Raw genomic sequence first — 55,926 nt, forward strand, 5'->3', positions numbered from 1 at the left:
CGATCAATCCAGACCCGACCTACTTCCTCGCTGACTCTTCACTCCAAAACCTTGCAAACTATTGATCCACAAGGCTTTTTCGTTTCCGTCTGCGCCGGAAGTGGGGCGAATTATAGACACCTCACAGAGGGCGTCAACCGTTATTTTGAACTTTCTTCGGAAACCAGCGTAACGCGTCCGAAAGCCTTCTTGCCGGCCTGACAAACATGGGTAGCCCCCAGCTTGAATACAAAGCTGCGATCCACGACCTCACCATCTATACGTACACCACCGGAAGCCAGCAGATCACGAGCGACTGCTGCGTTCTTTACCAGGCCTGCTTTATTAAGGACCGCAGAGATCGGCATGTCCTCGGCAGCAGCCACCGATATCTCAGGCAGATCATCCGGCAGCTCGCCTTCCTTCATACGGTTGCCCGCAGAACGATGCGCATTGGCCGCAGCTTCCTCGCCATGAAAACGAGCGACCAGCTCTTCGGCCAGCTTGATCTTGATATCGCGAGGGTTTGCACCCGCTTCGCAATCAGCCTTCAAGCTATTGATCTCTTCCATCGAGCGGAAGCTCAGCAGCTCAAAGTAGCGCCACATCAGGGAATCAGGAATCGACACGAGCTTGCTGTACATAATGCCCGGTGCTTCTTGAATGCCGACGTAGTTGCCCAGCGACTTGGACATCTTCTTCACGCCATCCAAGCCTTCCAACAGCGGCATGGTCAGGATGCATTGCGGCTCCTGCCCATAAGCGCGCTGAAGCTCGCGCCCCATCAGCAGATTGAATTTCTGATCGGTGCCACCCAACTCTACGTCGGCCTTCAAGGCCACGGAGTCATAGCCCTGCACCAGCGGGTATAGGAATTCGTGAATGGCTATGGACTGATTGCTTTTATAGCGCTTGTCGAAATCGTCGCGCTCAAGCATCCGTGCGACCGTGTACTGCGAAGACAAGCGAATGAAGTCAGCCGGACTCAGCTGGTCCATCCAGGTCGAGTTGAACGCGACTTCGGTTTTGGCCGGATCGAGAATCTTGAAGACCTGAGACTTGTAGGTTTCGGCATAGTCGAGAACCTGCTCCCGGGTGAGCGGCGGACGCGTAGCGCTTTTACCGCTCGGGTCGCCGATCATGCCGGTGAAATCACCGATCAGGAAGATGATCTGATGCCCCAGATCCTGGAACTGCCGCAGCTTGTTAATAAGCACAGTATGTCCAAGGTGCAGATCGGGTGCCGTCGGATCAAAACCAGCCTTGATACGCAGTGGCTGGCCACGCTTCAGCTTCTCGACCAGCTCGGCCTCGACCAGGAGTTCATCTGCACCGCGCTTTATCAGCGCCAGCTGCTCTTCAACCGACTTCATTTCAGTCCCCAATTCAAAGGGAACCAACCTTACAAGATCAGAGCCCAATTACAAGTTTTGCCCAGCGTTTGCCTGCAAATCAGTCACTGATACGCGGGAAGGGTTGCTTCGAGCAGGTTTTGGTTATATTTTATACAGTTATTTCATCTTCATCATGTCATTCATCTTTTCCATTTCACCTTTTTCAAAGTCAAATTACCTATGAAAGACACACCGCCTAAAGCGCCCCCGCTTTATCCGAAGAGTCACCTGCTCGCTGCAAGCGGCATTGCCGCATTGTTGAGCCTGGCTCTCCTGGTTTTTCCATCCAGCGAAGTCGAAGCCAAACGAACGAACATTCCCCTCGATCTGGAAGCACCGGATCAGGACGTACAAGATCAAGACGCTCAACAAGCCACTCAAGCCACACCTGAAACCACCGAATCGCCATTTGCCCAGATCGACACTGCCGACGATCAGGCTCAAGACACCGCCAACGCACAGCCTCAGGCAGAGAAACCCGCGCCAGCCGCTGCGAAGGATTCTGCGCACAAGGAAGTCACCGTCAGCAAAGGCGACACGCTGTCGACCCTGTTTGAAAAGGTCGGATTGCCCGCCGCCACTGTTCACGAAGTACTGGCCAGCGACAAGCAGGCCAAGCAGTTCAGCAAGCTGCAGAACGGACAGACGCTGCAGTTCGAGCTGACGCCGGATGGCCAGCTCAAGCAATTGCACACAAAACTCAGCGAAGTCGAGTCCATCAGCCTGTCGAAGACGGCAACGGGCTACGCGTTCAATCGCGAAATCAGCAAGCCCAACGTGCGTAACGTCTACGTCCACGGGGTGATCAACAGCTCCCTGTCGCAGTCCGCGCAACGTGCCGGCCTGACTCATAGCATGACGATGGACATGGCCAACATCTTCGGCTACGACATCGACTTCGCGCAGGACATCCGCAAGGGTGATGAATTCGATGTGGTATACGAACAGAAAGTGGTCAACGGCAAGAGCGTAGGTACGGGGAATATCCTGTCCGCCCGCTTCACTAACCGGGGCAAGACCTACACCGCCGTTCGTTACACTAATAAGCAAGGTAATACCAATTACTACACGGCTGATGGCAACAGCATGCGCAAGGCCTTCATCCGTACCCCGGTAGACTTCGCCCGCATCAGCTCAATGTTCTCGATGGGCCGCAAGCACCCGATCCTCAACAAGATCCGCGCCCATAAAGGCGTCGATTACGCAGCGCCACGCGGTACGCCGATCAAGGCAACCGGCGATGGCAAGGTGCTGCTCGCCGGCCGCCGTGGCGGATACGGCAATACCGTTATCATTCAGCACGGTGACACCTACCGCACGCTGTACGGCCACATGCAGGGCTTCGCCAAAGGCATACAGACCGGCGGCACTGTCAAGCAAGGTCAGGTTATCGGCTATATTGGAACTACCGGCCTGTCCACAGGCCCGCACTTGCACTATGAGTTTCAGGTCAATGGCGTTCACGTAGATCCACTGGGCCAGAAGCTCCCAATGGCGGACCCGATCGCCAAATCCGAAAAACAGCGGTTCATGCAGCAAAGCCAGCCGTTGATGGCACGCATGGACCAGGAAAAAGCCACCACGCTGGCCTCGAATAAAAGGTAATCCATGGACTTCTTCTATATAGGTGTGATGTCCGGCAGCAGTCTCGATGGGATTGATATCGCCCTTTTGAAGCAGGATGACCGATCAAGGCTTCTGGCCACTCACTACATCCCCATGCCGGAAGACCTGCATGCCGAGCTGCTGGGGCTTTGCTCCAGCGGCGCTGATGAGCTTGCGCGTGCTGCAATTGCAGAGCAAAAGTGGTGCAGGCTGGTCGCACAGGGCGTGCATACCTTGCTGAAAGATCAAAACATGGTGCCCGCTCAGATTCGCGCCATCGGCAGCCACGGCCAGACTATTCGTCATGAGCCCGCGCGCGGCTACAGCATTCAGATCGGCAACCCTGCGCTGCTGGCAGAGCTGACTGAAATTACCGTGGTCAGCGACTTCCGCCGCCGCGATATCGCAGCAGGCGGCCAGGGCGCCCCTCTGGTACCGGCTTTCCACGAAGCGCTGTTCGACGACAACAAGGATCATCGCGCCGTATTGAACATCGGCGGGTTCAGTAACCTGAGCCTGATCGAGTCCGATCGCCCGGTCGAAGGCTTCGACTGCGGACCCGGTAACGTCCTGCTCGATGCGTGGATACAATCACAGCGCCACGAGAGCTACGATAAGGATGGCGCATGGTCGGCGAGCGGCAAGGTAGATTCTGCGCTGCTCAAGAAACTGCTCAGCGATCAGTTTTTCCTGACCAAAGGTCCCAAGAGTACAGGCCGGGAAGTATTCAACCTGGGCTGGGTTCACCACCATTTGTTCCAGTTGCCAACCCTGGCGCCCGAGGATGTGCAGGCCACTCTGCTGGAACTGACGGCGTTGACGATCACCGAATCCCTGCAATCGGCGCAAGCGATTACCCGGGAGCTTCTGGTCTGTGGGGGCGGTGCGCATAACAAGGCGCTGATGAAACGCCTCGCAGAACTGCTGCCCGGCACCGAGGTCAGCAGTACCGAGAAGTTCGGCGTAGACCCTGACTGGGTTGAGGCGATGGCGTTTGCCTGGCTGGCTCATTGTTGCCTCGAAGGCGTTCCGGCCAACCGTCCGACGGTGACCGGCGCCAAAGGCAGACGCGTTCTGGGCGCCATCTACCCCGCCTGACGCGATGCCACAATGCAAAACGCCGCTCAATGAGCGGCGTTTTTGTTTACAGCAAGCTTCAATCAGATCGAAAACGAAGAGCCACAACCACAGGTCGTGGAGGCATTCGGGTTCTTGATCACGAAGCGCGACCCTTCAAGCCCTTCCTGATAATCGACTTCTGCGCCGGCCAGGTACTGAAAGCTCATTGGATCGACAACCAGGCTTACGCCCTCGCGCTCGACGATGGTGTCATCGTCTGCCACATCTTCATCGAAAGTAAAACCGTACTGAAAACCTGAGCAACCGCCACCTGTAACGAATACACGCAGTTTGAGACGATCATTGCCCTCTTCGTCGACCAGGGTTTTCACCTTGTGCGCTGCATTTGGAGTGAACTCCAAAGCGGTAGGCGTGAAGGATTCGACACTCATGTCAGATATCTCCCGGCGTTAGCCGTCGTAATGCGTAATGACGGCATTATCCGCTTCTCCTAGAAAATCGGTCAACTATTTGCTGGACGGCGGCAGTCCTTACGGCATCATGCCCGCATGAGACAACCCGGCGCGCTCATCAAGGCCGAACAGGATGTTCATGTTCTGCACTGCCTGACCGGACGCACCTTTGACCAGGTTATCGATCACCGAAAGCACGACGACCAGATCGCCGCCCTGCGGACGATGCACCGCGATGCGGCACACGTTGGCGCCACGCACACTGCGGGTTTCGGGATGACTGCCTGCTGGCATCACATCCACGAATGGCTCATCGGCGTAGCGCTTCTCGAACAATGCCTGCAGGTCCACCGAGCGATCAGTGACCGTTGCATAGAGCGTTGAGTGAATGCCGCGAATCATCGGCACCAGATGTGGCACGAACGTCAGGCCGATATCCCCACCCGCTGCGCGACGCAGCCCCTGGGTAATTTCAGGCAGGTGACGGTGGCCCTTCACAGCGTAGGCCTTGAAGCTTTCATTGGCTTCCGAGTACAGCGAACCAATGTTCAGACCACGTCCAGCGCCGCTCACGCCGGATTTGCAGTCGGCAATCAGACGAGTGTTATCGGCAATACCGGCTTCAAGCAGCGGCAGGAAACCCAACTGGGTAGCGGTCGGATAGCAACCCGGTACGGCGATGAGTCGCGCGCTCCTGATCTGTTCGCGATTGACTTCCGGCAGCCCGTACACCGCGTCTTCCAACAGTTGCGGAGCACCATGAGGCTGGCCGTACCACTTGGCCCACTCGACCGGGTCCTGCAGACGGAAGTCGGCAGACAGGTCGATCACCTTGGTGCCTGCCGCGAGCAGTTCACCGGCCAGGGCATGAGCGACACCGTGGGGCGTGGCGAAGAACACAACGTCACAGGCACCCAGGGTTTTCACGTCAGGCACGCTGAACGCAAGGCCGTCATAGTGCCCGCGCAGGTTTGGATACATCTCGGCGACTGGCATGCCGGCCTCCGAGCGCGAGGTAATGACCACTACTTCTGCCTGCGGATGCTGTGCCAACAGACGCAGCAGCTCGACCCCGGTGTAACCCGTGCCGCCGACGATACCGACCTTGACCATAACCTGCCCTCAACGAAACAACTGGAAAGCGGTCGATAATAGGAGCCTATCGCCTCTGCGACAACCGACAACGTGACGTATGGGCGCACAAGACACTACTATTCGGCCACCGTGAACCTGGGAATAATCAAAAATGCTCTATCTATGGATAAAGGCGCTTCATGTCATTTCAATGGTCTGCTGGTTTGCAGCCCTGTTCTATCTGCCAAGACTATTCGTCTATCACTCGATGAGTGAGGACACAGTCAGCCGCGAGCGTTTCATCGTCATGGAGCGCAAGCTGTACCGTGGCATCATGACCCCGGCAATGATCGCAACCCTGGTCTTCGGCGGCTGGCTGATCAGCTTCGACCCCAGCGGTTATTTCAGTCAGGGCTGGATGCACGCCAAGCTCGCACTGGTTGTCCTGCTGATCGGCTATCACCACGTCTGCGGCGCACAGATGAAACGCTTTGCCCGTGGTGAAAATGGCCGCAGCCATGTGTTTTATCGCTGGTTCAATGAAATCCCGGTACTGATTCTGATCGCCATCGTCATTCTGGTTATCGTCAAACCCTTCTGATTCCAGGAGTCACCCGGCCTCATCAGTAACGCGACAGGGCGCCCTGTCTCAGACAGGCGCCCGGCATTGTTTTCCATTTAAAGACAAGGAAGCCCCGTATGGCCGATTCACACTTCAAGATCGTATTTGAAGGGCAGGTGCGTGAAGGCGTCGAGCTCGACACCGCAAAGGCCAACCTGGCGGGGCTGTTCAAAAGCGAACCGTCTGCAGTGCAGAAACTGTTCAGTGGTCAACCCGTTGCGCTCAAGCGCGGGCTTGCTTACGAGGACGCGGAACGCTACCTGAAGGCGCTGAACGATGCGGGCGTCGAAGCGCGTATCGAACCCGACATTGAAATCAGCCTGAGTCTGGATGAAGTGGTCAGCCAGCCCTCCCCCAAATCCGCACATCTGGACATATCACCCTACGCACCGCCCAAGGCACAGGTTGGCGCTGATCAGCCCGGCCATTCGACGCTGAAGGTGCTGAGTATCAACGGGCGTATAGGGCGCTTGCGCTATCTGGCGTGGAGCATGGTCTTGAGCGCCGCGACGCTGGTGCTGGTAGGTGTGTGCCTGCTGGTCATGAACGGTTCGCTGGTCGCCGGTGGCCTGCTGATGGCGGTGGTGCTCGTCGTGTTCGCGGTCATCGGCGCACAGATCGGCGTTCAGCGGCTGCACGATCTGGGTTGGTCAGGCTGGCTTCTGCTGCTGACCATGGTGCCGTTCGTAGGCAGCGTCTTCCCGTTCCTGATGATCCTGCTGCCCGGAACAAAAGGTCCCAACGCTTTCGGCCCACCGCCGCCACCGAACTCCAGAGGTGTGAAGACCCTGGCGATTCTGTGGGTGTTACTCATCCCCATAGTCGTGATGGTGCTCACCGCTGGCGGCGCAGGCATGCTGCGCGATGAGCTGGAATTGCAGACCGATGAATACGAGCAATCCCTCCCCTATGACGACGAAGAAAGCCGTGACAGTGCCTTGACCGCGCCAGCGGATGTCAACATAGAGCCCGAAGAACAAAGCGACAAGTAATAGACTGCCCCACGGTTCGGCAGACTGCCGGTCGCAACACGCTCAATGGAGAACTGCATGACCCGTTACGCCCTGATCACCGGCGCGTCCAGCGGCATAGGCCTGGCGATGGCCGAAGCGCTGGCACGTCGCGGTCGCAACCTGATCCTGGTCGCCCGCCAGCGCGACCTGCTGGAAACAATTGCACTGGAGTTGACTCAGCGTTTTGGCGTGGAAGTGCTGTTTCGAGCATGCGATCTGGGCGAGCCACTGAGGCTCTCGGGCTTTCTGCTGGAGCTGGAAGACGGTGCCCACCAGATCGATCTGCTGGTCAACGCTGCCGGCATCGGCACATGCGGACCTTTTCTGGCTCAGGACTGGAGTGCCGAGCAGGACCTGATCGATCTGAACATCCTGGCCCTGACGCGCCTGTGCCACACGGTCGGCAACCTGATGGCCATTCAGGGCGGCGGCCAGATACTCAACATCGCCTCGGTGGCGGCGTTTCAGCCTGGGCCATGGATGAGCACTTACTACGCGAGCAAGGCGTATGTGCTGCATTTTTCCGAAGGGCTGCGCGAGGAAGTGAAGAAGGCCGGGGTGAAGGTATCGGTGCTGTGCCCCGGTCCGACCAGGACGGCTTTTTTTCGCACCGCACAGTTGCAGGTCAATGTGGATAACCTGATGAGCCCGGAAGAAGTGGCGCTGTATACCGTTCGCGCGCTGGCAAAAAACCGTGCGGTGATCACGCCCGGCTTCGGTAACCGGTTGTGGACGCTCGGCCCGCGCCTGGTTTCACGCTGGCTGGCTCGCCAGATCAGCGGCTATATCAACAAGAAATACTGCCCGCGCTGAGCGACAAACGGCTGGGCGAGCCGCGTCCCGCTCAGTACACTCGGACGCGCTGAAGCACAGCGACACCCTGTGACGACCATCAACCGACAAGGAGCAAACGGCTGTGGACACTTTGTTTACCAAGATCATCAATCGGGAAATCCCGGCGAAGATCATCTATGAGGATGATCAGGTACTGGCCTTTCACGACATCGCCCCAAAGGCACCCGTGCATTTTCTGGTTATCCCGAAAAAGCCTATCCGCACCCTGAACGATCTGACCGAGGAAGACAAAGGCCTGGCCGGGCATATTCTGTTCACGGCGCAGCGTCTGGCCCTCGAACTGGGCTGCGAAGAAGGCTTCCGCGTGGTGATGAACTGCAATGAGCTGGGCGGGCAGACCGTCTACCACATTCACATGCACGTACTCGGTCAGCGTCAGATGAACTGGCCACCGGGCTGAGCCAGCGTTTTCGGGCTTTCCGGCCGACCAGCGCGTGGGATCAGCGCTGGTCGGACCACACAAGCCCTGCCCGCTCCGGCCGATTGGGGTAAACTGCCCGCATGATCTTCCGGAGGTGCCCATGGCTACCGAACGTCAATACTCCCCCCTCGACCGTCTGTTACTGCAAGCCGACAGCGCGATGCGCACCTTGCTGCCGTCCAGCGCGCACTCGCAGCGCCCTTCCCCTGCCGTCGTTCAGCCCGAACACAAGATGAGCGAAGTCGATACGCGCCACGTCGCGGGTCTGATGCGCATCAACCATACCGGCGAAGTCTGCGCCCAGGCGCTTTATCAGGGCCAGGCGCTGACGGCAAAGCTGCCCAAGGTGCGCAAGGCGATGGAGCATGCGGCTGAAGAAGAAATCGATCATCTGGTCTGGTGCGAACAGCGCATCCATCAGCTTGGCAGCCATACCAGTGTGCTGAACCCGCTGTTCTACAGCCTGTCCTTCGGGATGGGCGCAATAGCCGGTGTTATCAGCGACCGGGTCAGCCTGGGTTTTGTCGCGGCGACTGAAGATCAGGTCTGCAAGCACCTGGCTGAACATCTGGAGCAACTGCCGACCGAGGACGGAAAGTCCCGGGCTATTCTGCAACAGATGCTCAGCGATGAAGAACACCACGCTGAATCCGCACTGGAAGCAGGCGGTTTTCGTTTCCCGGCACCGGTCAAGTTCGGCATGAGTGTGCTGGCCAAGGTCATGACCAAGTCGACTTATCGCATCTGACGAGGCGTATACAACGCCCATAAAAAAGGCGCCTGAATCAGGCGCCTTTTTAATGTCCGGAATCCGGGCTTATACGGCGACGTTGCGGCCGTAGAAGATTTCCAGCATTTCGTGTTTGACCTTGGCGGTCACTTGCTCGCGCTGCTCGGGAGACAAGTTGCTGGTGGCGTCGCCAAACAGGTAGTTGTCCAGTTCGAACTGCTTGAGCAGCATCTTGGTGTGAAACAGGTTTTCCTGATACACGTTCACGTCGGTCATCTGGTAACCGTTGCGCGTGTCTTCGGAGAGGTAGTTCTGGATCGAGTTGATCTCGTGGTCGATGAAGTGCTTCTTGCCTTCCACGTCACGGGTAAAGCCGCGCACGCGATAGTCGACCGTCACGATATCCGACTCGAATTTATGGATCAGGTAGTTCAACGCCTTGAGCGGTGAAATAACGCCACAGGTCGACACATCGATATCCACGCGGAACGTGGCAATACCGTCAACCGGGTGGATTTCCGGGTAGGTGTGGACCGTGATATGGCTCTTGTCCAGGTGCGCCAGGATGGTTTCCGGCAGTGGACCTGGCGACTCTTCGATCTGGCTTTCGGTAGGCGTCACCGGCTGCTCAGAGATCAGAATGGTCACACTGGCACCTTGTGGATCGTAATCCTGACGCGCAATGTTCAGGATGTTGGCACCAATGATATCGACAACATCAGTCAGAATCCGCGTCAGGCGTTCTGCGTCGTACACACTGTTGATGTACTCGACATACGCCTGCTGGTCCTGCGGGGTTTCCGCATAGCAGATGTCATAAATGTTGAAGCTCAAGGTCTTTGTCAGGTTATTGAACCCGTGGAGCTTGAGTTTGCTTTTCACCGTTAAAAACTCTCTATATGGGTGCGGCGCCAGCCGCGTGATCAAGCATGCCCGTCAGGTGAGCCCGGCTCATCTGCGTAGGACGGTTAACACCTCTTCGCGTTGGCGATTTTGGTTGTCTGTTCGGACCGGCAGCAGAAAACCAATACATGCTGCGCCCGTAAAAAGTGGCGCATTATGCAGACGTCCGAAGCCGTCTGCCAGAGTGTGCGCCGTTTTTATGATCGTTGGATGTCTGGCGTTCAGCCCAGTTCGACAATTTCATAATCGTGAGTGATCTTCACACCCGCGTTGCCGAGCATGATCGAGGCAGAGCAATACTTCTCTGCGGACAGTTCGATCGCGCGCTTGACCTGCGCTTCTTTCAACCCGCGCCCTTTGACGACAAAGTGCAGGTGGATTTTGGTGAACACTTTCGGGTCTTCATCCGCACGCTCGGCATCCAGAAACGCCTCGCAGCTTTCGACGGGTTGGCGCGACTTCTTCAAAATGCTCACAACATCGAAGTTGCTGCAGCCACCCAGACCGATCAAGACCATTTCCATCGGGCGTACACCCAGGTTGCGACCGCCGCTTTCCGGCGGACCATCCATTACCACCACATGACCGCTGCCGGATTCGCCGAGGAACATGGCTTCGCCAGCCCATTGGATGCGTGCCTTCATCGCCAAGACTCCACTGTAAAAAAAGGGGTCGCCAGCTTAGCACAGGGCCAAAAGCTGCCCGGAAGAAATGCTTTTTGTAGGAAACGCGTAGGAATGTTCGCAAATAGCTTCCTACACGTCTGGAAAAGCTGGCGAGAATAAAGGCGCAGCCGATACCTATAGGTATGCCATTTGGCCATACACCTTATTTCGGAAGTCTCGCATGGTCGCAATAACTTTTACGCCCAAAGCAAACAGTCTGGACAAGCTGCTGCCCCATGCAGAACGCCGCCGCTGCCCCGCGAAAACCAACATCATCAATGCCGGTGAGCGCTCCGAGTCGTTGTTTCTGATCCTCAAGGGTTCAGTCACGGTTCTGATCGAGGATGACGAGCGCCGGGAGATGATCGTCGCCTACCTCAACAGCGGGGATTTCTTCGGCGAACTGGGCCTGTTCGAGCAACCCGGCAAGGAATCCGTACGCAGCGCCTGGGTGCGGGCCAAGACAGAGTGCGAAGTGGCCGAGATTTCATATGACACGTTCCGCGAGCTGACCAGGCAAGAGCCGGAAATTCTGTATGCGCTCGGCAGCCAGATGGCCGAGCGCCTACGCAACACAACGCGCAAGGTGGGTGATCTGGCGTTTCTCGATGTCACCGGGCGAGTGGCTCGCACGTTGCTCGAGCTGTGCAAGCAGCCGGATGCAATGACTCACCCGGACGGCATGCAAATCAAGATTACCCGACAGGAAATCGGACGCATCGTCGGCTGTTCGAGGGAAATGGTCGGACGTGTGCTCAAGGCCCTTGAAGAACAGCGCTTGGTCAACGTCAAAGGAAAGACCATGGTGGTCTACGGGACACGCTGAGCCCTTGCTATTCAGAGCCCGGCGAGCAGTTTCCGGTAAGCCTGCGCCAGACGCTCCAGGACATCAGCGCCCGGAAACGCTTCGTACAAGGCGATGTGGCTTTCGGCCTGAACACGCGGCTCGAGCTCGCACAGCTCATTGAAGCGGTTTACCGCAGCGGCCATCTGGACGCGCTCGTTATCCAGCAACAGCGCACCATGCGCCAGCACTACAGGACGCGTTCCGCCCTGGCTCTGACGCCAGCGCTGAGCCGTTCCAACCATCTTGCGACCATCGAGATTGACGTTGAAGCGGCCATCGCAGAATGCGCCTGCCACCTCACCCAGTGAAGCCTTGCCGCCAAGCTCGGTCAACAGATCGAGAATCGGCTGACACAATCGCAGGTAGGCGGTTTCTATGCGGTCACGATCGACATCAGTGTGCGGCTGCGCATAGACCAGCGCGATGTTCAGCGTGGCAGAGGACTGTGGCACTGGCTCGCCGCCGGTTTCACGCAAGAGGACGGGCCATGCATTGTCCGACAGGGTCTCGCTGGCCTCGGCAAAACCCGGTAACCGGCTCATCCGCCGTGGCATGACCAGCGCTCGATCATTGGGCCGCCAGAACAGCAGCCCGTGATCTGCCGCCCCGGAGCATACCGAGGCGAGAAGATCCTGCTCGGCCTGCAGGCCTTGTTCGACACAAATGTCGATGATCGCGTCTTGCATGCCGGACCTCGGGAGGGTGTTCAGCTCAATGCGCTCAGTCGATGGACGAAGCGCTTACCGCGATTTTGCGCTCAGGGAAGAACAACCGCTGCAGCTCGGCGCCAGGGTGTTCGGCACGCATGAAGGCCTCCCCCACCAGAAACGAATAGACATCGCTGATTTCCATCAGCTCGACATCCGCACGATTGAGAATGCCGCTTTCGGTGACGACCAGGCGATCACGCGGAATACGCGGCAGCAAGTCCAGCGTGGTTTCCAGGCTCACTTCAAACGTGTGAAGGTTGCGATTGTTGATGCCCACCAGCGGTGTATCGAGCGTCTTGAGTGCACGGTCCAGCTCGTTGCCGTCGTGCACCTCGACCAGCACATCCAGCTCCAAGCTTTTGGCAACGGCAGCCAGTTCAGACAGTTGCGCGTCATCCAGTGCCGACACGATCAGCAGAATGCAGTCAGCGCCCAAAGCACGTGCTTCGACCACCTGATAAGGGTCGATCATGAAATCCTTGCGGATCACCGGCAGGTTGCACGCTGCACGGGCCTCCTGCAAATAGGCATCGGCACCCTGAAAGAAGTCCACGTCGGTGAGCACTGACAGACAGGTCGCGCCACCGGCCTGATAACTTCTGGCGATCTCGCCCGGCAGGAAGTGTTCGCGGATGACGCCCTTGCTTGGCGAGGCCTTCTTGATCTCGGCGATAACGGCAGGCTGCTTTGCCTTGGCCTGAGTGATCAATGCCTTGGCAAAGCCACGTGGCGCGTCGGCCCGGGCTGCCTGTTGTTCAAGCTCGGCCAGGCTCACAATCGCACGACGAGCCGCGACTTCCTCGGCCTTTCGGGCGAGGATCTTTTCCAGTACGGTTGGCACACTCATGCTTCGTTCTCCTGCTTGAATACCGCCGTGAAGGCACCCAGCTCTTCCAGTTTTTCCCGCGCCAGGCCAGTGTGCAGCGCATCGTGTGCCAGGGCCACGCCCTCTTTCAGGCTGGTGGCGTGATCTGCAGCATAAAGCGCGGCGCCGGCATTGAGCACGATCATTTCCGCAGCTTTCTGACCGTTCTCGGTCTTGCGACGTCCCAGCGCATCGCGAATCAGCTCCAGCGAAGCCGCCGGGCTTTCCACGGCAAGGCCGTACAGGCTCTGGCTTTTGATGCCGAGGTCTTCGGGCTGTACCCAGTATTCAGTGACTTCGCCGTTTTTCAGCTCGGCCACGAAGGTCGGTGCCGCCAGACTGAATTCATCCAGGCCGTCCTGCGAATGGACCACCAGCACATGCTTGCTGCCCAGACGCAGCAGCACCTCGGCCAGCGGGCGGCACAGCGCCTGGTTGAACACGCCGACGATCTGATGACGAACACCCGCCGGATTGGTCAGCGGGCCAAGCATATTGAACAGTGTGCGCAGGCCCAGCTCGCGGCGCGGCCCGGCCGTGTGCTTCATGGCCGTGTGATGAGACTGGGCGAACATGAAGCCGATACCCACGCTGTCGATGCAACGCGCCACCTGAACAGGCGTGAGGTTCAGATAAACCCCGGCAGCCTCGAGCAGATCGGCACTGCCGCTTTTGCCCGAGACAGCACGATTACCGTGCTTGGCCACTGTGCAACCGGCGGCTGCGATGACGAAGGCTGAAGCCGTCGACACGTTGAAGATGTTCGCGCCGTCGCCGCCCGTCCCCACGATGTCTACCACGCCGTCCAGGGTTTTCAGTTCGACCTTGCCGGCCAGCTCGCGCATCACCGAAACCGCACCAACGATTTCATCGATGGTTTCGCTCTTCATGCGCATGCCCATCAGAAACGCACCGATCTGCGCTTCAGTGCATTGGCCGGTCATGATTTCGCGCATGACATCGCTCATCTCTTCAGTGGTCAGGTCCAGTTGGTTGACCACGCGATTCAGCGCGCTTTTGATATTCATGGGGGTACTCATAAAAAATCCTTAGCCCTGACGATGGCCGCCACTCTGCTTGAGAAAATTGGCGAACAGCTCGTGGCCCTGCTCGGTCAGGATCGACTCGGGGTGAAACTGCACCCCTTCGATGTTCAGTGTCTTGTGACGCAGGCCCATGATCTCATCGACCGAACCGTCTTCCAGCGCGGTCCAGGCCGTCACTTCCAGGCAGTCGGGGAGCGTATCCTGCTTGACCACCAGCGAGTGGTAGCGGGTGACCACCAGCGGATGATTCAAACCATCGAACACCCCGCCATCTTCGTGAATGACCGGGCTGGTTTTGCCATGCATGACCTGACGCGCACGAACCACGTCGCCGCCAAAGGCCTGACCGATGGACTGATGCCCCAGGCACACGCCCAGAATCGGCAGCTTGCCCGCGAAGTGCTTGATCACATCCAGCGAGACGCCGGCTTCATTGGGCGTGCACGGGCCAGGCGAGACCACGATGTGCTCCGGGTTCAGGGCTTCGATCTCGGCGATGCTCAGTTCGTCATTGCGAATGACTTTGACGTCTGCCCCCAGCTCACCAAAGTACTGCACGACGTTGTAGGTAAACGAATCGTAGTTATCGATCATCAGCAGCATTTTGCTATCAACCTTTTGATTTACTGACTTGATTCAGGCCTTCCGGATTCTGCTTCACTCATGCATCCCCTCGTCAGCCATAAGGCCGGGGGACGGAGAAAAACATCACAAAATCGAAGGCATACAGGTACGGGACCGGCAGGGCCGGCAAGGAAATAGTCAGGCGCGCCAACGCCAACGGGCGTGAGCCTTGATAACGCGCATCAAAAGCTTGCTGACTGTCGTCACGGAAGGGGTCTCATCGGTACGTTTCAGGACATTAGCGTACCGAATCGGCCGGTGCAATATGAATGTACCGGGCTGCGCCGATTGAAAAGCGGTTAAAGGCTGAAAAGAGGGCCGCGCCTCCTTGCGGAGGCGGGATTGAGGCAGGGGCACGATGGCCGAGGGTGGGGAGCCGAGAGGAACATCAGTGCGCAATCTCGCGCACGTAGGCTTGGCAGGCCTTCAAAGCGATCAATCCCTGATCGCCGTAGTCGGTGATGGCGACAATTCGTCCAGCAGCCGCTGGGTCAAGTTCGCCTCGCGAGCTTCCATGAACCACGCCGCCGGTATCGGTGCCGGCTGGCATGCCATCACGGTTGGCGGGGCTGTTGGCGAGGAGGACTGACAACCGCAAATCAGCGGTAGCCAGGCGATCACGCAAACGAGCCTGAGCAGTCTGTGCATCGCTCAACTCCTTGTGGATGGTTGTATCGTTGGTGTGCAAACGGACTTCCAGCGCCCGTCGTTGTGCCTGCTCGGCGTTCTGCCAGTCGACGAGCGCGAGCGCCGCCTGCTCGCGCTCGCGCTGCCACGTCAGCTGTTGCGCGGACAGTTGCAGGCCATAGCGTGCCGCCTGCCATTTCCAGGCGGCCCATGTACCCAGCCCTGACCCCAGCACGAATGCGAGGATCAGGAATCGCATATCCAGCACTTTCACGGCAGCACCTCCAATGCCCGCTGGTAAAGCGTCTGCCGATCCGCCAGGCCGTTGGTACCTCCGTTGATGCGGCGGGTGATCATCAGAAAATCACCCTTGTCTGCCAGCGCATTGAGGTTGGCCCGGTCCCAGAACCATGCCGCCGACATGGCGGCGTGGTCGGGTTGTTCGAGCAGTTGTGGCTGGGCAAGCAAGTCCAGCCCCAGCGCCTCCCCGCACGCCTCATAGTTGGCCCGCCCCGTCACCTGAATCAGCCCACGGCCCCGATACAACTGACCGTCGCCATCTGCCTCTGGCGTATTGCCCAAACGCAGCGCCAACTGGCCCGTGTCGTACTTGGCCAGATAGCTGTCGCTACCCAGCTCGCGCACATAACGAAGCTGCCCGGATTCATGCCCGATCTGAGCGATGAACGCGGCGATACGCAGCCGAGTGTCGATGGCGTAACGGGCCATGGCGGTGTTGAGAGCAGGAACGAAAACGCCGGCTTTAGGGCCGGCGTTGGGGAGGATTTGCAGTAGTTGTTGCTGGTTGATAGGCATGGTTACTCCTGCCTTGCTTATGACGCTCGTCAGTGTCCCCAATCGACGTAGCTCTCGTGACTCAAAAGCGACGCGCATTAGGGGTAACAAACGCCCCATCATTGCGAGGCGTCGTTACCTAAGTCGTTAACAGCAGTCATGTCAGCAGGTCGCGGCGATATCGAAAGCATAAACAGTAACGCCAGCTTCAGAGCCGGCGTCGGGTGCAATTCGTTTTCGCCCTCGCCCTGCCAAATGGCCAACTACTCAGAAGGTGGCACATACACAAAAGGCTGCGCAGGCGCCACTGGCCAGTCGAACTTCCTTGGATAACCTGGCAATGTATCAATCAGGGAAAGCCGCACGCGATAAAGACGGAACGCGTACAGCTCAGCGTTGATTGCTGGCACGGATTTCAATTGCTCTTCGGTCGCCAGATTCATTGCTATGGCATCCTGAAGAATATCCAGTTCGTCCAGCAACGAGTGGATTCGATAGGTAGCGTTACTTGACAAGTTATTTCGCTGACTCGTCACCTGCTGCAAGACCGCCTCCTCGGTCGGCTCGAGAACCGGGCCGAACTCACCGGCGAGGGCACGGTTAAACAGATCGACTCCATGAGCAGCGGAGTCGTTAGGAGACGCACTAAAAGGCACCTCGCCGTAAGTGTCTTTAAACTCTGCAAACAACACCCATAGATTAATGTATGTGTGTGTCATATCGGACCAACGTGGATCACGAGCGCTTATTACTGTGTACATAGGAATACCTTTGATTTTCTAGTGAGAGAGTGTGGGTTTATGAATGATTGACGCTTGCGGGCGTCGGCGAACCTCCTGTTTCGTTTGATGACAGGAACTAAAACACCGGCGGTGGGGCCGGCGTCAGGGAGCATGTTCAGTCGTTGTTGCTGGTTGACAGGAATTGATACTTCTCTGGGCTTGCGGGACGAGCCCAGCCCATGAGTCGATAAGGCTCTCCTGTTCAAAAGCGGGATTAAATGGCGAATAAAACAACGCCCCCTCAGAGCGGGGCGTCAGGACTTGGGCAGTTCGTCTGCACTTACGCCTCTAACCGGTGCCAGCTGTTCAGTAGCCTTTACATATACAAATGGCGACGCTGGCGGAACGGGCCACACGAACGATTCTGGGAAGCCTGGCTGTGCATCGAGTTGGGCGAGTTGCACCCGGTAGAGCCAATACGCGTTGAGCTCTGCTTGTAGCGCAGGCATGGTTTTCAGTTGGGCTTCAATGGCACTTTGCACGGTGCCAAGCCTGCTGATCAACGAATCGATTTTCGCAGTGGCCATGGCCGAGTATCCGTTGCGCTGATTTATAGCGTCGCCCGTGTCCACTTCGGTGATCGGCTCGAGAATCACGCCAAACTCGCCGTTAAAGGCTCGATTGAAAAGCTCTCTGGCTTGCGGTTTCAGGGAGTTGGCAGCAACAGTCACGGCCTCCTCACCCTTGGTATCTTTGGTCTTTTCAAAGACGACCAAAAGCACGATAGCTGTATGCGCTTGATCGACCCAACGAGGGTTGCGAATGCTGTTCATGAACCACGGCAGCTCGTCTTCACTCACGCCTGTAGGAGGTGCCGGCACAACCGGTGGCTCCACGTAAACAAATGGCGTTGCTGGCGGAACGGGCCATACGAAGGAAATAGGAAAGCCCGTAAGCTGTTCGAGATTGGAGAGCTGGGCTCGGTACAGCGAGTAAGCATCAAGCTCGGCTTGCAGCGCAGGCTGGGATTTGATTTGAGCGTCCGTGGCCGACCCCGATGCGATGGCGTTTTGCACGATGGCCAGTTGAAAATCCAGCTCGTTGATTTTTTTGGTCGCACTGTCTAGGTAGACGCTGCGCTCCGAGTTGACGTTCATCAGAATCATCAGCTCGCTTGGCTCAAGAATCTCACCAAACTCACCGGCGATTGCCCGGTTGAAAAATGCTACGTATTGCGGATCCGGATGATTGGCAGAGACCGATATAGCGTCCTGACGATCCATATAGCCGGGTTCAGTAATAATCACCCAGAGCGTCATGGAAGTATGGGCCAGGTCAGCCCATTGCGGGTTACGGGAGACGGGTACTATGTTCATGATTAATCCTTCATATTATGTATTAAGAGAGTGCTGTTATTACGGGATGGGGATTTATGTGCACACCAGACGCCTCCGCCGATAACGCCTGAATTAACGATGCGGAAGGTCAGTGCTGTGTGTCGTTATGAATCACGTTTTATTAACGACTCAGCACCTTTTGTCTGCAGAGTCCGTGAGTATTTGGCACGTGCCTAAAAACGCACGCAACGGTCTCGAAAAGCGGGCAAAAAAAAACCGCTCTCGCGGTCATGTTTACAGGGCAGTTGTATCGGAGGGTGGTGAAGGCCATTTGACTTGGAGGGGGTAATCCGGGGTTTGCTCGATTCGGTTCAGCTCTACGCTATAGCGTTTCCATTCGAGCAAACTTGCCTTCTCCGCCTCGGTGGCATCTCCCAGTTCTTCGGCGTACTGCAACGGGGCGATACGTGTAGCTGCTTCCTGCAAACGCTGGTCACGAACCAGCAGAGCGGCGGAAGCCAGAGCGGTCTTCTGCGCTTCGGTATCAAGAACCCATTCACCCTCTCGCCAAACGTAATACTTGCCGGGCCATTGTTTGGCGGTAAGCCGTTCAGGCGGCAGACCGAGGCTGCTCCACTCCTCTACCGAGCCGTCGTTTATTCGATACATCAAGCCACGGCGATCTATGACCTGCTGCAGCTCACCGTTTATCAGTGTCCAGGCAAATCCTGTTTTCGGTTCGCTGAGCAATTCGGTCATGCTTACAGCATTGCTGGGCGTTTGCTCGCCCAGTCCAGGAACAACCGGTAATTCAACAGGCCCTATCAAGGCCCCAGAGTCATCTATCAAGTAAGTAGGCATAACGTCCTCAGATCAGTTTGATACGGCCGGGATAGGCCATGTTGCGGCTACGGAAACGAATCCAGTTATTCATCGGTTGCTGGTCTCTCATTACAGTCGCCACAACGCCGTTGTCTGTTGTTTCTGCCAGGTAGGCCGAACCGCCAGCCGGGACCAGTGCACCTGGCGGCAACAAGCCACCCGGCCCTGTAGAGTTCAAGCGCCCATCTGCCTGCGCATGACCGCTGCCCAGCAGGTAGGTGCCAGTCTCTACATCTGACCCGCTCCACTCCTGAGCCACCGTCCTGAGCCAAGTGCCGTCCTGCCAAGAACCGGCGACACGCGACGTATCGACGCCCCGAGACTCATCCAGTACCCGCAGGAACTCGCCTCGGCCTTCAGGCCCTCGGAAGGTCAGAGCGCCGTCGCCACTGGTCCACCCACCTTCCTTGCCGGTACGAGCCGCTTCGGTGTAAAGCATCCCGGACTTTTGCGCATGATCCCAAAGCCACGGCCAGTCGGCACGATTGAGAAGCCCACCGTTCAACGCTCCATATCCTCCTGGGCTGAACAATGTCGTTGTCTCGAAAACAGGCCGTCCCAAAGGAGTGCTGTCATATCGCCCTATTGGCCACCAGCTTCCGGCACCATCGCTGCGCAGATGCCACCAGTCGCCAGCCCCCATAAGAACCAGAAAGGAATAACCCGCAGCATTTAAATGGGTATGGAACCTGATCTTTTCCCCGGCACTTGCATTCACGGTCAGCCGGTTGCCACTGCTGTCTATCCTGCGAACAATGACGTCCTTGACGCCTAGTGCCGCGTTTGAGGCGGGCAGTGTGAACGCACGATTGCCGCCAGTAGCATCCAGTAGCAGCAACTCCATCTGGTCTCTTGTAAAAACTGTATCGGTATTGAAAGAGAACACTTTTTGAGAGTCGACCTCCTTTACCTCTGTCATTTTGCCGCGCTTGGTGATGTAGATCGCATCAGGGTTAAAAACAAGCTCTACCCACTCCGCCGCATTGAGCTTCAACGTATTGCTGCCGGCACCGAATAGAGAGATCATCTCAGCACCATTGGCCTTGATAGTTGCTGCTGCTGGCGATGCGTTATGAAAGGTTATCGACTTACCCACCACTACGTTCGCCTTGGGGGGCAACGTCAGCGTGATACCACCGGCATTGATTCTGTGCCAATGCCCCGCCGCTCCGGGTAGAAGAGTTTCAGAAGCGGTGTAGCCAAATCCTGCACCTTTATAGGCCTGCCTGACCTGCAAACCTATCTGCGTGACAGCCGACGCAAGTTGGTCTGTTCTAGTTTCATCAGGCTGCTCACCACCGGCTGCCATCGCATTCAAAATTTCCTGCGTGATCGAGTTACCCCATTGCGCAGGAATAAGCGAACCGGGCATGCCGGTCGCCGGGTTTTCATCTACAAACTTGCCGCTTGCCAAGCCTACGCCCGGCACACTCTTGGGATAATCCACATTGTGTTCCTCAGTTGAAGTTTACGAATTCGACGCTGTGCGCCGGTGCTGCTCGACGGATCAAACATTCGATGGCGAGCCCGGGATTCACCCCGAACCGCTCTCCCCAGTAGCTGGCCCCAAAGCGTCGGCCCAGGCGCTGGCGCCCACCGGTGTTCAGGGTCCACATGAATTGCGCGTTCCAGGTGCCGAAGTGCGCCCGGCCAAAACGCGAACGCCCCATACGGGGCGCTCGGTGTTCGGTCACGGTGGCATCGGGGTAGCCCTGGCTGATGGCAATGTCGATGTAGAACGCCGCGTTCTGCCCTCCTGTCGCCACAAGCCGCTGACGCACCGACAGACGCCGGTCTGCGAACAAGGGTTTGAGCCCCAGGCACGGATCAGGCAGGTTCATCACCCGCTCCCAGTCCGGGACCAGTTCGCTGACGGTGGCGGGGTCCATCTCGTTGAGCAGGTCGAACGCGCGGCCATCGATGCGTGCAAACTCGCGGGACAGGCCGGTAATGACCTGCTGCAATTCCGGCACCCGCTCCGGATCCCATGCGGGACCGGGTGGCAACAGCGCCTGCAGTTGTCCGGCGTAATGTTCGGCAGTTCTTATGACGACCATTGAATACCCCCGAACGTGAGCAACTGGTTGGCTGCCGCAGTAACGTTGGCCACGGGTGAAACCAGCACATGATCGGTTTCGCCTGTCGCGCGGCTGATGGCCTCGGCGATGTGCGTGAGCAACAGGGTTTCGCCCAGTCCGCCCTCACGGTTGTGCAGGTCCAGCAGTTGCGCTTCGACCGCCGCCCGCACGGCGGAGGTATCCGGTGTGAGTCGGATGGTGTAGACCACCGGTTTCTGCACCGGCGCCAGCACATACACGTCTGCGGTGACCGGACGCAGCGGCTCGATATACGCAGCGACCGCAGCCAGCTGCTCGGCGTCAGGAATGGGATCGGCCTGGTCGTCACGCATGAAGAACACCGCCACCGTCCCCGGCCCCATGAACCGGCGCACACACCAGGCGCGTGTCACGCCCGGCACTTCCAGCGCCCAGGTCACGTAATCATCCTGATCGCCGCCATGCGGGATGACCCGGTAGGAGCGCACGACACGCGCACGCAACGACTCGATACTTTCCTGCGAGATGCCGCCGGAAAGTCCGTCGGCAATGACGGTGAAGGTGCTGTCGATGCCTTCGACCGGTTGCACGGCAGTCATCACCAGACCGGCATCCGCATTACCCAGAACACCGGCATCCACCGCTTCGACCGTGGTGGTGTTATTGCCCGCAACCGTGGTGACGCCTTTAGTGACGCGGTAGAAGCGTCCATCACTGAACTGCAGCACAGTGTCCGCATCCAGCACCGCGCCGGCTGCAGCGGTAAAGCGCACCGTGCCGGTAGCGGCCTGTGCCACCTTGCGCGGTTGCCTCAGGCGCAGGATGGCCTGCCGCTCGAGGGTTTCCTCGTCAGCGGTGTCCGGCAGAATCTGGTCGGCGATCCAGTCCTGATAGCCGTACAGACCGTAGGCCGCGCCGCTGTGCGCACGGGACAATACCCGCGCATCGGACTGACGCAGCGCTTCGTCGGCGAGGTCGACCTGGGTTCGGTTGATCAGCGCCGGTAACGTAGGTGTTTCAAACGGCATAAATCACCTGCCACTGTTCAGAAGGGTTGAAACGCACGAGCTGACCGTCCGAGACGACCAGCTCGACGCCCAGGTTCAGGCGGTTGCTCTGAACCTGTTCGGTAAGGATGTTGATGTGCTTGACCTGGCCATCTTCGATCAGCCAGTCGAGCGCTTCGCGGGCATAGAACTCGGCGTCGCGCTGGGTCTGGGCAGTCAGCCTGACCCGGCGCAGCAGCCACAGCCTGGAGCCAATGCGGTCATTGGCCTGTGCCGGGTAGGTGTCGCCCCACCAGCCATAGCGCTCGGCATCGTCGAACGGGTCGTCCGCTTCGGCACGCCGCCAGGTGAACAGGCTGATGACCACCGAGCGCAGCAAGGACGCCTGCAGAGAGCCTTCGATAATCATCCAGCACCTCCAACGGGCGGCCCGCTCTGGCCATTACCGCCCTGCACGTTACCGTGCAGATGGCTGATCTGGCTGATGCCAGCGGCAAGCTGGTCTCCCTGGGAAACGATCTTTCCGGTCTGGGTGATCTGCGGTGTGTCGAAGTTCACGGCCACCGTTGCCTTGATGTTCAGGGTGTCGGTTTCAATGTCGATGACCTTGCCGCGCTTGAGGTGAATCTTGTCGCCCTCGTCGGTATAGATCGCCACTTCGCCCGACTCCAGGCCCTTGAGGCGATAGCGCCGGTCGGCCACCACCAGCAGCAGACCGTGCGACCGGTCGCCACCAATGAAGGCGGCAATGCCCTCGGCGCCAGCCAGCGGGTTGCTGGTGAAGCCATAGGGTTCGAAGTGCTCCATGTCGTCCTTGACCTCTCCGGCGGTGAGGCGCATTTGCAGCGCCTGCATTTTGCTGCTGGCCCTGGCGAGCACCACCGTGCCGCGCACCAGCATGCGATTGAGTAAGCTCATGAGGTTGTTTCCTCGTCGATGGGCAGCAGCCAGGAGTAAGCGTCCTGATTGACCTGCACCTTGCTGCGCTTGTTGGGGTCACCTGGCTCGGCCTGGAAACCTTCAGGCGGACCGACCACCAGTGTGGTGATCGTGCCTTGGTCGCTCAGCGAGTAGGTCACGGCTGAAATCAGCATGTTGCGGCTTGTGAAACCGATGACCGGATCAATCACCCGGACCATGGTGTTGTGCCGCCAGAGCGCCCCATTGGACTGCCGCCAGCCCTGGACCTTGTAGGTGGTGAGCAGCGCCTTGCCGGCCCGCTGACCACGCTCCCAATTGGCGCGACTCAGGGCAAGTTTCGGTGTGATCGGCGCATCCTCATGAACGACCAGTACGCGAAGACGCTTTTTATGCGCAGGGTCGTCATGCCGGTTATCCGTGACTTCTGCCGAGACTTCCGACGACTCCTTGCCGAACGTCTGGTCATTACCGGTCTGTTGACCAATAACCCGGTACTCGGAAAAAAGCCCGGAAAAGTCCCGCGTGATGACGGCGCTCAACACATTCTTGCCGAGTTCGAGCGCGTCTGCGCTCTGCCCACGACTACCCGGCCTGGCCAGCACCACATTGCCGTATTCGTCATCGGTGGAAAAAATCCGGAACAGGGTCAGCAGCCGGTCAATGGACTTGAACACGGTTTCGGCAGGCTCGATGGTGTGATCGGCCATCTTCGAGGTCTCCGGTATTTCGCTGATCACCGACAAACCATAAGGAGCAGCCAGCGCTTCAACAATCTTCAACACCCCCACCTCCTTCCACTGGCTCGGCCTGTTGATGGCCGAGCAGTCGATGAGGTCGGCGGTTTTCGAGCGTCCGGAAATCTTTAGCGTGATTTGCTTGCCGTCATAGCTGATCGGCGCGGCAAACACCCAGCCGGTCAGAATCAACTCGCCGCCGATACGTACTTCGCACGCTGCGCCGGGCGTGATCGGATGCGAGATTTCAGTGCCCGGCCACTGCCAGGTAATGCTCACGTCAAAGCTGCGCGCCTGACGCTCGATCCCGGCAGAGATTTCCACCGACTTCCAGCCGGCATAGTCGTGCTCGTCAACCGTCAGGGTGACAACGTTAGGGTCGATCATGGGTCACTCCTGTGCGATCTTCAGCGTGCCTGGCGGTACGAAACCCGGGTGGGCCAGCCGATTGCGCTGCACCATTTCCTGCGCCCGGCTGGCGTCACCGAATCGGCGATAGGCCAGCACCAGCGCGGGCAAAGGCTCGGAGACCTTCATGTCCACCAGACGTACACCGGAGGCCGCCACCGCGTTGAGGTGCCTGATCAACGCCTGACGCAACGTGTTGAGCGCCAGGTAATGTTCGGGATCGGCTTTCAACGACGCTTCCCAGATCGCCGAACTCAGCGTGTCACGCAGTTCGATGACGTCATCGGCAACCGGCACATCGACGCGCTGCAGCGCTTGCGTCACTTGCTGATCCAGCGACGGCACCACGGTGAGCGGCGTGACGGTCGTCGCAACCGGCATGCTCGCGACGATTTTCGCCACCTTGACCAACAAGGCATCCTGAACCAGATTGGCCGCGGCCTGAGCCGTCACGCCGGTATCCAGCCCGCTGCCCTGGCTAACCAGATTGATGCCGGACACCGCTTCCGCCTGTTGCGTGGCCTCGGAAATCACGGAGCGATAATCGACCGTTTCAACAGAGGACACGCCGCCATTGCTGCCGGACCTTGCTGCCGTGCTGCTCGCAGCGGTGCCGTTACTGCCACTCGCGGAACCGCTGCCTGAACCGCCCCCTGTCGAGCTGCCGGAACCTGACCCGGCATTCGTTCCGGTACTCGCCCCGCCAATACTGCTGGTGCCGTTCGCTCTTCTGGCTCGACGGCTGTCGCCGTCGAAACTGGCGAAGAACGTGGTAAACAGCGTGCTGACCGTCAACGGCGCATTGACCAGCGAATGCACCAGCGCGGTGACATCCGAATAGATCGTCATGAACGGTGTGAACTGCCGCTGAATGGTCGCGAATACGCCCGACAAGGCACTGCGCAGCGCCTGAATGTTGATACGTACCGCGTCCACTGTGGCCATCACCGAGCGGTAGCGCCTGAGCGCCGAATCCAGCAGGCTCTCGGACGCGCCCAGCAACTGCCGTCGCGTATTGAGCGTCGACACGGGAAACTTGAGCGGGTTGGCCGGATAGAATTTCAGGTCCAGTCGGACGAGTCCGCCTTCGTTCAGGTTGTGTGTGACGCCGCACTCGCCAACCTGGACCTGCACACGACCCAGCCACGGATGCACCAGCTCGCCGGCACCTTCCTGCTCCAGTGCCTGTAGCAGTCTGTCTCGCTGTTCGAAACAGTCGGGACCGACAATGAACCCCGTCAGCGTATGCACTTTCGACTGTTTGCCCAGCGACTCGAAATAAGGCTCGTCGCGTTGTGGAAACTCATGCAACTGCCCCTTGCGACCTGCCGGAACGACGGCTTTTTCAATGAAAAAACCGACGCCACGGAAAGACGCCGGCAGCAGGCTGTCACGCCATGTACTCATGATCCGGCTCCTGCGCCGAGGGTTCGATAACCGACGTTTGGCGATATCGTCAAACCCGGCTGGTTGGTTTGCACTTGTACGGCGCGCATGCCCAACGGCGCGTTTTCAAAGCGAATGTTGAGCTCGCCTTCAAGTCGCGGGCCGGCCCCGGCTGCGCCCTGTTGCAACAACAGGCTGCCGGGCGCCAGCGGGGTGGGTACGCCGAGCAATTGGCTGGTCGACGGCACGCCAGTGGCCTGATTGAGCAACTGCTGATTCATGCGAACGTTCTCGACGGCACCGGCCGCCAGAAACGCACCGGTCCCGCCGCCCGGCCCTGCGTTGCGTATCCGCTGTTCTTCCGCGAACCGATTGGCCGTCTCGGTCGCCCTCTGCAGGACGGTCTTATCAGTGTCGCCACCAAACCGGCTCATGATCGGTTCGATGAATGGCTTGATGCCCGCCCACAGACCTGCGAACCAGGTTTTGATCGGCTGCCAGTTCTCGATGACCATGCCCAGCGGCGAAAAACTGAACAGCGTTGCCAGCACATCGGTAAACGGTTGCGCCTCGGCCTTGATGGTTTCCCACAGGCCGGCCAGGTACTCGGACAGCGGCTGCCAGTTGGCCACAACCATGCCCAATGGCGACCACGCAAACAGCGTCTGCAGAAAATCAAAAAACGGCGTGGCCAGCGCCTTGATCACGTCCCACAGCGCAGCAAAGAATTCGGTCAGTGGCTGCCAGTTGGCTGCGATCATGCCCAGCGGCGTCCAGGCGAAGACCGCCTTGAGTACGTCCCACAGCGCCATCACCGGTCCGCGAATCGCCTCCCAGACCGCCTGGAAATAAGGTGCGACGGTCGACCAGTTGGCGATCAGAAAACCTGCCGCCAGCGCGAGGCCGCGCACGATCAGGCCCAACGGTGACATGCCCATGACCGCAGCCAGCAGCTTGGCGGCACTCGTCGCAGCGAGAACGGCGACTTGCAGCACGCCGAAAGCAATCGCGGCGCCCACGACGCCCTTGATCACCTCTGGATGTTCGGCCGCCAGCGCGGCGACCTGAGAAATCATCGGCCCGATCACGGCCATTGCTTCGTTCATCGCCGGCAGGAACATACTGCCGATATTGATGCCCAGACGATCGACACGGTTGGTCATCTCTTTGATGGCAGTGGCCGTGGTCTGGGAGTTGTCTGCGAACTCCTTCTCGATGGAGCCGCTGTTTTGCACGCCCTCCCCGACCTTGGCCAGGTTGGACCTGAGCACATCGAGGTGGGCCAGCAGCGGCGTGATCGCGCCCAGCGATTCGGCACCGAACAGCTGCGTGATGACGTCCGACTGTTTGCCGGGATCAACACTGGAAACCGCCGTCAGAACCTTTTCAATGGTCCCGGACGGGTCGCTCTGCATGCCCTGGGTCAGCTGATTGACGTCGAGCTGCAACGCTTCGAACGCCCCGGCTTTCGCCGCGCCACCTTCGGTCAACGACTGCATGAAACGCTTCATGCCGCTGGCGGCCACATCGGCCGGCACATCGACGCTGGCCAGGGTTGCGCCCATGGCCGCCAGTTGCCCGGAGGCCATCCCCGCAACCGGCCCGAGCGGGCCCATTGCAGTGACCATGGTGGCGATTTTCTTTTCCAGGTTGTTGCCGCCGAGCACGTTGATCTTCTCGGACAACGCCGCGACCTGCGGCTGAGTCATCTGAAACGATGACCGCCACGAAGCCATCATGTCGCCCGACTCGGCCGCTGTCTGATCGAATGCGACGCCCATTTTCACGGCGTCGCTGGCAAACCCGGTCAGTTCTTCGCGCGGTACATTGGCCTTGGCGCCCGCGGCGACAATCGCCGCGATACCGTTGGCGCTTTCCGGCAGTCGTTCACTGAGGTCCAGAATGTCGGAACTCATCTGCTGGAACTGTTGCGGTGTTTCAAAGGTGACCGACCGTTTCACGCCGGCCATGCTGGTCTCGAAACCGATCGCTGCCTTTACCCCGGCAATCAAGGGCTCTGCCAAAGCATTGCCCTTGATCATCTCGCCCACCTCGACGCCCCCAAGACCAGAGCCTTTAAGCCTGTCCTCGAAGCCTTCAACGTTGTTGCGGATAGTTGCCAGCGTTGGAGACAGCTTGTCGACGCCGGTAATCAGCGTCTTGATAGTGTCTGCCATCACTCCCCCTGCAGGATCTGGTTGATGCGTTGCGTCTGCAAGATCGACTCGGTGATGACGTCCAGCTCCCTGGACATCATCAGTGCGGGATCGGTCTTCCAGAAATACGCGAGGTCGTAAACGACGGCGATCAGTCCTTCGAGGTCGCTGATGCCGCTGCCATGAAAAAACTCGCAACCTTCCAGCTCAGCGTATTGATGTCGCACAGGTCCATCTGATTGACCGACGAGGGCGGGATGCCGGCGCAGACGGCGATGTACTTCGCCGCCACGTCCAGATCCAGGGAAACTTCCTCGTTCTTGTCGATCCTGTACGGCAGAGCCTTGATGGCCCGCGCTTCCTGCGCCGTAGGGCGCCGGAAGGTCAGTTGCGAAAGGGTTTCGCCGTGCGCTTCGATCGGGCTGGCCAGGTCGATGACTTCACTCATTGCCAGCTCCCCTGATTGCCGTCGAATTGCAGCTCGATGGTGCCGTCGTCAGCTTTGCTGCTCGGCGTATCCACCAGGTAGGCGCCGGACAGGACGTAGGTCTTGCCGTTCTTGAATTCACAGGTGATGGTCATGTCCACACCGGTAGTGAGCAGCTTGAGCGGCAGATCCGCGGTATGCACGGCGGTGAATTTCAACCAGGCAGCCTTTTCGGTTTCCTTGTAGTAACCAGGCACGACCGTCTCGCGCTTGATGTTCATCAGAGGCGCTTCGCCGCCGCCGCTGATGGTCAATTGGGTGCCATCCACTTTGATGTAGCAGGTACCCGCAACTTTCTGACCCATGTTGTTTATCTCCAGAATGAAAAAACCCGCACGAGGCGGGCTTGAAAGGGTTGGTTAGGCTTATGCCGCTTCGTCGTACTGCAAGCGGAACTGGTTGAGCAGCGCGAACACGCGCAGGCCGTTGATGTAGTCAGGCGGGAACATCACGTTCACGCGGCTTGGGTCATTGCCGTCACGCTCGACAATCAGGTGCTGGGCGAACGTTTCGGCGTTCTCCACATGACCCTCTTCTTCAAGACGTGCGTATTGCGCAATCAACTCGCCACGGATGGTGCTCGGCGTGATGATCGGCTGGCCGGCACCGAAGCGCGTGCCATCGTTGGCCAGCTTGTGGCGGCCGTACTTGCTGGTGATGATGCCTTGCAGACGACGGATGATGAACGCCGACTGGTGCATGGTTTCACTGTCCAGGTACGAGTTGTCCGCCTGGCCGTAAGCGTTCTTCTGGTAGGTGGTGATCGAACGCTGAATGCGCACGTAACCGCCTTCGTAGTACGCCGTGGCGATGCCGTAACGCAACAGCGACTCACGCTCGGTCAGGGTGAAACGCTGACTGGCCGGCGCCGGATCAATGCCAGGCATGGTGCCGCTCTGGGTCGGACGGCTGGCGTCGGCAGAGATGAACACCGCCGTGCGTGCAACCAGGGCAGCGGCTTGCAGCCAGACAGGTTGCGGCACACCGTTTTCGACACCCTGCAGGGTGATGTGCTGATCGTTGCGCAGTTGACCTGCGGCCACCAGCGTACCGACCGTGCCGCGCTTGGCGCTGTAAACGTGACCGTACAACTGACGCGCCCAGCTCCAGCGACCGGTGCTGTCGTCCATTGCCGCTTTCCAGGCATCCAGCGTGGCGGTGTCGGTCCAGGGCATGCAGATGAACTCGAACGGCTCATCGCCCAGCGCAGCCAGTGCCTTGAGCTGATCAGGCGTACCTACGCCACCGGTCATGGCGGTGACTGCCGCCGTCAGGCCGGCAGGAATGACTTCGCCATTGGTCTTGCCCTGGCGATTGAATTCCAGCTGGATGTCATTGCCGCTTGCCCCGCTCCATTTGCAGGAAAGGGTCAGCACACCCGCTTCGACAGCCGCGGTGATCGGCAGATCAGGTGTGGCGTTGATTTTCACCGACAGTGCCGTGGCCGCCTGGGCAGCGGTTGCGCCGTTAACGACAGTGGCCTGCACTCGCATGCCGCCGACATACAGGTTCAGCAGACCGGCTTCGGTCGCCGCCCCGCTGAGGGTGACTTTCGCACCGGCCTTGGCGCCTTCGGTATTGAGCAGCGGCAGGCACCAGACTTCGCCGGTGGGGTCCGCCTTGCGCCAGGTTTCATACATCGAGGCCAGCATGGAGCCCTGACCGCCGATGTTTTTCGCCAGCGCCACGCTTGGCACCAGCACCAGAGAACCCAGCTCAGGGCCGGACACATCGTCGTTGACCTGCGCAACGATCAGTCGACGCATGCTGGCCGACGCGCTGTTGGCGGCCGAGTTGTCCATCTCCGCATAAAACAGCGGAACGCGAACATCGGATGGAATGTTGTTAAAGCTGATAGCCATTGTTTGGCTTCCTCTTGGTTAAGCCGTGAAGGCTTGATGGGTGGTGGTGGATTGCTCGGTTTTAAGGGTGATGTCGCCGTCGTTCTGACGACGCTGCCACCAGGCGTTGAAGGTCACCTGCCGGCCTTCGACGGGCAGCAAATCGCCCGCCTCCGGATCCGGCACAGTGCGGCCCTCGGCCGGTACTACAGTGATGCGTTGAGTCATGGGGTTACCTCTGCTGTGAACTTCGCTTCGATACGGCCATCAGGGCCGGGGGATTTCAGGTTCGGATCTGCGGGGTCAACGCAGTCCATCTCAATGGTGGCGCCGGTAAACCCGGGCAAACCATCCAGATACGCTTCGTGCCAGGTCTCGGCAGGCTGATCGGAGGTATTGCGGCCCAGTTGAAACTGCGCTGCAAAGCCGAAGCGATACGTCACCCGGTCGCCGCTGATCTGCACCAGCGCGCCACCGGTGTACTGCATCGCGTCGTAATCGTGATCCGGGTTCCAGCCCACCAGCGCACGCCACAGTTCGGCGCGCAGGGCATGCAGTTGCTCACTGGCTTCCTGCCCGCGCTTGTCACCGCCATCGAGCACCACCACGACATCGATCGTGTCGGTGATGTTCTGGCGAATGACGTTCTGCAAATCGTTGGCGGTGGACTGATCGCCAGTGGCAATCACGTACGCCGACGGGTGGGCGAGCTGATCACCGAGGGCGACCGCCGCCCAGTCGATACCGGCACTGATTCGCCCGGCAAAGCTCGGGCAGGTCGCCTGCAAGTGGGCAACTATCGGGGTTATCTTCATGAGGGGTTCCGCGTGTGTTGAAGGTTGATTGCGGCGTGGGAAACGCCTACTGGTTCGCCTTGCCCAACGCCTCATCAGCCTTGTCTGCAGCACGGCTGGCCGTGTGAGCGGCCTGATTGGCAATTGATGCAGCACTCTCGACCTTGTCTGCCGCCTGGGTGGTGGTTTCGGCCAGCCTGTCCAGGCGCCGGTCGCGCTTGCCCAGTGCTGCGTCGTAGGCATTGCGAACCTCGGCCAGCTGCTGCGTATGCTCGGCATTCGCCGACCACTGCCCGGCCTGAAAACCGAGCATCAGGCAGCCAGCGATCAGCAGCACGGAAATCAGCCAGACCTCCAGGCGCCGCCACCAATGGCGAGCGATGAAATCAATTGCGCATCTGTGCATCGTTTGCACCTCCGAGTTGGGATCGCAGCCGGGCTATTTCGGCGCTTTGCGTGGTGACCTTGTCGGTGAGTTGAACGATGTGGCTGGTGAGGGCTTCGATCTTGCCCTCCATCCGCCCAACCGCTGCGGCGAGCTCGTTGCGCTCCTTGGCGAACTGATCAGCCCGCGCTTCGGCTTCCTTGCGCGCCTGGCGCTCGGAGTCGAGCAGTTCATTGAGGCGGCGCACCGTACCGATGTCCGCGTTGTCCATCGCCCGGTCTGTTGCATCTCTGGAAAGAAACTTGCGCAGCCATAGAAAGCCGCCAAGCAGTATTGTGCCCGTGCCGCCCAGCCAGGTAGCTGTGCCTGGGCCTAGGTCGGTTGGGTCCATTGGTGCTCCGTAATAGGGTGGTGGACTCTCAAGGCCCTCGAAAATCGAAAGCCTGAATAAACTGGAAAGAGCCCCTTGATGCGGGGCTCCGTTGTTGGGTCAGAACGGAATGACTCGCACCGTCATGCTTGTGCATAACCCCATAGGGCAATGCGCTCGGCAAAGTACGGTGTGACCAGTGCGACGGTCTCCGCCTGATTGCTGGCCTCCAGGCTCATCTTTTCGCCATCGGTGCCTGGCCCTGTGACCCACAGTGTCACTGGCACTTTTTCCGCCTTCGCTTTATCGAGCAGGTTTTTCAGCGCGGTGCGACCGGCAGCCGTTGGCGGAATCCCTGTTTCGCCGATAAATGCAGCCATCTTGTTGGTCTTGGCATAGGTCAGAAACGGACCCACGATTTCATCGCGCAGAACGGTCGGCGAGATCAGGTCGTTGTTATTGGCGTAGGCACCGCTGGAGCTTTTATCGTAATCGCCGTAAGCATGGGCTTCCCAGACAATTGCATTGGCCGGGTCGACGATCTTCGACTGAAGGTTGGCAGAGACGGTGGCCCAGTTTCTGGCGCTTGCAAACTCAAGCCCACAAATGAACACCGGCTTTTTCGAGCTGTTGCGCAACGCCTGCAGCACGGTATTCATCGTGCTGATGTACAGCGCCTCAAGAGCAGGGAAAGTAATGTAGTCCTTGGCACCCACCGTAGTATTCGAATACGGCTCGTTACCCAACCCCCAGCCCAGCACCATCGGATCGTCGCATTCGGTGACCAGCTTCTGGTGAAAGTTGGCCAGGTGAACGGCGCTCCAGAAAGTGCCACTGACACCGTTCCCATCCTTGATCAATACCGACTCGGTTGCCCTCCAGCCGTTCTGATTACCGGCCTCCGCGGCAGGAAGAATGCGCCCGGTCAGGTTCCCGTTTGCATCGGTTTCGTAGCGATGCAAACGCATGTAGTGGTGCGGATCAGGAATGATTCTGGCCTCGCCATTGGAGTCTTCACGAATCCAGCCAAGCATTTCTTTCCAGCGCTTCACGAAGTCGGTATTCAGGTTCGCCCCTTGGCCTGGCAAGCCTTCCAGAGTCGACAGCTGAATAGCGCGCTGAAGTTCGAACGGGAAACGGATCAGACGCACGCCCCGATTCTTGACCCAGGTAGTGATGGTTCCACGATTGGGCCACTGATAATGAGTCCCTGCCTCGCCCGGCACGATCTGCCCGGCGTTTGCCACTGAACCCAGGTTGATACCTACCAGCGGAATATTCTTGAGCTGGCTGATAGCAGAACTGCTATTGGACATGATTAATACCTCTGGTTAGCACCGCGAGGCAGCAACGACGCTGCTGTACCTCTGTCGCTCAACGGCGATAACTCGAGGCTCGTGGCCTTCACATGATTCAACGTTCCGCAGCGGGAACATTTGATCTGGAGCTCTGTGTACTCACCCATGCGGGCCAGCAGCTTCTTGCACTGCCCGCATCGATAGTCCTTCAACATGTGCACTGGCCTCCGTGTGCCTGGCCCAATAAAAAACCCCGCCGAGGCGGGGTTTGAGATGGGTCGCGAGTGACCGGTTGTGGCTGTTGATCAGCCTGTTTCCGGCTGCTGCCCTGAGGCGCAAATCGCATATCGTGGGACCTTTTTACCCCCCTCCGGAAAGCCTGGGAAGGGGCAGTTTCGGGGTGGGTCGAGTTTGACCGGAGTTCAACACGAGTTCGGCCACAGCTGTGCAATCGACCCGGATAAACGGCGTGAAACCGTGTCTTCATTTACCCTTGCGCAGCCTTGTCGGCGACGGCGTTGTTGCTTCTGGAAGCGCTGCGCTCAGCGAGAATCGCCAGCACTTGCTGGTGAAGCTTGTTGATCCAGTTGCGATAGGTGCGGTCTGCGCCTTCATTGATGCCCACCAGACGCATCTGCTCGCGCACCGGCAACGACTCGACATAACGCAATGTCGCCAGTTGCGCCAGTTCAGGCCCGCGGCTCTTTGCAGGGCTGCGCGAAAGCTGCGCCACAGCCGCCTCGACTTCGCTGCTTATATAGTCCAGGCCGCTGCCATTACCCACCAGTGCGCGCGAGCCGGGTGTGCGACGCGGAATGTACGCGCCCCACTCCATGATCCCGGCCATCGGGCTGCTCAGTCCGCCGCCCAGGCCAATGCGCATGCGCTGTTCTCCCCAATGCTGCATCACGGCTTCTATTTTCTCGATCATCGTGTCTCTCCTGTAGGACCTTTCTGAAACGCTGCGCAACGTCTTTCGCTGCGCAGAACCAAGGCCTTACAATACATTTTGTATTTTTATGACACAACGAAGCATTACATTATGTATATTGCTCAACACCCTACAGCCTGTATGATTCGACGCATGAACAGAAAATGGTATGAAGTCGCAAGACAGGTCATGGAAACCCAGCAAATCAGCCAGGAAGAGATGGCTGAGCGGATGGGCGTGACGCCCGGCGCGGTAGGGCATTGGCTGAATGGCAAGCGTGAGCCGAAGATCGAGGTTATCAATCGGTTCCTGACCGAGCTCGGCCTGCCGATTCTCACCACCTCCATTCCGGCCAGCGAGCCCGGCATGCACAACGTGGAGCCTACGGTACAGCCCTCGCGTTTCTATCGCTATCCGGTCATCAGCTGGGTAGAGGCCGGTGGCTGGAGCGAAGCCGTCGAGCCCTACCCTGCCGGCTATTCGGACACCTTCGAGATCAGCGACTATAAAGCCAAGGGCAGAGCCTTCTGGCTGGTGGTCCGTGGCGATTCAATGACCGCACCTGCAGGCCAGAGCATTCCTGAAGGCATGTTGATTCTGGTCGACACCGGAATCGAGCCCACTGCCGGCAAGCTGGTCATCGCCAAACTGCCGGAAAGTAACGAGGCCACGTTCAAAAAACTGGTCGAAGACGCCGGACGCTACTTTCTCAAGCCGCTGAACCCCGCCTACCCGACCCTTGCGGTGACCGAGGAGTGCAAACTGATCGGTGTCATCAGGCAGATGACGATGCGTCTCTGACCCGGCATGCCACGTCCAAGCCCCGATAACCGGGGCTTTTTCATGCGCCACTGTTTCGTCCCGGGCAGGTGTCCGTGTAGGAAACATTTGTAGCTTGCGTGAGAAACACCCCTCAATTACTGTATGCACATACAGTAAAAAGGAGTTCACTCATGCTCAAGCAGTTCCCCGACACCTCGCAACATGACGCTTACCTGGCCTTGGCACAGCGCATTCAGGACGCTATCACCAGTGACAAGGCGCAGATCGAGCATCAGGTCCTGCTGATCAGGGAGCCTGGCGAATCGGCGGCTCACTGGGAGCGCATCATGGATCAGATCAGCGAGGCCGAAGGTATCAGCGTGACCCGCAACCCTGAAAACGGCACTGCTCGCGTGTCCTGGTACATCGATTCCCTGTGAGACGAACAATACAAATCGTATTTAAAATACAAACTGTATTGTCACGACGCGCTACATATCGTATTGTTTGTCTGCACCCCATCTCGGGAGTACTCACATGCAAACCACAGGGAGTCATGGAATGAACGAAATACTGGATCAACTTCGCAAAGAATTCGCCACGCCGTGCCCTTCACTGAGCGCCGTCCGAGAGCGTTATTTTTCGCACCTGTCGAACGACAGGAATCTGCTGCGCAAGATCAACGCAGGACGCATCGACTTGAAGGTCAGCCGCACAGGCGGCAGTCGTCAGGGTCACCCCTTCGTGTACCTGCATGACCTGGCCAACTACCTGAGCGCCATCGTGACCAACAGGGCAGCCTGAGGTCAAAAAAGCACCGCCGCAGCGCGATAATGTTCATCGAACTTTGCAGTCATGAAAAATCTTGCTACGTTTCCGGTACAAAACAAAAACAATCGGGATCCGTTCATGACCAAGACATCGAGGCGCTGGCCCTTCGCGGCCTGCCTGTTATCGCTTGCCTGCGGCACCGCTGCTGCCGCGCCCTATTCGACCATGGTGGTGTTCGGTGACAGTCTCGCCGATGCCGGGCAGTTTCCGGACACCGCCGGGCCCAGAGGCTCCACGCTCAGGTTCACCAATCGTGTCGGCCCCACCTATCAGGACGGCAGCGGTGAAGCGTTCAACCTGAACTCGTCGACGCTGATCGGCAGGACGCTCGGTGTGCCGTCAGGAGATCTGGCGGCGTCGACGTCACCGGTCAATGCTGCGCTGGGAGTGCCCGATGGCAATAACTGGGCGGTCGGCGGCTATCGGACCGATCAGATTCTCGACTCGATCAACTCGCAATCCACCGTCGTCGACCCGAACACCGGCACGCTGCTGCGCAGCCGGACAGGTTATCTGCCCGCCAACGGTTTTCGCGCTGACCCCAACGCTCTTTACTACCTCACCGGAGGCGGCAACGACTTTCTGCAAGGTCGCGTGTTGAGTGCCAGCAGCGCCGCGCAAGCTGCCAATCAGCTGGCAGACAGCGCGCAAGCCCTGCAACAGGCCGGTGCGCGCTACATCATGGTCTGGTTGCTGCCGGACATCGGTAAAACGCCAGCCTTGAGCGGTTCGCCACTGGCTTCGGCCACCTCGGCACTCAGCGCGGGTTTCAATCAGCAACTGGTCAGCCGACTGGCGCAGATCAATGCGCAGATCATTCCGCTGAACGTTCCGTTGCTGATCAATGAGATCCTCGCTGAACCGGCACGCTTCGGGTTCGATCCCAACGAGAATCTGGTCAGCACCTGTTTCAGCGGCAATAGCTGCCGGGAAAGCACCACCAACGGCAGGTCCAGTGCGACGCCGAATCCGAACCGGCTGTTCTTCAACGATCGCGTGCACCCGACCGAGGCCGGACAGAGGTTGCTGGCCGACTACGCCTACTCGCTGCTTTCGGCCCCTTGGGAAGTCTCCCTGCTGCCGGAAATGGCCAATGGCACGCTGCGTATGCATCAGGACGAAATTCGCGCCCAGTGGCTCAGCGACTGGGGCAACTGGCAAGGTGTCGGGCAGTGGCAGAGCATGCTTTCGGCAGGCGGTCAGAAAATGGACTTCGACGCGCAGGACAGCTCGGCTGATGCTGACGGAAGAGGCTATAACCTGACCATAGGCGGCAGCTACCGGTTTGCCGAAAACTGGCGCACAGGGATTGTCGCCGGCGCGTATCGCCAGAATCTTGAGGCCGGCCCAAGAGACTCGGACTACAAACTCAACAGCTACATCGCCACTGCGTTCCTGCAGTATCAGGCCAACCACTGGTGGGGTGATCTGGCAGTGTCGGGCGGCAAACTGGACTACGAAAATGCCGAGCGCAAGTTCGCGCTGGGCGTCAGCGAAGGTCAGGAAAAAGGCGATACCGACGGTGAAATGTGGGCTGCCAGCGGGCGAGTGGGCTTCGACATCGCGGGCCCGACCAGTCGCTGGCATCTGTCGCCTTTCGTCAGCGCCGATTACGCGCACATCGATGTCGATGGCTACTCGGAAAAAGGCGACCGCTCGACCGCGCTGACCTTCAGTGACCAGACGCGCAAATCGCGGCGTGCAGGCGTGGGTGTACAGGGCAAATTCCAGGTGACACCGAGCACACAGGTATGGGGAGAAGTTGCCCATGAGCGGGAGTTCGAGACCGATCAGCAGGACGTAACCATGGCGCTCAACAGTGTCCAGTCAGTGGGTTTCACGCTGGAAGGCTACACGCCGCAACGCGACCTGAACCGGGCAACGCTGGGCGTCAGCCAGAAGCTGACTCAGGACCTGACACTGCGCGGCAATTACAACTGGCGCAAGAACGATGACGTTACCCAGCAAGGAGTGAATGTCGCGTTGAGTCTGAGTTTTTAGACTGCCGCAGGAGGGAGCGTGAGGGACGATGATCTGACTATCGTGCCCATGCTCCGCGTGGGCATGCCTTGCTGGACGCTCCGCGTCCTATCCTGAGAACTGCGGCGCGGTGCGGATCGGTGACGCGGAGCGTCACCCACGGCATTCCCACGCTGGAGCGTGAGGAACGATAATCTCAACTATCGTGCGTGGCGCTTTTTCAGGGTTTCACTATCGTGCCCATGCTCCGCGTGGGCATGCCTTTCTGGACGCTCCGCGTCCTATCCTGAGAACTGCGGCGCGGTGCAGATCGGTGACGCGGAGCGTCACCCAAGGCATTCCCACGCTGGAGCGTGAGGAACGATAGCTCTCTAACTACCGTTCATTACCAGAGCAGCAAGCCTGCTCAACCCTCGGCAGTCTGCGAGGCCAGGGCCACGGCGCGGAACATGGCGCGGCGTTTGTTCAGGGTTTCTTCCCATTCCAGCACTGGCACGGAGTCGGCGACAATGCCGCCACCGGCCTGTACATGCAGCTCACCGTTCTTGATTACCGCAGTCCGAATCGCAATCGCCGTGTCCATGTTGCCGTTCCAGGCGAGATAACCGACTGCCCCGCCATAGACGCCGCGCTTGACCGGCTCCAGCTCATCGATGATTTCCATGGCGCGGATCTTCGGTGCTCCGGACAGGGTGCCAGCCGGCAGGATTGCGCGCAGAGCGTCCATCGCGCTCAGCCCGCTTTTCAACTGGCCTGTAACGTTGGACACAATGTGCATCACGTTGGAATAACGCTCGATGACCATTTTCTCGGTCAGTTTGACCGTGCCAATCTCGGACACCCGACCGGTATCATTGCGGCCAAGATCGATGAGCATCAGGTGTTCGGCGATTTCCTTGTGATCGGAAAGCAGGTCTTCTTCCAGCGCGCGATCCGCCTCTTCGGTGGCGCCACGAGGGCGAGTACCGGCAATCGGACGCACGGTGATCAGGTTGTCCTCGACCCGCACCAGCACTTCCGGCGAACTACCGACGACATGGAAGTCGCCGAAGTTGAAGAAATACATGTAAGGCGTCGGGTTGAAGCAGCGCAGCGCCCGATACAGATCGATGGGCGCGGCGCTGAAATCGATGGACATGCGCTGTGACGGGACAACCTGCATCACGTCGCCAGCGAGGATGTACTGCTTGATCGTGTCGACCGCCGCCTCGTAATCATCCTGAGTAAAGCTGGAGCGAAACACCGGGTCGGCAGCCGGAGGCCGGTCCAGGTCAAGACCGCGGCGCGGCGTGATCGGCTGGCGCAGCTTGTGCATCAGTTCATCGAGCTGCGCCACACCACTTGCGTAGGCGTCCTGCTGAGCCGGATCGATCAGCACGATGGCGTGCATCTTGCCCGCCAGGTTGTCGAACACCACGACCGCGTCAGACACCATCAACAGGATATCCGGCACGCCCAGCGGGTCAGGATTCGGGCAGTTGGCCAGACGCTTCTCGACATAGCGCACACAGTCGTAGCCAAAGTAGCCCACCAGCCCGCCGTTGAAGCGTGGCAGCCCGGCAATCGTCGGCACGTTATAGCGCGCCTTGAAGGTCTCGACGAAGTCCAGGGGGTCTTCGACATCCAGGCTTTCGATCTCGACGCCATCATGGGTCACGCTGACGTGATGACCATGCACGCGCATCACGGTGCGGCATGGCAGGCCGATGATCGAATAACGCCCCCACTTCTCGCCGCCCTGAACCGACTCCAGCAGGTAGGAGTTGGGCTGGTCGGCAAGCTTGAGGTAGATCGACAGCGGTGTGTCGAAGTCGGCCAGGGTTTCGCGGGCAAGCGGGATGCGGTTGTAGCCTTCAGCGGCCAAACGCAGGAATTCTTCACGGTTCATGAGCAACCTCGTGGTTTGAGGACAAAACGGTCAGGTAGGCAAACGTGCCGGCAGGCCGGCCAGAATCAGGTCAGGCGCGCCAACGCCAGCGGGCCAGGGCCTTGATGACTTTCATCCAGAGTTTGCGAGTGACCACCACGATGGATTCTCTTGAGGAGGGACGTTTGATGTCGGGCAACAGTATCTCAGCGTCCATGTCCAGGCAACCGGGAATCAGCCTGCGCAGATCATCGATGACCATCGCCGGGTTTTCCTCGGCAATCGGCCGCCCATGGTTGTAGCCATAGCTCAGCGCGACGCAGGCCACACCGGCAGCCTTGGCCGCCTGAACATCACTGCGCGAGTCGCCGACGAACAGTGATTGCGAGGCCGGTACGCCGGCCATTTTCATCACGAAAAACAGTGCAGCAGGATCGGGCTTTTTCTGCGGCATGGTGTCGCCGCCGATGATCCAGCGAAAGAAACGCCCCAGTTTCATCTCGTCCAGCAGCGGCGCGACGAAGCGCTCCGGCTTGTTGGTGATGAGGGCCATTTCGACACCCATTTTCTGCAGCCACTTGAGGGTTTCGCGCACGCCGGGATAGACCACGGTGAACTCATGCTTCTGCGCATAAGCGCGCATGAAGATCTCCAGGCCCTGCTCGGCCAGCGCGTCATCGACCCCGCTGTGGTCGAGGTTGTTGGCCAGCGCGCGGCGTACCAGCACCGGCGCACCGTTGCCCACCCAGGACCGCACCGATTCCAGCCCGGCGATCGGACGCCCCAGCTCGGCGAGCATGGTGTCCACCGCCACGGCCAGATCGGGCACCGAGTCCACCAGGGTGCCGTCCAGGTCGAACATGATCAGCTTGGGAAGTTTGCCTGCAAACAGCTGCTCGAAGCCGCTCATGCGCGGGATGACGCCAGTTCTGTGCGCATCTTTTCGATCACTTCGCGGTAGTCCGGTGCATTGAAAATGGCTGAACCGGCGACGAAGGTATCAGCACCTGCCGCTGCAATTTCGCGGATATTGTTGACGTTCACGCCGCCGTCGATTTCCAGGCGGATGTCGCGTCCAGAAGCATCGATCAAGGCGCGTGCTTCACGCAGCTTGTTGAGCGTGCCGGGAATGAACTTCTGCCCGCCAAAACCGGGGTTGACGCTCATGAGCAGGATCATGTCGACCTTGTCCATGACGTATTCGAGCAGGTTCAACGGCGTGGCCGGGTTGAACACCAGGCCCGCCTTGCAGCCACCCTCGCGGATCAACTGCAGCGAACGATCAATATGCTGGGTCGCTTCCGGGTGAAAGGTAATGTAGGTGGCACCGGCCTCGATGAAGTCGCCGATGATGCGATCCACCGGGCTGACCATCAGGTGCACGTCAATCGGTGCGGTGACGCCATATTTGCGCAACGCGCTGCACACCATCGGACCAATGGTCAGGTTCGGGACATAGTGATTGTCCATGACATCGAAGTGGACAAAGTCGGCGCCGCTGGACAGCACGTTGTCGACTTCCTCACCCAGACGGGCGAAGTCAGCGGAAAGAATCGATGGGGCAATAACGAAGGGCTGCATGACGCACCTGTTTGAGCAGAATCACGGTGCGCGGATTGTACGCCAAGCTTCGCCCGGAGCGGTAAGCCTCAAGCTGCACGCCAATGGATTCGCCCTGGCTGGCCGCTTGAGACTTGTCGCGCTCGGTTACTGAGCCGTTCTGAGTTTTTCGCTGCGCCCGCGTAACCACTCGAGCACCAGCAGCAAGACCACCGAAAAACCGATCAGCAAGGTCGCAGCGGCGGCGATGGTCGGGCTGAGGTTTTCGCGAATGCCGCTGAACATCTGCCGAGGCAAGGTGGCTTGTTCCGGCCCGGCGAGGAACAGCGTGACCACCACTTCGTCGAACGAGGTCGCGAAGGCGAACAGCGCGCCGGAAATCACCCCCGGCGCAATCAGTGGCAGGGTCACGCGCCGGAAGGCGGTCAGTGGCGAGGCACCAAGGCTGGCAGCCGCACGCACCAGATTGTGATTGAAACCCTGCAAGGTCGCCGACACGGTGATGATCACGAACGGCACACCAAGCACCGCATGGACCAGAATCAGCGAGGTGTAGCTGTTGCCAAGGCCCAGCGGCGCGAAGAACAGGTAACTGGCGACGCCGACAATCACCACCGGCACCACCATCGGCGAAATCACCAAGGCCATGACCAGCGCCTTCCCAGGGAAGTTGCCGCGGGTCAGGCCGATCGCTGCCAGCGTGCCGAAGCCCATCGCCAGCAGGGTCGCGGCCGGGGCGACGATCATGCTGTTCTTCAGCGCGCGCATCCACTCGGCGGAGTTGAAGAAGTCCTGATACCACTGCAACGAGAAGCCTTGCAGCGGGTAGACCAGAAAGCTGCCGGAGTTGAATGACAGCGGCACGATGACCAATACCGGAAGCACGAGAAACAGCAGCACCAGGGTGCAGATGATGCGCAAGGCGTAATACCAGAAGCGCTCGATCGGCGATGTGTAAGGGTTCAGCATGGTGACACTCCTCAGCTCAGACGCAGGCGGCTGGCGCCGACCAGCCAGCTATAAATCAGGTACAGCACGATGGTCGCCAACAGCAGCAGACCGCCGAGCGCGGTGGCCATGCCCCAGTTGATGCTGGTGTTGGTGTAGAAGGCGACGAAGTAGCTGACCATCTGATCGTTCGGGCTGCCCAGCAAAGCCGGTGTGATGTAGTAGCCAATCGACAGAATGAACACCAGCAGGCAGCCGGCGCCGATCCCGGCGTAAGTCTGCGGGAAGTACACGCGCCAGAAGCTCGCAAACGGGTGGCAGCCCAGCGAAATCGCAGCGCGCATGTAGGTCGGGGAGATGTTCTTCATCACGCTGTAGATCGGCAGGATCATGAACGGCAGCATGATGTGCACCATCGAGATGTACACGCCGACGCGGTTGAAGACCAGTTCCAGCGGCTTGTCGATGATGCCCATCGCCAGCAGCGCACTGTTGATCAGACCGCTGGACTGCAACAACACGATCCAGGCAGCCACGCGCACCAGAATCGAGGTCCAGAACGGCAGCAGCACCAGAATCATCAGCAGGTTGCTCTGCCGGGCGGGCAGGCTGGCCAGCAGATAGGCCAGCGGATAAGCCAGTACCAGACAGATCGCGGTAATCACCAGGCCCATCCAGAATGTGCGGGCGAAGATGTCCAGATAGATCGCCTGGTCCGGGGTCGCCGGGGCGACTTCGCCGAGGTCATCGATACGATGGTCGACGGCCGCCAGCAGGTAATACGGCGTAACACTGCTGGTATTGCGGCGCACCGCCTGCCAGTACGCCGGGTCGCCCCAGCGCTCGTCCAATGCTTCGAGCGCTTCTTTATAAGAGGCAGGCTCGGTCTTGAACGGCAGCGCGCGGGCGGTCTTGCTCAACAGGCTGCGATAACCGGCCAGTTCCATGTTCAAACGCTTGGACAGATCGCCCAGCGTGGAATTCTTGCGTGTTTCGGCCAGGTCCAGGCTCATTGCCTTGTAGACCGACTCGGGCGGCAGCCCTTTTCCATCCCACTTTTGCACTTCGACCACAGTGGTCGGCAGTGCAGTCACGACTTCCGGGTTGCCAACACTCTTGTAGAGCAGCGCGGCGATGGGCACCAGAAACACCAACAACAGGAAAATCACCAACGGCGCGATCAGTGCCTGAGCCTTCCAGCGGTTGACCCGCTCGGCGCGAGCGAGACGTTGCTTCAAGTTGGGGCTGGCGCCTTCAGTCAGGGGCACGGCGATGGCCATAGCGAACTCCGGGATCTTTCAACGAGGGGGCGCTCCCCGTTTCAGGGAGCGCCCGGTTCTGACTCAACGCAAATGACTTACTTGGCAGCCCAGGCAGTGAAACGCTGCTCAAGGGATTCGCCGTTGTCGGTCCAGAACGCCACGTCCATCTGCACCTGATCCTTGATGTTCTCAGGCGTGGTCGGCATGTTCTGCAGGGTTTCCTTGTCCAGCAGCTTGACCGCCTGGGTGTTGGCCGGGCCGTAGGCAATGTTCTGCGAGTAGGTCTTCTGCTGATCGGGGCTCAGCATGTAGGCGATGAACTTCTTCGCGGCATCGGCGTTTTTCGAACCCTTCGGGATGGCCCAGGCGTCGAAGTCGTACACGCCGCCAGTCCACACGACCTTGAGGTTGCTTTCCTTCTGCACGGCGGCGATCCGGCCGTTGTAGGCCGAGCTCATCACCACATCACCGGAAGCCAGGTACTGCGGCGGCTGTGCGCCAGCTTCCCACCACTGAATGTTTGGCTTGAGCTCATCCAGCTTTTTGAACGCGCGGTCCTGGCCATCTTTGCTGGCCAATACCTTGTAGACGTCTTTCGGCGCAACGCCGTCGGCCATCAGGGCGAATTCCAGGGTGTACTTGGCGCCTTTGCGCAGGCCGCGCTTGCCTGGAAATTTCTTGGTGTCCCAGAAATCGGCCCAGCCGCTGGGTGCAGTGCTGACCTTGTCAGCGTTGTACGCCAGCACGGTGGACCAGACGAAGAAGCCGGCACCACAGGTGGTGATGGCGCCAGGCACGAAGTCAGCAGCATTGCCCAGCTGTTTCGGGTCCAGCTCTTCGAACATGTCTTCGTCGCAACCACGCGCCAGTTCCGGCGATTCGACTTCTACCAAGTCCCAGGAAACGCTCTTAGTGTCGACCATGGTTTTGACCTTGGCCATTTCCCCGTTGTACTCACCGGCGATGATCTTGCCGTTGCCGGCCTTTTCCCAAGGCGCGTAAAACGCTTTTTCCTGAGCGGCCTTGTTGGCACCGCCAAAGGAGATGACGGTCAGGTCGGTGGCAGCCATGGCCTGCGCGGCGCACATCAGGCCCAACGTGATAGCGGTGAACTTCAAAGACTTCAACATAGGTTCTTTTCTCCACGAGCAGTGTTGGTAAGCGATTGGGATGGGCGATCAGGTCGCCTCTGTTATTGCTTTTATTGATAGATCAATGCACTTGCTGCAAGGGGTCGAGCGCGCGGACGTGCTCGACTTGCCAGCCGATCGGCACGACATCGCCCACGCTGAGCGTCGGGTCCAGTTCAGCAATCGGCTGTTTGACGAAGAAGTCGTTCTTGCCTGCCACTTCCAGGCGCACGCGAACGTGGTCGCCCAGATAGATGAACTCGGCCACACGACCGGAAAACCGGTTGGCACAGCTCTCGCTGCGACCATTGAGGTTAATGCGCTCGGGACGGATCGACAGGGTCACCGGACCGCCAGGCTGACCGACGTTGATCGCCAGTGCGTGGACTTTCTCGCCACGCTCCAGCTCGACCACACAGCGGTCGCCGTCCTGGCTGACCAGACGTCCATTGAGGCGGTTGTTCTCGCCGATGAAGTTGGCCACGAAGGTGTTCTTCGGCTCTTCGTACAGGCTGCGGGGCGGTGCGATCTGCTGGATCTCGCCCTGATGGAAGACGGCGACCCGGTCGGACATGGTCAGGGCTTCGCCCTGGTCGTGGGTCACATAGACCACGGTCACGCCCAGGCGCTGGTGCAGGTGCTTGATCTCCATCTGCATGTGTTCGCGCAGCTGCTTGTCGAGAGCACCGAGCGGCTCATCCATCAGCACCAGCTGGGGTTCGAACACCAGCGCGCGCGCCAGCGCCACGCGTTGCTGCTGGCCACCGGACAACTGCGCCGGGTAGCGATGCGCAAACGTGTCCAGCTGGACCATGCCCAGTGCCTTTTTGACCTTCTCGCCGACGTCGGTCTTGCTCATGCCACGCACCGACAACGGGAACGCCAGGTTCTCGGCCACAGTCATGTGCGGAAACAAGGCGTAGTTCTGAAACACCATGCCGATGTCGCGTTTGTGCGGCGGCACGTTGTTGATGGCGCGGCCACCGAGGAGGATTTCACCAGCCGTCGGGGTCTCGAAACCGGCCAGCATCATCAGGCTGGTGGTCTTGCCCGAGCCGGACGGACCGAGCAGGGTCAGGAACTCGCCCTTGCGAATGTCCAGGTTGAGGTCTTTGACGATCAGTGCTTCGCCGTCGTAGCTCTTCTGCACACCACGAAAGCTGACCAGAACATCATTTGCTCCAGCGCTTGTATCGACGTCGCTCATTACCCACACCTTTGTTTTGTCTGCGTGGGCTCAAGCCTAGAGCAGCCCGAAGCCCCGGCAAATCGGGGGCCGGGAGAGAATCGCCTAGGCTGGCTGGAAGGCCAGGGGTAGGGATTGCCCTACAGAGATGGCGCGATTGGATATGTCGGTTCCTCCCCTTCTCGACGCGCGGCATCGCAAGAGGACGCAGAGCGTCCCGAACGGCATGCCCACGCGGAGCATGGGCACGATAGCGTTCTCAAGGACGCCTATCGCTCCGAACGGTATGCCCACGCAGAGCACGAGAACAATAGCGTTCTCAAGGACGCCTATCGTTCCGCAGGCTCCGCGTGGGAATGCAGGTCTCGACGCTCTGCGTCGCAAAGGGGCGCGGGGTGTCAGGTGTCGTTTTCAGACTCAGAGCAGCTTGTGCTCCATTGCGTACTTGACCAGATCGGCCAGCGAGTTGAGTTTCATTTTTTGCATCAGCCGCGCCTTGTGGGTGCTGATGGTCTTGCTGCTCAAGGCCAGTTGCTGAGCGATGTCGTTGACGTTGGCGCCCTGGGCGAGGCGCTCGAATACTGAAAACTCGCGCTCCGACAGCAGCGAGTGCAGAGGCCGGCTGTCGGTGAGGCCGACTTCGAAGACCATGCGGTCGGCCAGATCCGGATCAATATAACGCCCGCCGGCTGCCACCCGGCGAATGGCCGTCAGCAGCAGCGCCGGATCGCTATCCTTGGTGGCATAACCTGCCGCGCCGACCTTCAATGCACGCGCAGCCATCTGCGCCTCATTGTGCATCGACAGCACCAGAATGGCCGGCGGGTTGGTCAATGCGAGAATCCTCGGTATCGCCTCAAGCCCGTTGACGCCGGGCATGGAGATATCCAGCAGCACCACTTCGCAGGCCACATGACGCAGGGTTTCGAGCAACTGTTCGCCATTGCTCGCCTCGCCCACCACTTGCAGATCTCTGGCCAGGCCAATCAATTGCTTGATTCCTTCGCGCACGATGGTGTGGTCTTCGGCTACCAAAACACGAATCACTGTCTTCGCTCCTGTGCGAGGGTGTCCAGCGGGATATAGGCGCGCAAGGTTGTGCCCTCACCCACCTCGCTGTCCAGCTCCAGTCGGCCACCGAGCATCAGCACCCGCTCGCGCATCCCGACCAGACCGAACGAAACCGCCCTGCCTGACTCGATGACAAACCCCTGCCCATCATCGGCGACGCTCATGCACATCATGCCGTCCTGCAGCGTCAGACTGATCTCTACCGTGTGTGCCCGGGCATGGCGCATCACATTGGTCAGGGCCTCCTGGAGGATCCGGAACATGCCTGTAGCCCGGGCATCGCTGAGCGCCGGGAGATTGTCCGGCACCTGCACCAGACAAGGGATCTGCGTGCGCGCCTCGAAACGGCGCGCCTGCCATTCAATGGCTGATGCGATGCCAGCATCGAGAATCGGCGGCCGCAAGGCCGTGGCCACATCGCGCACCAGTTGAAACAACTGAGCGATCAGACGCTTCATGCTGTCCAGTCGCTCGCTCAGGCCAGGGTCGAGGTCGGCATAGGCCAGCTCGCACATCGACGTCTCGAGCTTCAATACCGTCAGCATCTGACCCAGTTCGTCATGAACCTCGCGGGCAATATGCGCCTTCTCCTCTTCACGCACGCTTTCCAGATGCGCCGACAAGTCACGTAACTGGTCATGCGCGCGGCGTCGTTCGCTGACGTCAGTGAGGAATACCACCAAGTATTCGGCGTCACGAAAGCGCAGGAAGCTCAACGAGATATCGGTGGGCAGCAGGCTGCCATCGGCGCACAGGCAATGGGTCTCGAAGACTTGCGGGCTGTCTTCGCTGGAGCGCGCGTTCTTCCACAGGTTGAGCCAGCGATCCATATGCAGACCGGGCTCGAAATCGATTAGCGGGCGCTCTACCACCTGCCCCGGCGCATAGCCCAGCATGGACTCCGCCGCCCGGTTGGCGTAACGCACGCGGCTGTCCCAGTTGACCCACAGGATGCCGACGGTGCTTTGATCAATGGAGAATTGCGCCAGATGCAAGGCTTCCTCGCCCTCGACACGAAGGGCGAGTTCTTCGCGTGCAGCCAGCAGTTCCTGCTCCAGCGCCTGCTGCTGGCGTCGCTGCCAGACCACGATGGCGAAACACGCCAGCAACATCACCAGCAGCAGAATGCACAGGTTCTTCCAGAGCTTGGTCGACTCGATGAAATGTGCGGGGGTCAGCGGCATCCAGCGCGAATGCAGTTGCTCCAGCTCCTTGGCAGGGATCGCCCGCAATGCTGCGCTGACGATGGCCGCCAGTTCCGGCATGTCGCGACGTGAAGCCACACGTAACAATATGGGCAGCCCGATATCCCCCACCACCGCCAGCCCTGCGAACTCCGGCTCGCGCAGCAAACGGCTGAGTTGCGCCTCGTCCACCACGGCATAACGTGCTTGCTGACTGAGCAACAATTGCAGCGCCTGGCGCTCCAACGGCACTCCTTGCAGATTGAGGTGCGGGAAATTGCTGCGCAGGTAGTCCGCCGTGGTGCCGGGCATGCGCACCGCAACGCGGGAAAGGCTATCGAGTTTCTCCAGATCCACGGCAGTGCTGCCATCACGTTCGCCGATCAACAACTGCGAAACACGCAAATACGGGTCGGAAAACAACCACAGACGCAGGCCTGCCGGGGTTTGCATCAAGCCGGGCGCAACGTCGATTTCACCCTTGGCCAGCGCGTTCTCCAGCGCGCTCTGGTCAGGAAAGTTTCGCCACAGCAACTCAACCGGCAGCGTCGCCGCCAGCGCATTCATCAAATCGACATTGGCGCCGGACAATTGCTGCAAACGTTGATCGAACTGCGCGTAAGGCGCCCGCAGTACCAGCCCTATGCGCAAGGGACCATGCTGGTCGAGCCAATTACGCTGCGCCGAACTCAACTGCGCAACGGCAGGTGTTTCAGGTTCGTCAGCCTGCGTATCGACCATCTGAGCCATCAAGAGCAAAGCCAGGCAGCCGATAAAACCGGTGCGCAGAAGACGAATCATCAGTATGTCGCTCTCGTGTGTGCGTATCGCGGCCATGTGCCGCGCAGGCTCAGGCCTGACAAAAGCCGATCAACCCATTAGGCTGCCGGGATAGTTTCTGGCTTGGAATATCCGATGTCCTACACCTTTCGCGCAACGTTTCCTGCATTGTTTCTGTCATTGATACTGCCTTGCGCCTTGCCTGCCGTCGCAGCCGACCCGGCCCCTGCCAAAGACGCTGCCGCGGATGCGCCGGTCGAAAGAGCCCCGCTGCTCAGCCGCTCGCAGGAAGACGCAATAGCACTGGAACGCCAATTGCCTCGCGAAGACCAGCAGCAACTTCAGGCCGGAGACGAAAGCTTTCTCGCGCTCTGGAAACCCGCCAACACCGACACCCCTGAAGGCGCGGTCATCATTGTGCCTGGCGACGCTGAATCACCGGACTGGCCCGACGCTGTCGGCCCGCTGCGTCGCAAGTTTCCGGATGTCGGCTGGTCGAGCCTGAGTATCACCATGCCGGATCCGCTCGACAACACGCCGGGGGCACGCGAGCCCGATGCAACTCCGGCAGATGCAAACGCCAGCAAAGCCACTGAAACGCCGAAGGAAACACCCAAGGACGCCAGCGCGACAGCGAAGGACCCGGCGGCAGAAGCCGAGGCTCTGGCGGCTGCTGAAACAGCCAAGGCTGCAGCCGACGAAGAGATTAACAAGGCCCAGGCCGAGCGCATCTTTGCGCGGATCGAAGCCGCGATCAGCTTTGCGCAGCAGAACAAGGCACGCAGTATCGTGTTGATCGGCCACAGCAGCGGCGCGTACTGGGCGGCCAGGTTCCTCAACGAGCGGACATCGCCTGTGGTGCAGAAGCTGGTGATGCTGGCGGCGCGTGAACCCCTGAATGCCAAGCCTTCGCTGCTGGATATGGTGCCTCAGTTGAAAGTAAAAGCCGTCGACTTAATCTACAAAAACTCGCCTGACGAGGCTGCAAAAGCCCGCCTGCAGGCCAGTAAACGCACCAAGGGGCCGGGTTTTACCCAGATTGGTCTGATCAACATCGCCGGCAGCGGAGATACCGAACAAGAGCAGCTATTTCGCCGTGTCCGTGGCTGGATAGACGCCAAAGAGGAAAAATAAGCGCAGGTTCAGTTGAACCCGCGTCGGGCTTTCACCACCCGATAGGCATTGTGCAACTCGCTGGTCTTCTCGGTCGCCACCCGCACTTGCTGCGGATTGGTGCCCGAGCCGGCAATCTTGTCAGGGTGATGCCGGCTGAGCAGACGCCGGTAGGCACGCTTGATGCTCAGAGGATCCGTGTCCGACCTTATCCCCAGCAGCGTCATCGCACTTTTGTAGTCGTCGCCGCTGCTGATCGGTGAACGCTTCATAGGGTCGTGGTCAGCCGCCAGCGCCTCGACCTGCGGCCCTGTCCAGCCAAGCCACATGCCCCATACCCCGATCAGCTCGCGCTCGACCCGAGAAGCCTTGCCGTCCGCCCAGGCCATCCGCCAACAGGCGCGCAACATGTCTTCGGCAATGTCCGGCTGCCGTTGCAGACCACGCAGATAACTGCGCAGGCCATCGGAGCCGTCGCGGCCGCGCTTGAAAGCGTTGATGGCGCGCAACTGATCCGTCTCGTTCAGATTCAAACGGCGCATCTCGATACGTGCCTGGTGGATATGGCTGGCCAGAACCCGTCCGTCACTTTTGGCCAGACGGCCCAGCAACACGAACAGCAGGTCGTCCTGGGGGATCGTTGCACGCCCACCCAGACGCTCACGCAGATGCGCCCAGCTTTGCAGTTTCAGGCGCCGGTCCAGCGCCTGCCCCAATAGAGCACCGAGCATTGCGCCTGGAATACTGGCAATTGCGTAACCGACTCCAGCGCCGATCAGTGTGCCGGGCCAAAGCATTCAGCGAGTCTCCGCAAGCATCTGCTCGGCTTCAGCCAGGCGCTCGTGGGTACCGACATCGACCCAGCGCCCTCGGTAGTGCTCGCCCGTGACCAGTCCCTTATGCATCGCCTCGCGCAACAGCGGCGCGAGCTTGAACGCGCCGGGCTCAGAGTTGGCAAACAGCTGTGGATGGAGGATGGCGATGCCGCTGTACGTCAACCGCTGACCTGCCGAATCGTCGTCGCGCACCTGACCGTCAACCAGTGAGAAATCACCCGTCGGATGGTGCGCAGGGTTATCGACCAATACCAGATGCGCAAGGCCCGCAAGCGGCACGCGCAATGCGCCGAAGTCGTAATCGGTCCAGATATCCCCGTTGATCACCACGAACGGCTCAAGGCCAAGCAGCGGCAATGCACGCTGAATGCCACCGCCCGTTTCCAGCGGCATGCCTTCAGGCGAATAACGGATGCTCAGGTCGAAACGCTGACCGTCACCCAGGTAATCCTCGATCTGCTGGCCCAGCCACGCATGGTTGATGACCAGTTGGTGAAACCCTGCATCGCGCAAGGCGCTCAGGTGGTATTCGATCAACGGCACATCACCGACACGTACCAACGGTTTGGGTGTGTGCAGGGTCAACGGGCGCATTCGCTCGCCTTTACCGGCGGCGAGAATCATCGCTTTCATGCAGTCCTCTTCGACACAATCAAGATCTTTTCCAAAATGGCCATCTTTCAAGGCGGCCATGTCTAAACCGGCCCTCTCACGCTGGCCGTCTCTGTCTTTTCAGACAGCCGCGTCTACCGGTTGCAGACTGGTGAGCAACTGCCCGAGTTGCGCCAGCTCTGGGCGACGCGACAAAACCGCTTCTATATAAGCGAAAAAGCGCGGAACGTCTTCCAGGTAGCGCGGTTTCCCATCGCGGTGGCAAATGCGGGCAAAAATGCCGATCACCTTCAAATGTCGCTGTACGCCCATCAGATCACTGGCGCGCTCGAATGCGGCAAAATCTTCCTGTACCGGAATGTCGACGGCACGCGCCTGATCCCAGTAGGTGCGCAGCCAGTCACTGACACGCTCCTGCGGCCAGCTCAGGAATGCGTCCTTGAACAGGCATGTCACGTCATAGGTGACCGGGCCATAGACCGCATCCTGGAAATCCAGCACGCCCGGGTTGGGCTCGCTGATCATCAGGTTTCGCGGCATATAGTCGCGATGCACCAGTACTTTGGGCTGTGCCAGGGCGCTGTTGATCAACAGCTCGCTGACCTGCTGCCAGTCGCTCAACTGCGCCTCGTCCATCTCGATACCCAGGTGCCGCTTTACGTACCACTCGGGAAACAGCTCCAGCTCACGGCGCAGCAACGCCACGTCATAGCTGGGCAACGGCGCGTCCATAGGCAGTTGCTGGTAGGCCAGCAACGCCTGGATAGCATCAGCGAACAAGGCATCGGCATTATCGGCGTCAATGACATCCAGATAAGTCTGGCGGCCCAGATCGTTGAGCAGCAAAAAGCCTTGTGTCAGGTCTTCGGCATAAATTTTTGGAACATTAATGCCTGACTTTTCCAATAAATGAGCGATATCCACGAACGGTTTGCAGTTTTCCTGCGGTGGAGGGGCGTCCATGACAATAAAAGTTCGGCCCGCACCCTCCCAGCGAAAATAACGGCGAAAACTTGCGTCACTACTGGCCGCAGTCAATGTAGCCGGGGGCACAGCGCCCCAACCGTGCGCCGAAAACAGCGCTGGCAACTGCTCATCGAGCCAAACTTTCAGGGATTGCAGGCGTATATCTTGATCTGACATTACAAGGGTCTCCGACGGCGCTAGCCGTCAAGCGGGTCATGCTTTATTATCCGGAATCTTTTTCAGCCCATCGAGAGGCGTGCGGCCCCCCCGCGGGCAGATGGCGCGCAGGAAGCCCGGACTAATAAGATGGCATTGAAATCCCCCGCGTTTCGTAAAAAATTTCCGTTGCTCGTAACCGGCAGTCTGCTGGCGATGCAACCTCTGGCCACTCAGTTCGTGGTCGCCGCGGAACAGTATGACTGCTCAGTCTCTGCTTCGGGTGCCTGGAACTGTGCGCCGAAATCCAATGCTGCTGCAGTGGATCTGCCTCCGCGCCCCGTGCATGACACGACGTCGGTCAGTTCCAACGGCACGGTCACCTCACAAGGCACCTCTTCGGGTGAACAGTCTGCGGGTACGCAACTGGTCACTGAAGCCAAGGGCAAAGGTCTGAAGTCGCGTAGTGCTGACTACAGCCACCTCGATTGGGTTCCTCGCGAAAAGCTTACCGCAGCGCAACTGGCCGAGACCGGCCCGTATTGCTCGGGTGCCTACGTCGAGCCGATCCGTCCTGGCATGGACGACAAGACGCCGATGAAAGACGCGCCGATGTTCGTCGGAGCCAAGGCTTCGCGTTACGAACAGGAAGCGCAGGTCGCCACGCTGGCGGGTGATGTCGTGATGCGCCAGGGCAGCATGCAGGTGCAGGCCCAGGAGGCTGCACTGCATCAGGCCGAGAACCGTGGCGAGCTGAACGGCGATGTCCGTCTGCGCGACAATGGTGCACTGATCGTCGGTGACAAGGCCGAACTGCAACTCGATACCGGCGAAGCCCGTGTCGACAACGCCGAGTACGTCCTGCACAAGTCGAACATTCGCGGTAACGCCCTGTACGCCAAGCGTGCAGAGAACGCGATCATCCGGCTCAAGGACGGTACCTACACGACGTGCGAGCCGAACAGCAACGCCTGGACGCTCAAGGGCAACAACATCACGCTGAACCCGGCCACCGGCTTCGGTACAGCGACCAACGTTACCCTGCGGGTCAAGGACATACCGGTTCTGTACACGCCGTATATCTACTTCCCGATCGACGACCGTCGTCAGTCCGGTTTCCTGCCGCCGTCCATTGCAGCAGGCGGCGACAACGGCTTCACGCTGGTCACCCCGTACTACTTCAACCTGGCGCCGAACTACGACGCCACGTTGTACCCGCGTTACATGGCTGATCGTGGCTTGCTGATGGAAGGCGAGTTCCGCTACCTGACCAAAGGCAGCGAAGGTCAGTTTGGCGGCGCGTACCTGAACGACGAAAACGACGACCGCAAACTGCAGTCGGACTACGACAAGACCCGCTGGATGATCAACTGGCAGCACAAGGGCGGGCTTGATACGCGCTGGCTGACCCAGGTCGATTACACCGACATCAGCGATCCGTACTACTTCCAGGATCTGGAAACCGATCAGATCGGCGTTAAAAGGACTGACTTCCTCAACCAGCAAGGCTCCCTGACCTACCGTGGCGACAGCTTCTCGGCAGTGCTCAATGCTCAGGCCTACAAGCTGGCGACGGTTGCCAACGTTACGCCGTACAACCGCCTGCCTCAGCTGACACTGAACGGTACGTTGCCCTACAACCCCGGCGGCCTGAAGTTCGATTATCAGACTGAAGCGGTGCGCTTCGAACGTGACCTGCGCAGCGGCGCGTTCATCGATGAAGACGGCAACTCCGAGACACGCCTGGACAACAACATCGCCGGCCTGGCTCGCGCCAACGGCGATCGTCTGAACCTGGCACCGTCGGTCAGCCTGCCGATGAACTGGACCTATGGCTTCCTGACGCCGAAGCTGAAGTATGTCTACACGCAATACGATCTGGATCTCGACAGCCAGGGCAAAAACACGCTCCTGGCCGGCGAAGAGTACAGCAGCAGCCAAAGCCGCAGCGTGCCGATCTTCAGCGTCGACAGCGGCCTGTACTTCGACCGCAATACCAACTGGTTCGGCAAGGATTATCGCCAGACCCTGGAGCCGCGCCTGTTCTATCTCTATGTTCCAGAGAAAGACCAGACCGACATCCCGGTATTCGACACCAGCGAAAGCACCTTCAACTTCGCTTCGCTGTTCCGTGACAACCGCTTCACCGGTTCCGACCGCATCGGCGACGAGAACAAGCTGTCGCTGGGCGTCACCAACCGCTGGATCGAGGAAAACGGCTTCGAACGTCAACGCTTCAGCATCGGTCAGGCGCTGTATTTCGAAGACCGCAAGGTGCAGTTGCCGGGCGTGGTGTTCGCGGATCGTGATGATGCGCGCTCCAACGTTTCGCCTTATGCACTGGAATACGAATACCGCTTCAACCGCGACTGGCGCTTCAACTCCGATTTCAACTGGGATCCGGACAGCCGAAGCACCCGTTCGGGCAGCGCAATGTTCCACTACCAGCCTGAAGACAACCCGAACAAGGTCGTCAACCTTGGCTACCGCTATCGCAACGACCAGATTCGTTACGACGAAAGCACCGGCCGCTGGGTCGTGGGTGGTGGCGACTACGGCACCCCGGGTTCGCCAAACTATGTGAAGGACTACTACAAGATTCAGCAGCACGATTTCTCGGTCATCTGGCCGATCGTGCCGCAGTGGAGCCTGATCAGCCGCTGGCAGTATGACTACAACCGTGAACGCACCATCGAAGCTTTCGGCGGATTCGAGTACGACAACTGCTGCTGGAAAATGCGTCTGGTCAATCGCTACTGGATCGACTACGACGAGTTCAGCCAGGCAGCACCTCAGAACGAGAAAGGCGACCGCGGCATATTCCTACAAATCGTGTTGAAGGGGCTCGGCGGTGTCACTGGCGCCAAGGTAGACAGCTTCCTCGACAAAGGCATTCAAGGTTATCGTGAACGTGAAGACCAAGCTTTCTGATTGTCTGCGCCCGCTGATGCTGGGCGCGTTACTCCTGAGCGGTGCAGTGCATGCTGCGGTTCAACCTCTGGACAGTGTCGTGGCTATCGTCGACAACGACGTGATCATGAAAAGCCAGATGGACCAACGTGTACGTGAAGTTCAGCAGACCATTGCCAAGCGTGGTTCTGGTGTACCGCCTGCAGAAGCCCTGCAACCACAGGTTCTGGATCGTCTGATCCTGGAAAACCTGCAGTTGCAGATGGGCGAACGCTCTGGCATTCGCGTCTCCGACGACGAGTTGAATCAGGCCATTGGCACTATTGCCCAGCGCAACAACATGAGCGTTGATCAATTCCGCGCCGCGCTGGCGCATGACGGTCTGTCCTATAACGATGCGCGCGAACAGGTGCGCCGGGAAATGATCATCAGCCGCGTGCGTCAGCGCCGGGTGGCCGAACGTATCCAGGTGTCCCAGCAGGAGGTGAAGAACTTCCTCGCCTCCGATCTGGGCAAGGCTCAGTTGTCTGAAGAGTTTCACCTGGCCAACATTCTGATCGCTACGCCTGACAGCGCTTCTTCGGACGCCATCCAGGCTGCAGCGGCCAAGGCCAAGGGTATCTACGACCAGCTGAAGAAAGGTGCTGACTTCACCCGGCTCGCAGCCACCTCCTCGTCCAGCGAAAACGCACTGGAAGGCGGCGACATGGGCTGGCGCAAGGCTGCACAACTGCCACCGCCGTTCGGTG

At 59.3% G+C, this 55,926-nt stretch carries 59 protein-coding genes (1 of these 59 only partly in view); 15 read left to right on the top strand and 44 right to left on the bottom strand.

Annotated features, from left to right (window positions below):
* Positions 1-140: 140 nt before the first annotated feature.
* Positions 141-1,352, bottom strand: a complete 1,212-nt coding sequence (tyrS, locus tag PI739_RS21695; protein WP_044309503.1) for a tyrosine--tRNA ligase — start codon at positions 1,350-1,352, stop codon at positions 141-143.
* Positions 1,353-1,553: 201 nt separating this feature from the next.
* Between tyrS and PI739_RS21700 the strand changes: the two genes are divergently transcribed.
* Both PI739_RS21700 and PI739_RS21705 read left to right on the top strand, forming a co-directional pair.
* Positions 1,554-2,978, top strand: a complete 1,425-nt coding sequence (locus PI739_RS21700; RefSeq protein WP_003433174.1) for a peptidoglycan DD-metalloendopeptidase family protein — start codon at positions 1,554-1,556, stop codon at positions 2,976-2,978.
* A gap of 3 nt (positions 2,979-2,981) precedes the next feature.
* Entirely contained in the window at positions 2,982-4,076 is a 1,095-nt protein-coding gene (locus tag PI739_RS21705) for an anhydro-N-acetylmuramic acid kinase (protein ID WP_032609444.1), read from the top strand.
* A 62-nt stretch (positions 4,077-4,138) separates the two neighbouring features.
* Here PI739_RS21705 and erpA read toward each other — a convergent pair whose 3' ends face one another.
* On the bottom strand, positions 4,139-4,489 hold the full coding sequence (gene erpA / locus PI739_RS21710; protein ID WP_002551953.1) for an iron-sulfur cluster insertion protein ErpA: 351 nt from the start codon (positions 4,487-4,489) through the stop codon (positions 4,139-4,141).
* Positions 4,490-4,588: 99 nt separating this feature from the next.
* Positions 4,589-5,623: an N-acetyl-gamma-glutamyl-phosphate reductase gene (argC, locus tag PI739_RS21715; RefSeq protein ID WP_054081672.1), complete on the bottom strand. Its 1,035-nt coding sequence runs from the start codon at positions 5,621-5,623 to the stop codon at positions 4,589-4,591.
* A 133-nt stretch (positions 5,624-5,756) separates the two neighbouring features.
* Between argC and hemJ the strand changes: the two genes are divergently transcribed.
* From hemJ to coq7, 5 genes are all read left to right on the top strand, one after another.
* The gene (hemJ, locus tag PI739_RS21720; protein ID WP_003316309.1) at positions 5,757-6,185 is read left to right on the top strand and encodes a protoporphyrinogen oxidase HemJ; all 429 of its coding nucleotides are present in this window, start codon (positions 5,757-5,759) and stop codon (positions 6,183-6,185) included.
* A gap of 98 nt (positions 6,186-6,283) precedes the next feature.
* Positions 6,284-7,198, top strand: coding sequence for a DUF805 domain-containing protein (locus tag PI739_RS21725; RefSeq protein ID WP_054081673.1), 915 nt, complete (start codon positions 6,284-6,286; stop codon positions 7,196-7,198).
* Between the two features lie 57 nt (positions 7,199-7,255).
* Positions 7,256-8,032 (top strand): SDR family NAD(P)-dependent oxidoreductase, encoded by a 777-nt coding sequence (locus tag PI739_RS21730; protein ID WP_003372679.1) that lies wholly within the window; start codon positions 7,256-7,258, stop codon positions 8,030-8,032.
* A gap of 103 nt (positions 8,033-8,135) precedes the next feature.
* Positions 8,136-8,474 (top strand): histidine triad nucleotide-binding protein, encoded by a 339-nt coding sequence (locus PI739_RS21735; RefSeq protein WP_271352180.1) that lies wholly within the window; start codon positions 8,136-8,138, stop codon positions 8,472-8,474.
* Positions 8,475-8,595: 121 nt separating this feature from the next.
* On the top strand, positions 8,596-9,243 hold the full coding sequence (gene coq7, locus PI739_RS21740) for a 2-polyprenyl-3-methyl-6-methoxy-1,4-benzoquinone monooxygenase (protein WP_003433185.1): 648 nt from the start codon (positions 8,596-8,598) through the stop codon (positions 9,241-9,243).
* A 69-nt stretch (positions 9,244-9,312) separates the two neighbouring features.
* Here the strand turns inward: coq7 and speD are convergent, their stop codons facing one another.
* Together speD and PI739_RS21750 are read right to left on the bottom strand one after the other, a co-directional pair.
* A complete protein-coding gene (gene speD / locus PI739_RS21745) occupies positions 9,313-10,107 on the bottom strand; it encodes an adenosylmethionine decarboxylase (RefSeq protein ID WP_003316303.1) in 795 nt (264 codons plus the stop codon).
* A gap of 242 nt (positions 10,108-10,349) precedes the next feature.
* Positions 10,350-10,772, bottom strand: a complete 423-nt coding sequence (locus PI739_RS21750; protein WP_003372688.1) for an OsmC family protein — start codon at positions 10,770-10,772, stop codon at positions 10,350-10,352.
* A 202-nt stretch (positions 10,773-10,974) separates the two neighbouring features.
* Between PI739_RS21750 and crp the strand changes: the two genes are divergently transcribed.
* A complete protein-coding gene (crp, locus tag PI739_RS21755; protein ID WP_003433187.1) occupies positions 10,975-11,619 on the top strand; it encodes a cAMP-activated global transcriptional regulator CRP in 645 nt (214 codons plus the stop codon).
* A gap of 11 nt (positions 11,620-11,630) precedes the next feature.
* Here the strand turns inward: crp and PI739_RS21760 are convergent, their stop codons facing one another.
* From PI739_RS21760 to PI739_RS21890, 27 genes are all read right to left on the bottom strand, one after another.
* Positions 11,631-12,326: a lipoate--protein ligase family protein gene (locus PI739_RS21760; RefSeq protein ID WP_054081674.1), complete on the bottom strand. Its 696-nt coding sequence runs from the start codon at positions 12,324-12,326 to the stop codon at positions 11,631-11,633.
* Between the two features lie 34 nt (positions 12,327-12,360).
* The gene (trpC, locus tag PI739_RS21765) at positions 12,361-13,197 is read right to left on the bottom strand and encodes an indole-3-glycerol phosphate synthase TrpC (protein ID WP_054081675.1); all 837 of its coding nucleotides are present in this window, start codon (positions 13,195-13,197) and stop codon (positions 12,361-12,363) included.
* Positions 13,194-14,243 carry an anthranilate phosphoribosyltransferase gene (gene trpD / locus PI739_RS21770; protein WP_003372695.1) on the bottom strand — a complete coding sequence of 350 codons (1,050 nt, stop codon included), beginning with the start codon at positions 14,241-14,243 and terminating at the stop codon, positions 13,194-13,196. The genes trpC and trpD overlap by 4 nt, the downstream gene beginning before the upstream one ends.
* A gap of 21 nt (positions 14,244-14,264) precedes the next feature.
* Positions 14,265-14,864, bottom strand: a complete 600-nt coding sequence (locus PI739_RS21775; protein ID WP_054081676.1) for an aminodeoxychorismate/anthranilate synthase component II — start codon at positions 14,862-14,864, stop codon at positions 14,265-14,267.
* Between the two features lie 409 nt (positions 14,865-15,273).
* The gene (locus PI739_RS21780) at positions 15,274-15,786 is read right to left on the bottom strand and encodes a lysis system spanin subunit (RefSeq protein WP_003372700.1); all 513 of its coding nucleotides are present in this window, start codon (positions 15,784-15,786) and stop codon (positions 15,274-15,276) included.
* On the bottom strand, positions 15,783-16,328 hold the full coding sequence (locus PI739_RS21785) for a glycoside hydrolase family 19 protein (RefSeq protein WP_054081677.1): 546 nt from the start codon (positions 16,326-16,328) through the stop codon (positions 15,783-15,785). Before PI739_RS21785 ends, PI739_RS21780 begins: the two co-directional genes overlap by 4 nt.
* 242 nt (positions 16,329-16,570) lie before the next feature.
* A complete protein-coding gene (locus PI739_RS21790) occupies positions 16,571-17,068 on the bottom strand; it encodes a tail fiber assembly protein (RefSeq protein WP_003372704.1) in 498 nt (165 codons plus the stop codon).
* A gap of 275 nt (positions 17,069-17,343) precedes the next feature.
* Positions 17,344-18,405 carry a tail fiber assembly protein gene (locus PI739_RS21795; RefSeq protein ID WP_003372707.1) on the bottom strand — a complete coding sequence of 354 codons (1,062 nt, stop codon included), beginning with the start codon at positions 18,403-18,405 and terminating at the stop codon, positions 17,344-17,346.
* 255 nt (positions 18,406-18,660) lie between these two features.
* On the bottom strand, positions 18,661-19,227 hold the full coding sequence (locus tag PI739_RS21800) for a tail fiber assembly protein (protein WP_054081678.1): 567 nt from the start codon (positions 19,225-19,227) through the stop codon (positions 18,661-18,663).
* 7 nt (positions 19,228-19,234) lie between these two features.
* Entirely contained in the window at positions 19,235-20,695 is a 1,461-nt protein-coding gene (locus tag PI739_RS21805; protein ID WP_003372712.1) for a hypothetical protein, read from the bottom strand.
* 10 nt (positions 20,696-20,705) lie between these two features.
* Entirely contained in the window at positions 20,706-21,305 is a 600-nt protein-coding gene (locus PI739_RS21810; protein ID WP_054081680.1) for a YmfQ family protein, read from the bottom strand.
* Positions 21,293-22,333 (bottom strand): baseplate J/gp47 family protein, encoded by a 1,041-nt coding sequence (locus tag PI739_RS21815; protein WP_054081681.1) that lies wholly within the window; start codon positions 22,331-22,333, stop codon positions 21,293-21,295. The genes PI739_RS21810 and PI739_RS21815 overlap by 13 nt, the downstream gene beginning before the upstream one ends.
* Positions 22,323-22,721 (bottom strand): phage GP46 family protein, encoded by a 399-nt coding sequence (locus PI739_RS21820; protein ID WP_003394886.1) that lies wholly within the window; start codon positions 22,719-22,721, stop codon positions 22,323-22,325. The genes PI739_RS21815 and PI739_RS21820 overlap by 11 nt, the downstream gene beginning before the upstream one ends.
* The gene (locus PI739_RS21825; protein ID WP_003372720.1) at positions 22,718-23,230 is read right to left on the bottom strand and encodes a phage baseplate assembly protein V; all 513 of its coding nucleotides are present in this window, start codon (positions 23,228-23,230) and stop codon (positions 22,718-22,720) included. The genes PI739_RS21820 and PI739_RS21825 overlap by 4 nt, the downstream gene beginning before the upstream one ends.
* Complete coding sequence (locus PI739_RS21830) at positions 23,227-24,354, bottom strand: phage baseplate assembly protein (RefSeq protein WP_003372722.1); 1,128 nt, start codon at positions 24,352-24,354, stop codon at positions 23,227-23,229. The genes PI739_RS21825 and PI739_RS21830 overlap by 4 nt, the downstream gene beginning before the upstream one ends.
* 3 nt (positions 24,355-24,357) lie before the next feature.
* Positions 24,358-25,782, bottom strand: a complete 1,425-nt coding sequence (locus tag PI739_RS21835) for a DNA circularization protein (protein ID WP_003433198.1) — start codon at positions 25,780-25,782, stop codon at positions 24,358-24,360.
* Entirely contained in the window at positions 25,779-27,938 is a 2,160-nt protein-coding gene (locus PI739_RS21840; protein ID WP_054081682.1) for a phage tail tape measure protein, read from the bottom strand. Before PI739_RS21840 ends, PI739_RS21835 begins: the two co-directional genes overlap by 4 nt.
* A gap of 130 nt (positions 27,939-28,068) precedes the next feature.
* On the bottom strand, positions 28,069-28,365 hold the full coding sequence (locus PI739_RS21845; protein ID WP_003316280.1) for a phage tail assembly protein: 297 nt from the start codon (positions 28,363-28,365) through the stop codon (positions 28,069-28,071).
* On the bottom strand, positions 28,362-28,709 hold the full coding sequence (locus PI739_RS21850; protein WP_003372729.1) for a phage tail tube protein: 348 nt from the start codon (positions 28,707-28,709) through the stop codon (positions 28,362-28,364). The genes PI739_RS21845 and PI739_RS21850 overlap by 4 nt, the downstream gene beginning before the upstream one ends.
* Before the next feature lie 60 nt (positions 28,710-28,769).
* A complete protein-coding gene (locus PI739_RS21855) occupies positions 28,770-30,266 on the bottom strand; it encodes a phage tail sheath subtilisin-like domain-containing protein (RefSeq protein WP_054081683.1) in 1,497 nt (498 codons plus the stop codon).
* A gap of 18 nt (positions 30,267-30,284) precedes the next feature.
* Positions 30,285-30,473: a DUF2635 domain-containing protein gene (locus PI739_RS21860; protein ID WP_003419716.1), complete on the bottom strand. Its 189-nt coding sequence runs from the start codon at positions 30,471-30,473 to the stop codon at positions 30,285-30,287.
* Positions 30,470-31,060: a phage tail terminator protein gene (locus PI739_RS21865; RefSeq protein WP_003433201.1), complete on the bottom strand. Its 591-nt coding sequence runs from the start codon at positions 31,058-31,060 to the stop codon at positions 30,470-30,472. The genes PI739_RS21860 and PI739_RS21865 overlap by 4 nt, the downstream gene beginning before the upstream one ends.
* Before the next feature lie 46 nt (positions 31,061-31,106).
* On the bottom strand, positions 31,107-31,445 hold the full coding sequence (locus PI739_RS21870) for a hypothetical protein (protein ID WP_003372736.1): 339 nt from the start codon (positions 31,443-31,445) through the stop codon (positions 31,107-31,109).
* A complete protein-coding gene (locus tag PI739_RS21875) occupies positions 31,426-31,815 on the bottom strand; it encodes a hypothetical protein (protein ID WP_003411734.1) in 390 nt (129 codons plus the stop codon). The genes PI739_RS21870 and PI739_RS21875 overlap by 20 nt, the downstream gene beginning before the upstream one ends.
* A 122-nt stretch (positions 31,816-31,937) precedes the next feature.
* The gene (locus tag PI739_RS21880) at positions 31,938-33,110 is read right to left on the bottom strand and encodes a cellulase family glycosylhydrolase (RefSeq protein ID WP_054081684.1); all 1,173 of its coding nucleotides are present in this window, start codon (positions 33,108-33,110) and stop codon (positions 31,938-31,940) included.
* Between the two features lie 2 nt (positions 33,111-33,112).
* On the bottom strand, positions 33,113-33,307 hold the full coding sequence (locus PI739_RS21885; RefSeq protein WP_003372742.1) for a Com family DNA-binding transcriptional regulator: 195 nt from the start codon (positions 33,305-33,307) through the stop codon (positions 33,113-33,115).
* A 272-nt stretch (positions 33,308-33,579) separates the two neighbouring features.
* Entirely contained in the window at positions 33,580-34,023 is a 444-nt protein-coding gene (locus PI739_RS21890; RefSeq protein ID WP_002551910.1) for a hypothetical protein, read from the bottom strand.
* A 189-nt stretch (positions 34,024-34,212) separates the two neighbouring features.
* Here PI739_RS21890 and PI739_RS21895 point away from each other — a divergent pair, with 189 nt between their 5' ends.
* From PI739_RS21895 to estP, 4 genes are all read left to right on the top strand, one after another.
* Positions 34,213-34,824 carry a LexA family protein gene (locus tag PI739_RS21895; protein ID WP_003372744.1) on the top strand — a complete coding sequence of 204 codons (612 nt, stop codon included), beginning with the start codon at positions 34,213-34,215 and terminating at the stop codon, positions 34,822-34,824.
* A 152-nt stretch (positions 34,825-34,976) separates the two neighbouring features.
* Positions 34,977-35,225 (top strand): DUF1654 domain-containing protein, encoded by a 249-nt coding sequence (locus PI739_RS21900; protein WP_054081685.1) that lies wholly within the window; start codon positions 34,977-34,979, stop codon positions 35,223-35,225.
* A gap of 121 nt (positions 35,226-35,346) precedes the next feature.
* On the top strand, positions 35,347-35,589 hold the full coding sequence (locus PI739_RS21905) for a pyocin activator PrtN family protein (protein WP_003316268.1): 243 nt from the start codon (positions 35,347-35,349) through the stop codon (positions 35,587-35,589).
* A 105-nt stretch (positions 35,590-35,694) separates the two neighbouring features.
* Positions 35,695-37,617: an esterase EstP gene (estP, locus tag PI739_RS21910; protein ID WP_271352181.1), complete on the top strand. Its 1,923-nt coding sequence runs from the start codon at positions 35,695-35,697 to the stop codon at positions 37,615-37,617.
* Positions 37,618-38,002: 385 nt separating this feature from the next.
* Here the strand turns inward: estP and trpE are convergent, their stop codons facing one another.
* The 9 genes from trpE to PI739_RS21955 form a co-directional block, all read right to left on the bottom strand.
* Positions 38,003-39,484, bottom strand: a complete 1,482-nt coding sequence (gene trpE / locus PI739_RS21915) for an anthranilate synthase component I (RefSeq protein WP_003433217.1) — start codon at positions 39,482-39,484, stop codon at positions 38,003-38,005.
* Positions 39,485-39,554: 70 nt separating this feature from the next.
* Positions 39,555-40,373 (bottom strand): phosphoglycolate phosphatase, encoded by an 819-nt coding sequence (locus tag PI739_RS21920; RefSeq protein WP_003433219.1) that lies wholly within the window; start codon positions 40,371-40,373, stop codon positions 39,555-39,557.
* The gene (gene rpe / locus PI739_RS21925; protein WP_003304938.1) at positions 40,370-41,044 is read right to left on the bottom strand and encodes a ribulose-phosphate 3-epimerase; all 675 of its coding nucleotides are present in this window, start codon (positions 41,042-41,044) and stop codon (positions 40,370-40,372) included. The genes PI739_RS21920 and rpe overlap by 4 nt, the downstream gene beginning before the upstream one ends.
* Positions 41,045-41,170: 126 nt before the next feature.
* Positions 41,171-41,992 (bottom strand): ABC transporter permease, encoded by an 822-nt coding sequence (locus PI739_RS21930; RefSeq protein WP_054081686.1) that lies wholly within the window; start codon positions 41,990-41,992, stop codon positions 41,171-41,173.
* Between the two features lie 11 nt (positions 41,993-42,003).
* The gene (locus tag PI739_RS21935; protein WP_003372759.1) at positions 42,004-43,251 is read right to left on the bottom strand and encodes an ABC transporter permease; all 1,248 of its coding nucleotides are present in this window, start codon (positions 43,249-43,251) and stop codon (positions 42,004-42,006) included.
* A gap of 77 nt (positions 43,252-43,328) precedes the next feature.
* Positions 43,329-44,363, bottom strand: coding sequence for a polyamine ABC transporter substrate-binding protein (locus tag PI739_RS21940; RefSeq protein WP_003372761.1), 1,035 nt, complete (start codon positions 44,361-44,363; stop codon positions 43,329-43,331).
* An 82-nt stretch (positions 44,364-44,445) separates the two neighbouring features.
* Positions 44,446-45,570 carry an ABC transporter ATP-binding protein gene (locus tag PI739_RS21945; RefSeq protein ID WP_003372763.1) on the bottom strand — a complete coding sequence of 375 codons (1,125 nt, stop codon included), beginning with the start codon at positions 45,568-45,570 and terminating at the stop codon, positions 44,446-44,448.
* Between the two features lie 396 nt (positions 45,571-45,966).
* Complete coding sequence (locus PI739_RS21950; RefSeq protein WP_003341145.1) at positions 45,967-46,596, bottom strand: response regulator; 630 nt, start codon at positions 46,594-46,596, stop codon at positions 45,967-45,969.
* A complete protein-coding gene (locus tag PI739_RS21955; RefSeq protein ID WP_054081687.1) occupies positions 46,593-48,641 on the bottom strand; it encodes a sensor histidine kinase in 2,049 nt (682 codons plus the stop codon). The genes PI739_RS21950 and PI739_RS21955 overlap by 4 nt, the downstream gene beginning before the upstream one ends.
* Before the next feature lie 78 nt (positions 48,642-48,719).
* Here PI739_RS21955 and PI739_RS21960 point away from each other — a divergent pair, with 78 nt between their 5' ends.
* A complete protein-coding gene (locus PI739_RS21960; protein ID WP_054081688.1) occupies positions 48,720-49,718 on the top strand; it encodes an alpha/beta hydrolase family protein in 999 nt (332 codons plus the stop codon).
* 8 nt (positions 49,719-49,726) lie between these two features.
* Here PI739_RS21960 and PI739_RS21965 read toward each other — a convergent pair whose 3' ends face one another.
* The 3 genes from PI739_RS21965 to PI739_RS21975 all read right to left on the bottom strand — a co-directional run bounded on the left by PI739_RS21965 (position 49,727) and on the right by PI739_RS21975 (position 52,288).
* Positions 49,727-50,494 (bottom strand): TerB family tellurite resistance protein, encoded by a 768-nt coding sequence (locus PI739_RS21965; protein ID WP_271352182.1) that lies wholly within the window; start codon positions 50,492-50,494, stop codon positions 49,727-49,729.
* Positions 50,495-51,166, bottom strand: coding sequence for an N-acetylmuramate alpha-1-phosphate uridylyltransferase MurU (murU, locus tag PI739_RS21970; protein ID WP_003433236.1), 672 nt, complete (start codon positions 51,164-51,166; stop codon positions 50,495-50,497). It abuts the gene before it with no gap.
* A 99-nt stretch (positions 51,167-51,265) separates the two neighbouring features.
* Complete coding sequence (locus PI739_RS21975) at positions 51,266-52,288, bottom strand: aminoglycoside phosphotransferase family protein (protein WP_054081689.1); 1,023 nt, start codon at positions 52,286-52,288, stop codon at positions 51,266-51,268.
* A gap of 129 nt (positions 52,289-52,417) precedes the next feature.
* Here PI739_RS21975 and PI739_RS21980 point away from each other — a divergent pair, with 129 nt between their 5' ends.
* Together PI739_RS21980 and PI739_RS21985 are read left to right on the top strand one after the other, a co-directional pair.
* Positions 52,418-55,198 carry an LPS-assembly protein LptD gene (locus tag PI739_RS21980; RefSeq protein WP_003433243.1) on the top strand — a complete coding sequence of 927 codons (2,781 nt, stop codon included), beginning with the start codon at positions 52,418-52,420 and terminating at the stop codon, positions 55,196-55,198.
* Positions 55,179-55,926, top strand: partial view of a peptidylprolyl isomerase gene (locus PI739_RS21985; protein ID WP_003433245.1) — the 5' portion only. 575 nt of this gene lie beyond the right edge of the window; 748 of the gene's 1,323 nt are visible here — the first part of the coding sequence; its start codon is at positions 55,179-55,181; the stop codon falls past the right edge of the window. Before PI739_RS21980 ends, PI739_RS21985 begins: the two co-directional genes overlap by 20 nt.

The sequence above is a fragment of the Pseudomonas cerasi genome (genome assembly GCF_027983475.1).
Classification (GTDB): domain Bacteria; phylum Pseudomonadota; class Gammaproteobacteria; order Pseudomonadales; family Pseudomonadaceae; genus Aquipseudomonas; species Aquipseudomonas cerasi.

What these genes read in the sequence shown, in the direction of transcription:
- PI739_RS21700 (WP_003433174.1), top strand. Translation starts at nt 1,554, where the DNA reads ATGAAAGACACACCGCCTAAAGCGCCCCCGCTTTATCCGAAGAGTCAC.
- PI739_RS21875 (WP_003411734.1), bottom strand. Translation starts at nt 31,815, where the DNA reads ATGGACCCAACCGACCTAGGCCCAGGCACAGCTACCTGGCTGGGCGGC.
- PI739_RS21890 (WP_002551910.1), bottom strand. Translation starts at nt 34,023, where the DNA reads ATGATCGAGAAAATAGAAGCCGTGATGCAGCATTGGGGAGAACAGCGC.
- PI739_RS21825 (WP_003372720.1), bottom strand. Translation starts at nt 23,230, where the DNA reads ATGAGCTTACTCAATCGCATGCTGGTGCGCGGCACGGTGGTGCTCGCC.
- PI739_RS21885 (WP_003372742.1), bottom strand. Translation starts at nt 33,307, where the DNA reads ATGTTGAAGGACTATCGATGCGGGCAGTGCAAGAAGCTGCTGGCCCGC.
- PI739_RS21730 (WP_003372679.1), top strand. Translation starts at nt 7,256, where the DNA reads ATGACCCGTTACGCCCTGATCACCGGCGCGTCCAGCGGCATAGGCCTG.
- PI739_RS21955 (WP_054081687.1), bottom strand. Translation starts at nt 48,641, where the DNA reads ATGGCCGCGATACGCACACACGAGAGCGACATACTGATGATTCGTCTT.
- rpe (WP_003304938.1), bottom strand. Translation starts at nt 41,044, where the DNA reads ATGCAGCCCTTCGTTATTGCCCCATCGATTCTTTCCGCTGACTTCGCC.
- PI739_RS21835 (WP_003433198.1), bottom strand. Translation starts at nt 25,782, where the DNA reads ATGAGTACATGGCGTGACAGCCTGCTGCCGGCGTCTTTCCGTGGCGTC.
- PI739_RS21840 (WP_054081682.1), bottom strand. Translation starts at nt 27,938, where the DNA reads ATGGCAGACACTATCAAGACGCTGATTACCGGCGTCGACAAGCTGTCT.
- PI739_RS21980 (WP_003433243.1), top strand. Translation starts at nt 52,418, where the DNA reads ATGGCATTGAAATCCCCCGCGTTTCGTAAAAAATTTCCGTTGCTCGTA.
- estP (WP_271352181.1), top strand. Translation starts at nt 35,695, where the DNA reads ATGACCAAGACATCGAGGCGCTGGCCCTTCGCGGCCTGCCTGTTATCG.
- PI739_RS21830 (WP_003372722.1), bottom strand. Translation starts at nt 24,354, where the DNA reads ATGATCGACCCTAACGTTGTCACCCTGACGGTTGACGAGCACGACTAT.
- PI739_RS21940 (WP_003372761.1), bottom strand. Translation starts at nt 44,363, where the DNA reads ATGTTGAAGTCTTTGAAGTTCACCGCTATCACGTTGGGCCTGATGTGC.
- PI739_RS21725 (WP_054081673.1), top strand. Translation starts at nt 6,284, where the DNA reads ATGGCCGATTCACACTTCAAGATCGTATTTGAAGGGCAGGTGCGTGAA.
- PI739_RS21795 (WP_003372707.1), bottom strand. Translation starts at nt 18,405, where the DNA reads ATGAACATAGTACCCGTCTCCCGTAACCCGCAATGGGCTGACCTGGCC.
- PI739_RS21855 (WP_054081683.1), bottom strand. Translation starts at nt 30,266, where the DNA reads ATGGCTATCAGCTTTAACAACATTCCATCCGATGTTCGCGTTCCGCTG.
- PI739_RS21930 (WP_054081686.1), bottom strand. Translation starts at nt 41,992, where the DNA reads ATGCTGAACCCTTACACATCGCCGATCGAGCGCTTCTGGTATTACGCC.
- PI739_RS21900 (WP_054081685.1), top strand. Translation starts at nt 34,977, where the DNA reads ATGCTCAAGCAGTTCCCCGACACCTCGCAACATGACGCTTACCTGGCC.
- PI739_RS21860 (WP_003419716.1), bottom strand. Translation starts at nt 30,473, where the DNA reads ATGACTCAACGCATCACTGTAGTACCGGCCGAGGGCCGCACTGTGCCG.
- PI739_RS21880 (WP_054081684.1), bottom strand. Translation starts at nt 33,110, where the DNA reads ATGTCCAATAGCAGTTCTGCTATCAGCCAGCTCAAGAATATTCCGCTG.
- murU (WP_003433236.1), bottom strand. Translation starts at nt 51,166, where the DNA reads ATGAAAGCGATGATTCTCGCCGCCGGTAAAGGCGAGCGAATGCGCCCG.
- hemJ (WP_003316309.1), top strand. Translation starts at nt 5,757, where the DNA reads ATGCTCTATCTATGGATAAAGGCGCTTCATGTCATTTCAATGGTCTGC.
- PI739_RS21935 (WP_003372759.1), bottom strand. Translation starts at nt 43,251, where the DNA reads ATGGCCATCGCCGTGCCCCTGACTGAAGGCGCCAGCCCCAACTTGAAG.
- PI739_RS21905 (WP_003316268.1), top strand. Translation starts at nt 35,347, where the DNA reads ATGAACGAAATACTGGATCAACTTCGCAAAGAATTCGCCACGCCGTGC.
- PI739_RS21760 (WP_054081674.1), bottom strand. Translation starts at nt 12,326, where the DNA reads ATGCAAGACGCGATCATCGACATTTGTGTCGAACAAGGCCTGCAGGCC.
- crp (WP_003433187.1), top strand. Translation starts at nt 10,975, where the DNA reads ATGGTCGCAATAACTTTTACGCCCAAAGCAAACAGTCTGGACAAGCTG.
- erpA (WP_002551953.1), bottom strand. Translation starts at nt 4,489, where the DNA reads ATGAGTGTCGAATCCTTCACGCCTACCGCTTTGGAGTTCACTCCAAAT.
- PI739_RS21815 (WP_054081681.1), bottom strand. Translation starts at nt 22,333, where the DNA reads ATGCCGTTTGAAACACCTACGTTACCGGCGCTGATCAACCGAACCCAG.
- PI739_RS21920 (WP_003433219.1), bottom strand. Translation starts at nt 40,373, where the DNA reads ATGAGCGGCTTCGAGCAGCTGTTTGCAGGCAAACTTCCCAAGCTGATC.
- PI739_RS21965 (WP_271352182.1), bottom strand. Translation starts at nt 50,494, where the DNA reads ATGCTTTGGCCCGGCACACTGATCGGCGCTGGAGTCGGTTACGCAATT.
- PI739_RS21845 (WP_003316280.1), bottom strand. Translation starts at nt 28,365, where the DNA reads ATGAGTGAAGTCATCGACCTGGCCAGCCCGATCGAAGCGCACGGCGAA.
- trpE (WP_003433217.1), bottom strand. Translation starts at nt 39,484, where the DNA reads ATGAACCGTGAAGAATTCCTGCGTTTGGCCGCTGAAGGCTACAACCGC.
- trpD (WP_003372695.1), bottom strand. Translation starts at nt 14,243, where the DNA reads ATGAATATCAAAAGCGCGCTGAATCGCGTGGTCAACCAACTGGACCTG.
- PI739_RS21870 (WP_003372736.1), bottom strand. Translation starts at nt 31,445, where the DNA reads ATGCACAGATGCGCAATTGATTTCATCGCTCGCCATTGGTGGCGGCGC.
- PI739_RS21705 (WP_032609444.1), top strand. Translation starts at nt 2,982, where the DNA reads ATGGACTTCTTCTATATAGGTGTGATGTCCGGCAGCAGTCTCGATGGG.
- PI739_RS21850 (WP_003372729.1), bottom strand. Translation starts at nt 28,709, where the DNA reads ATGGGTCAGAAAGTTGCGGGTACCTGCTACATCAAAGTGGATGGCACC.
- PI739_RS21975 (WP_054081689.1), bottom strand. Translation starts at nt 52,288, where the DNA reads ATGTCAGATCAAGATATACGCCTGCAATCCCTGAAAGTTTGGCTCGAT.
- coq7 (WP_003433185.1), top strand. Translation starts at nt 8,596, where the DNA reads ATGGCTACCGAACGTCAATACTCCCCCCTCGACCGTCTGTTACTGCAA.
- PI739_RS21790 (WP_003372704.1), bottom strand. Translation starts at nt 17,068, where the DNA reads ATGTACACAGTAATAAGCGCTCGTGATCCACGTTGGTCCGATATGACA.
- PI739_RS21960 (WP_054081688.1), top strand. Translation starts at nt 48,720, where the DNA reads ATGTCCTACACCTTTCGCGCAACGTTTCCTGCATTGTTTCTGTCATTG.
- PI739_RS21775 (WP_054081676.1), bottom strand. Translation starts at nt 14,864, where the DNA reads ATGCTGCTGATGATCGATAACTACGATTCGTTTACCTACAACGTCGTG.
- argC (WP_054081672.1), bottom strand. Translation starts at nt 5,623, where the DNA reads ATGGTCAAGGTCGGTATCGTCGGCGGCACGGGTTACACCGGGGTCGAG.
- PI739_RS21820 (WP_003394886.1), bottom strand. Translation starts at nt 22,721, where the DNA reads ATGATTATCGAAGGCTCTCTGCAGGCGTCCTTGCTGCGCTCGGTGGTC.
- PI739_RS21895 (WP_003372744.1), top strand. Translation starts at nt 34,213, where the DNA reads ATGGAAACCCAGCAAATCAGCCAGGAAGAGATGGCTGAGCGGATGGGC.
- PI739_RS21785 (WP_054081677.1), bottom strand. Translation starts at nt 16,328, where the DNA reads ATGCCTATCAACCAGCAACAACTACTGCAAATCCTCCCCAACGCCGGC.
- tyrS (WP_044309503.1), bottom strand. Translation starts at nt 1,352, where the DNA reads ATGAAGTCGGTTGAAGAGCAGCTGGCGCTGATAAAGCGCGGTGCAGAT.
- PI739_RS21750 (WP_003372688.1), bottom strand. Translation starts at nt 10,772, where the DNA reads ATGAAGGCACGCATCCAATGGGCTGGCGAAGCCATGTTCCTCGGCGAA.
- trpC (WP_054081675.1), bottom strand. Translation starts at nt 13,197, where the DNA reads ATGAGTGTGCCAACCGTACTGGAAAAGATCCTCGCCCGAAAGGCCGAG.
- PI739_RS21945 (WP_003372763.1), bottom strand. Translation starts at nt 45,570, where the DNA reads ATGAGCGACGTCGATACAAGCGCTGGAGCAAATGATGTTCTGGTCAGC.
- PI739_RS21800 (WP_054081678.1), bottom strand. Translation starts at nt 19,227, where the DNA reads ATGCCTACTTACTTGATAGATGACTCTGGGGCCTTGATAGGGCCTGTT.
- PI739_RS21865 (WP_003433201.1), bottom strand. Translation starts at nt 31,060, where the DNA reads ATGAAGATAACCCCGATAGTTGCCCACTTGCAGGCGACCTGCCCGAGC.
- PI739_RS21810 (WP_054081680.1), bottom strand. Translation starts at nt 21,305, where the DNA reads ATGGTCGTCATAAGAACTGCCGAACATTACGCCGGACAACTGCAGGCG.